This window comes from Pseudomonas aestiva (assembly GCF_039908605.1).
Lineage (GTDB): Bacteria > Pseudomonadota > Gammaproteobacteria > Pseudomonadales > Pseudomonadaceae > Chryseomonas > Chryseomonas aestiva.
This window is the reverse complement of sequence record NZ_CP150916.1, coordinates 4,306,704-4,362,857: the sequence shown is the minus strand read 5'-3', so window position 1 is coordinate 4,362,857 and position 56,154 is coordinate 4,306,704. Positions and strand designations below refer to the sequence as shown.

Below are 56,154 nucleotides of genomic sequence, written 5' to 3'. Positions count from 1 at the left end.
TGGGCGCCATGCGCCGACGCAACGGCGCCTTCTCCTGGGCCCTGCTGCAGGACAGCGCCGAACCACGCCGCTGGCAGGAATTCTTCTGCGACGAATCCTGGCTGGAACACCTGCGCCACCACCACCGCGTCACCCAGGGCGAACAGCGCCTGGAAGCGGCGGCGCGCCAGTACCAGACACCCGGCGTACCCGTCGCCATTCGCCATCTCCTGGGCGGCGCCTGATGCCGCCCTTCACCCGCAACCCCCAAACCACTCCCTGAGGATTCACCATGAGCAAGCCCTACAACCGTCTCGACAAGAACGATGCCGTCGTCCTGCTGATCGACCACCAGGCCGGTCTGATCTCGCTGGTCCAGGATTTCACCCCCAGCGACTTCAAGAACAACGTCCTGGCCCTGGCCAACAGCGCCAAGTTCTTCGGCCTGCCCACCATCCTCACCACCAGCTTCGAGCAGGGCCCCAACGGCCCGCTGGTGCCCGAGCTGGTCGAGCTGTTCCCCGAGGCGCCGTACATCGCCCGCCCCGGCCAGATCAACGCCTGGGACAACGAAGACTTCGTCGCCGCCATCAAGGCCACCGGCCGCAAGCAGCTGATCATCGCCGGCGTGGTGACCGACGTCTGCGTGACCTTCCCGGCCCTGGCGGCCATCGCCGAAGGCTTCGACGTCTTCGTGGTGACAGATGCCTCCGGCACCTTCGACAAGACCGTGCAACAGGCCGCCTGGGCACGCATGAGCGCCGCTGGCGTGCAGCTGATGAACTGGTTCAGCGTGGCCTGCGAGCTGCACCGCGACTGGCGCAACGACATCGAGGGCCTGGGCGCTCTGCTGTCCAACCACATCCCCAACTACCGCAACCTGATGACCAGCTACGCCAAGCTGTCCGCCAAGTAAGGTAAACGACAGTCAGGCGCCCCTCCCGGCGCCTGACCTTCGCGGAGGGATGCCGTGAACCGCAACGACCTGCGCCGCATCGACCTGCACCTGCTGGTGGTGTTCGAAAGCCTGATGCACGAGCGCAACCTTACCCGCACCGCGGAAAAGCTCTTTCTCGGCCAGCCGGCCATCAGTGCCGCCCTGGTGCGCCTGCGGCAATTCTTCGACGACCCCCTGCTGGTGCGCAGTGGGCGGGCGATGGAGCCCACGCCGCGGGCCCTGGCCATTCTCGAACGGCTGCGCCCGGCGCTGGACGGCCTGTCCAATGCCTTGAGCGAGGTCGACGACTTCGACCCCGGCGCCAGTCGCGCCGTGTTTCGCCTGGGCATGTCCGACGACGTCGAGTGCGGCCTGCTGCCGCCGCTGCTGGCCCATCTGCGCGAGGTGGCGCCGCACTGCGTAATGGTGGTGCGCAACGCCAACTTCCTGCTGCTGCCCGGCCTGCTGGCCAGTGGCGAGGTGTCCCTGGGCATCAGCTACACCACCCAGCTGCCGGCCAATGCCAGGTGCCGCACCCTGAGGCACATCCGCGCCCTGGTGGTGCGCGCCGACCGCGATCCCGCGCCCCTGACCCTGGATGACTATTGCGCGCGGCCCCATGTGCTGGTGTCGATGTCCGGCGATCTCTGCGGCAACATCGACGACGACCTGGCGCGCCTCGGCCGCAGTCGCAAGGTGGCCCTGGGCGTACCCCACTTCAACGGTCTCGGCGCGCTCCTGGCCGGCAGCGAATTGCTCGCCACGGTGCCCGACTACGCCGCCCGGGCGCTGGCTGCGGGCGGCGGCCTGCGCATCGAGGAACCGCCGTTTCCCATCGTCCCGGCCAAGCTGTCGCTGGTCTGGCGCGCGGCCCAGGACCAGGACCCGGGCGAGCGCTGGCTGCGCGGCGAGATCATCAGATTCATGGGCGAACCGGCTGCGTGAGCCCAGCCGGCTGCTCGGCCACCGCTCCGGAAATCTGCATGCCACGGGTCTCCTTGCCGAAGGCCACGAAGAGGATGATCAGCACCGCCACGGTGCCTGCCACCAGCGCCATGGCCAGGCCATAGTTGCCGCCGTGGGCCGCTGCGATATGCGCCTGCAGGGTAGCGTTGACCGAGGCCAGCAGGTTGCCCATCTGGTAGACGAAGCCCGGCAGCACGGCGCGCACATTGCCCGGCACCAGTTCGTTGAGATAGGTGGGCACCACGCCCCAGGCGCCCTGCACCATGAATTGCATCAGGAAGGCGCCGATGCCTAGCGTCCAGGAGCCGCTGGAAAAGGCCCACAGGGGCAGGACCGGCAACGACAGCAGTGCGGCCAGCATGATCGCCTTCTTGCGGCCGATGCGTTCCGACAGCGAACCGAAGAGCACGCCGCCGAGCATCGCCGCGATGTTGTAGCCGATGGCGATCAGACTCACGGTATGGGCATCGAACTGGTGCTGCACCTTGAGGAAGGTGGGATAGAGGTCCTGGGTGCCGTGGCTGAAGAAATTGAAGCAGGCCATCAGCAGCACCATGTACAGGCAGATCTTCCAGTGCTGGCGCAGGATTGGCAGCAGGGCAGTACTCTCCTTGCGCTCGCGCGCGGCCAGCCACACCGGCGACTCCGGCACCTTGAAGTAGATGAAGGGCAGCAGCAGGACCGGCAGGGCGCCGATCAGGAACATGCCGCGCCAGCCCACCGTGGTGAAGAACAAGCCGAAGACGATGGAGGCGAGCAGGTAGCCGCAGGGATAGCCGGCCTGGAAGATCCCCGACATCAGCCCGCGCGCGCGATCGGGGATGGTTTCCATCGCCAGCGACGAAGCCACGCCCCAGACCCCGCCCATGGCCACGCCGTAGAGAAGACGGAAAGCCATGAACGCCATGAAGGTCGGCGACCAGGCGGACAGCAGCTCGAACACCGAGAACAGCACGATGTTGAGCATCAAAATCGGCCGGCGCCCATGCCGCTCGGCCAGGCGCCCGAAGATCAGGGCGCCTATCGGACGCACCGCCAGGGTCAGCATGATCGACAGGGAGACATCGGTCACCGAGTTGTGGAAATACGTCGCCAGGTTGCTGAGGACGAAGACCAGGATGAAGAAGTCGAATGCATCCATCGTCCAGCTGGCAAAGGTGGCGAAGGCCACGTTGCGCTGTGTAGAAGTCCAGGTAGACATGGCCAATCTCCTTGCTCGAAGGGCTGTCGACGCCCTGGCGGCTCGCGGGGTCAGTGGGGAGGCAGCCTTGGTTGTAGTGGTTGTATCGCTAGCCTCTCCCCGGAGCGCTTACGAGAAACTTAAGGTGAGCATCACAAAAGTCCGCGCCTGACCGGAGACGTCCGGGGGCACCATCAGCCACGTCGATAAGCGCTATCCGCCGGTACGATTTATGGACGAGGGCGTTGGCTTCTTACGATGGCTCCATATTGTTTGGAGCCACTCCCATGTCCCTCGCCGCCCTTCGCAATACCCTCCGCCTGCTGGCCTGCGCCGGCTCGCTCGCCCTGCTGGCCGGCTGTGCCAGCTCCCACACCGCCTACCTGCAGGATGGCCGCACCGCCTACCTGGTGCAGTGCAACGGGGTATTCGGCAGCTGGTCCGGCTGCGCGGGCGAAGCTGCCGAGCGTTGCGCCACCGGCAGCTATCAGGTGCTGGCCCGCAACCACCTTGACGGCGCCAGCGAGGCGGAAGCCGAGGCCAGCATTGCCGGCCAGTCCTATCCGGTACGCAATCTGCTGGTGCAGTGCCAGGGCGAGCAGTTGGCCTGGCGGGTGGGCACCTTCGTCCGCCGGCTGCCGGTTAGCGAGGGTTGAGGGCAGGTCGGCAGGCTGTCGAGCGTTTCACGGCCGCTGAACACCAGCTCGGTTCTCCTCTCCCTCTATGAGAGGGTTGGGGTGAAGGCGCTCCCCGCACAACGACGTCATTCCTGGAAAAGGCTACGCCGCTTTCCAGGCTACGGCTCCGATAGAGCTGAACGCCTGCTCGAACAGCCCCCTCTCCCTCCGGGAGAGGGTCGGGGGTGAGGGCACGCCCCGCACACTGAAGTCACTCCCGGAAAAGGCTGCGCCGTTTTCCAGGCTACGGCTCCGATAGAGCTGAATGCCTGTTCGAACAACCCCCTCTCCCTCCAGGAGAGGGTTGGGGTGAGGGCACGCCCCACACAGCGACGTTACCCCTGGAAAAGGCTCTGGCCATGGCTGCGATAGACCGCAGGTTGGGTTGAGACAGCTCCATCGTCGAAGCCCAACGGGGAGGTTCAGTCTTGAGCCATGTTGGGCTTCGCTGTGCTCAGCCCAACCTACGCAGGCTCCTAGGCGCGATCGCATCGGCTGGCCACCAGGATCGCGGACCAGGAAGCGCCTCGCGCCCCAGGGGGCCGTCACCGGACCATACTCCGGCACGTAGCCCGCGCATCACCTCAACGGCTGCACGGCCCGCTGGTAAGTGGAGCTAATCCACCAGGGCCTCTTCCAGGACCTTGAGGAATTCCCGCGTCGCCGGTGTCGGCAGCGGCGACCAGATGGCATGGACGTTGCGCTGCGGGGCATCGCTGACCGGCACCCGGGCCAGACCGGCAAAGGTGCTGGCGATACTCTGAGGCACCAGGCCGATGGCCAGACCGCGGCGGACGAAGCGTTCCAGCAGCTGCATATTGCCCGTCTCGAAACGCACCCGATGGGGCAGGCCCAGGGCGGCGAAGGCCTCGTCGGTCTGCCGCCGCGCCCCGCTGCCGGCGGGCAGGTCCACCAGCGGCAGATCCACCAGCTCGTGCAGCGACAGCCTTTCCCGCCCCGCCAGAGCGTGCGTGGCCGGCAGCACTGCCACCAGTTCCTCGCTGAGCAGCAGGCGGCTGGCCACCGCCTCCAGGGCCACCTGGCGCGACAGGCCGATCAGGGCGAAATCCAGTTGCCGCTCGCGCACCGCCGCCAGCAGCGTCTCGCTCTTGTCCTGGCGCAGGCGGATGTCCACCTGGGGATGGCGGGCATGGAAGGTGGCCAGCAACTCGACGATATCCAGACGGGGCACCGAGGAGATCAGGCCCAGTGTCAGGGTGCCGCGAATGGCGCCGACCGCGGCGGCCACGTCCTGCTGCAGCCTTTCCACCACGGCCAGCGCCTGCCGCGCCTGGACCAGCAGCGCTTCGCCGGCGGGGGTGAGGCGCACCTGCCGCGGCAGGCGTTCGAACAGGGTAGCGCCCAGTTCGGCTTCCAGGCGGGCGATCTGGTGACTGAGCGCCGACTGCACCACATGACAACGCTCGGCGGCGCGGGTGAAGTGGCGCTCCTCGGCTAGGGCGACGGCGAATTCCAGTTGCTTGAGGTTCATGGCGCTATCTTGAAATGAGATCGAAACCATCTTAACGATTCATTTAACCGATGGCTGCCGTTGTCCGATACTGACCAGCCTTTCCCATGCCGGACCTCGCGGATGTCGAACCCCACGCCTCCTCTCAGCCGCTGGCTGACCCTGCTCATGGCCGTCGCCACCGGTATCGCGGTGGCCAGCAACTACTACAACCAGCCGTTGCTGCACACCATCGCCCAGCGCTTCGACCTCAGCTACACCCAGGCCGGCAGCATCGTCACCACCGCCCAGCTCAGCTACGCCGCCGGGCTCCTGCTGCTGGTGCCCCTGGGCGATCTGCTGGAGCGCCGCCGGCTGATCGTCACCATGAGTGTGATCGCCGCCGCCGGCCTGGCCCTGAGCGCCACCGCCACCAGTCTGACCTGGCTGCTAGTGGGCACCGCCATGACCGGGCTCTTCTCGGTGGTGGCCCAGGTGCTGGTGCCCTTCGCCGCCACCCTGGCCGCGCCGGAGCAGCGGGGCAGGGCGGTAGGCACCGTGATGAGCGGCCTCATCCTCGGCATCCTGCTGGCCCGTACCGTGGCCGGGGCGCTCTCGTCCCTGGGCGACTGGCGCACCGTCTATGCCGTGGCGGCCGGTCTGATGCTGGCCACCGCCCTGGCCCTGCGCCTGGCGCTGCCGCGCTATCAGCAGTCGGCGGGCCTGAGCTACCCACGGCTGCTGGGCTCGGTGTTCGTGCTCTTGCGAGACGAACCCCTGCATCGTCTGCGCACCCTGCTGGGCTGTCTGGGCTTCGCCGTCTTCGCGGTGTTCTGGACGCCCCTGGCCTTTCTGCTCGCCGCCGAACCCTATGGCTTCAGCGACGGCACCATCGGCCTGTTCGGTCTCGCCGGCGCCGTGGGCGCCCTGGCCGCCAACCTGGCCGGGCGCATGGCCGACCAGGGCAAGGGTGGTCTCGCCACCAGCATCGGTCTGGCTTCCCTGACCCTGGCCTGGCTGCCCCTGGCCTTCGCCCAGCAGTCGCTAGCGGCGCTGCTGGTCGGCATCCTGGTGCTGGATCTCGCCGTGCAGCTCAGCCACGTCAGCAACCAGAACGTGGTCTATCGCCTGCGCCCGGAAGCCCGTAGTCGCCTCAACGCCGGCTACATGACCGGCTACTTCCTCGGCGGCTCCCTGGGTTCGCTGCTGTCGGCGCGGCTGTACGAGCACTTCGGCTGGACCGGCGTCAGCCTGGCCGGCTGCCTGCTGGCCGCCACGGCGCTGGCCGTCTGGTGCCTGTTCCTGCTGCGCCAGCGTCAGGCGCGGGCCTGAGCGCCATCATCAGCGTGGTCGATGATCGCTATCCCGCGGGACGATTTCTAGGCGCGGGGTGGGCTGGCGACAATGAGTCCACACCCACCCGACACAGGTACTCGCCATGAAAGCCCTCACCGCTCTGTTCGCCGCCACTCTGCTCACCACCGCCATCGCCCAATCCGCCCAGGCCGAGGAAAGCGCCCTGCGCCCCCTGGGTTCGCTGATCGAAAAGCACCAGCAGCAGGATCGCACCCTGGCCGAGAACGGCACCGATCGCAGCCTGCAGCCGTCGATCCAGCGCCAGCAGCAGCGTCTCGACCCGCGGCGTGCCCTGGCTGAAAACGGCGCCGAGCGCAGTCTGCAGCCGGCGATCCAGCGTCAGCAGCAGCGTCTGGATGGCCAGCGCCTGGCTGCCGACGGCGCCGAGCGAACCCTCCAGCAGTGGCCCCAGCGTCAACCGACCCGCGGCGCCGTGGCGTGAGTCGGCCCGACCGTCAGGCGGTCGCGCAGATAGTCCGAGAACAGCTGGACGATGCGCGCCGACTGACGATGCTGGGGATAGACCGCATAGACCGCCGCGCTGGGCAGGGCGAAGTCTTCCAGCACCTGCACCAGCGCCCCTGAGGCCAGCGCCGCGCCGATGATGAAGGTCGGCAGCACCGCGATGCCCTGACCGGCGATGGCCGCATCCCGCACCACCTCACCGTTGTTGGCCCTGAGCTGACCCTGCATGGGCAGCACCAGCGGCTTGCCTCCACGCTGAAAGCGCCATTCCACCTGGCGACCATGGCCATAGAGCAGACAGCTGTGCTCGGCCAGATCCTCCGGCTGCAGCAGCGGCGGCGCCTTCTGCAGATAATCCGGACTGGCACAGGTCACCAGCTGCATCTCGGTCAGTCGCTTGGCGATCAGGCTGGAATCGGCCAGGGTGCCGATGCGGATCGACATGTCGTAGCCCTCGGCGAGCAGATCCACCGCCCGGTCATTGAGATCCAGCTCCAGGCGGATCTGCGGATAGGCCGAGAGAAAATCCGGCAGCAGGGGACTCAGGTGCAGGGTGCCAAAGGTCATGGGCGCACTGACTCTCAGCACCCCCTGGGGCACCGTCCGCCGGCTGGAGAGCAACTCCTCGGTGTCGTTGACGTCTTCGAGGATCTTCACCGCTCGCTCGTAGAGCAGCATCCCCAACTCGGTCGCCTGCAGGCGCCGCGTGGTGCGATTGATCAACCGCACGCCAAGACTTTCCTCCAGCAACAGGGTCCGCCGGCTGACGTATTGCTTGGACAGCCCCAGCTTGTCGGCGGCGGCGGTGAAGCTGCCCTCGTTCAGGGTGGTGACGAACAGGCGCAGGTCTTCGAAATTCATGGCGGTATCCAGGCAGCGGGAGACGTTCGACGGCGGTCGGATCGCCGTCATTGTGCCAAATCGCCAGGCGTCCGGTGTCAGCCAGGCCGTTGGCGAACGGGCAAAAGAAAACCCCCTCGCCACCTTGCGGTGAGGAGGGGGTTCTGGCGTTCGCCGTCGCTTAGACGTTGAAGCGGAAGTGCATGACGTCACCGTCCTTGACGATGTACTCCTTGCCTTCCAGGCGCCACTTGCCGGCTTCCTTGGCGCCGTTCTCGCCCTTGAAGGCGATGAAATCGGCATAGGCCACCACTTCGGCGCGGATGAAGCCCTTCTCGAAATCGGTGTGGATGGCGGCGGCCGACTGGGGCGCGGTGGCGCCGACGCGGACGGTCCAGGCACGGACTTCCTTCACCCCGGCGGTGAAGTAGGTCTGCAGGTTGAGCAGTTCGTAGCCGGCGCGGATCACCCGGTTCAGGCCCGGCTCTTCCATGCCCATGGACTCGAGGAACATCTGCTTTTCCTCGTCGTCGTCCAGTTCGGCGATTTCCGCCTCGATCTTGTTGCATACCGGCACCACCACGGCGCCTTCTTCTTCGGCGATGGCCCGGACCACATCCAGGTGCGGGTTGTTCTCGAAGCCGTCTTCGGCGACGTTGGCGATGTACATCACCGGCTTGCTGGTCAGCAGGTGGAAGCTGCGCACCAGGCGCTTCTGCTCCTCGTCCAGGCCCTTCAGCAGGCTGCGGGCAGGCTTGCCGGCCTCGAAGTGGGGGATCAGCTGTTCCAGCAGGGCCTTCTGCGCCAGGGCTTCCTTGTCACCGCCCTTGGCGTTGCGGGTCACGCGTTGCAGCTGCTTCTCGCAGCTGTCGAGGTCGGCGAAGATCAGCTCCAGGTCGATCACCTCGATGTCCCGCTTGGGATCCACCGAGTTCGACACGTGGATGACGTTCTCGTCTTCGAAGCAGCGCACCACGTGGGCGATGGCGTCGGTCTCGCGGATGTTGGCGAGAAACTTGTTGCCCAGACCTTCACCCTTGGAGGCGCCGGCCACTAGCCCGGCGATGTCGACGAACTCCATGGTGGTGGGGATCACCCGCTCGGGTTTGACGATCTCCGCCAGGGCGTTCAGCCGCGCATCGGGCATGGGAACGATGCCGCTGTTGGGCTCGATGGTGCAGAAGGGAAAGTTTTCTGCCGCGATACCAGATTGGGTCAGGGCATTGAACAGGGTGGACTTGCCGACGTTGGGCAGGCCGACGATGCCGCAATTGAATCCCATGGTGTGTGTCCTCGCGGAAGAAAAGGAAGAGGGTAGGGTAGGTCAGGCCTTGCGGCTGTGCAGGCGTTGCATGGCGCGGGTCAGGTCGCCGGTCAGCAGCTCCGGAACCACCTCCAGGGCGGCATCGATGCTGGTGTCGAGCAGGTCCTGCTCGCTGCGCGGTGCGCGGCCCAGCACGAAGTTGGAGACCAGGCTGGCATGCCCCGGATGGCCGATGCCCAGGCGCAGACGCTGGAAGCCGTTCTGATTGCCGAGCTGGGCGATGATGTCGCGCAGTCCGTTATGCCCCCCATGGCCGCCGCCGGTCTTGAGGCGTGCGGTGCCGGGTGGCAGGTCGAGTTCGTCGTGGGCCACCAGGATGGCTGCCGGCGGGATGCGGAAAAAGCCGGCGAGCGCCGCCACGGCCTGGCCGCTGCGGTTCATGTAGGTGGTGGGGATGAGTAGACGAACATCGTTGCCCGCGTGGCGGAAGCGCCCCACCAGGCCATGATACTTGCGGTCGACAGCCAGGCTCGCGCCCTGGGCGGCTGCCAGTCGCTCAACGAAAAGGGCCCCTGCATTGTGCCGAGTCTGGTCGTATTCGGGGCCCGGATTACCCAGGCCGACGATCAGTTGGACGGCAGTCATGTCAGGAGCCCTTCTCTTTCAGGCGTGCGAGAACTTACTCGGCAGCGCCTTCTTCGGCAGCGCCGTCAGCAGCTTCTTCACGGATGCGCGGCATGTGGATGCTGGCAACCGGCAGATCGCTGCCGTGGGCCAGGGACACCAGCTCGACGCCAGCCGGGACGTTCAGGTCGCTCAGGTGAACGATCTGGTCCAGGGCGACCTTGGCCATGTCGACTTCGATGAATTCCGGCAGGTCTTTCGGCAGGCAGGAAACTTCGACTTCGTTGATGGTGTGCAGGATCTCGCCACCCTGTTGCTTCACGCCCACGGAGGTTTCCTGGTTCATGAAGTGCAGGGGCACGTGAGCGGTCAGCTTCTGACCGGCGATGACGCGCAGGAAGTCGGCGTGCATGACGTAGCCCTTGGAGGGGTGACGCTGCAGGGCCTTGACCAGCACGCTTTCGTTGCTGCCATCAACCTTCAGGGTGATGACGCTGGCGAAGGCGGCTTCGCTTTCCAGCATCTTGGCCAGGTCTTTGCCGACCAGGGTGATGGACGTCGGAGCCTTGTCGCCACCGTAGATCACGGCGGGAACGTTACCGGCATTACGACGCAGGCGGCGGCTCGCACCTTTCCCCAGGTCGGAACGCACTTCGGCATTCAGAGTGAAATCAGACATTGTGAATCTCCAGGATAAGGAATCGGCAGACCGGGACTTGCGACCAGTTCCACGGCCCTACCGACTAAAAAGCCCCGGTAGACCGTCACGGCCTTCCGGGGCGCTTCCAGAGCGGCTGTTCCTTAACGGAACATCGCGCTGATGGATTCTTCGTTACTGATCCGGCGTACCGCCTCGGCCACCACCGGCGCGATGTCCAGTTGGCGAATACGGCTGCAGGCCTGAGCCGCGGCGGACAGCGGAATGGTGTTGGTCACCACCAGCTCGTCCAGCACGGAGTTGTCGATGTTCTCGATGGCCCGACCCGACAGCACCGGGTGGGTGCAGTAGGCCAGGACCTTGGCGGCGCCGTGTTCCTTGAGGGCCTTGGCCGCGTGGCACAGGGTGCCGGCGGTATCGACCATGTCGTCGACCAGCACGCAGGTGCGGTCCTGGATGTCACCGATGATGTGCATCACTTCCGACTGGTTGGCCTTGGGACGACGCTTGTCGATGATCGCCAGGTCCACACCCAGACTCTTGGCCACGGCACGCGCACGCACCACGCCGCCAATGTCCGGGGAGACGATCATCAGATTTTCGAAACGCTGGTCTTCGATGTCATCCACCAGGGCGGGGGAGCCGTAGATGTTGTCCACGGGAATATCGAAGAAGCCCTGGATCTGGTCGGCGTGCAGATCGACGGTGAGCACGCGATTGATGCCCACCACGGTCAGCATGTCGGCCACAACCTTGGCGGTGATGGCAACGCGTGCGGAGCGCGGACGGCGATCCTGGCGGGCATAACCGAAATAGGGGATGACTGCGGTGATACGAGTGGCCGAGGAGCGGCGGAAGGCATCGGCCATCACCACCAGTTCCATCAGGTTGTCGTTGGTCGGCTCGCAGGTGGGCTGGATGATGAAGACATCCTTGCCCCGCACATTCTCGTTGATTTCGACGCTGATCTCGCCATCGGAGAATTTTCCGACGGAGACGTCACCGAGAGGGATATGCAGCTGGCGCACGATGCGCCGTGCCAGATCGGGGTTGGCGTTCCCCGTGAAGACCATCATCTTGGACACGCTGCAGTTCCTGCGGCTTGAGGTGGGTCTTGGAAGGAAAATGGCAGGGGCGGCTGGATTCGAACCAACGCATGGCAGGATCAAAACCTGCTGCCTTACCGCTTGGCGACGCCCCTGTGTCTTGCAGAGTACTAGCTGTACTCATTCTCTGGTCAGGCTTGCCAGCGCCCGGTGCAACATGGAAGTGTTGCTACCTTTGGCTACGAAGCCTGGAAGTGATGCTGGTAGCTGGCTAGCTACTGTATCAGCTTCGGTCTTATTTGGAAAGCTTCCAAATATGCAACCTCCAGTGCCGGTTAATCTAGCTGAAACAAATTTGTTTAGCAAGATCAAAGCGTTACAAATTTCCGGGTAACGCCTTTCGACCGTACTCTGGCAGTCGTTTCGACCTGACCACTTGAGAACGGCGCAAACTTTAATGGCGGGAGTGTCCCGTGTCAACAGCGGATCTGAAAAAATTTCTGCTGTACTTACAGAGACTTGCGGCACGGCCACGAGATACCAGGGTTCCGGGGGGGCGACCGGGGTGAGCTTTTCCCCCACGCCCTCGGCGAAGGCGGCCTGGCCGCGGACGAATACCGGCACATCGGCGCCCAGGCGCAGCCCCAGCACCGCCAGGTCGTCGAGGCTGGCGCCCAGGCCCCAGAGATGATTCAGGCCAAGCAGGGTGGTGGCAGCATCCGAACTGCCGCCACCAATACCGCCGCCCATGGGCAGGCGTTTGGTCAGCCAGAGGTCGGCGCCTTTGGTCGTGGCGCTTTCCTGCTGCAGCAGCCGGGCGGCGCGCAGGATGAGATTCTGCGCGGGGGCGACGCCCGGCAGACCGTCGTGCAGTTGCAATTCGCCGTCATCCCGTCCGGCAAAGCCCAGGTCGTCGCCCCAGTCGAGAAACTGGAACAGCGTCTGCAGCTCGTGATAACCGTCCGCGCGGCGGCCGAGGATGTGCAGGAACAGATTGAGCTTGGCCGGTGCCGGCAGGGTGAAGGCAGGCGCTGCGGTCATTTGCCCAGCTCGCGCGGCTGCCAGGTCTTCACCACCAGGATGACTTCCAGGTCCTTGCCGGTGAGCTTGAGGCGCTCGGGCAGGGTGTAGCCGTTCTGCTCGGTGTAGCGGGTGTATTCGACGGTCCAGCCGTCCTGTACCAGACGCGCCAGGTGGCTGTCGGCGTCCAGGGTCAGCTGGCTGCGACTGTCCGGCGCCGGCAGGCCGCGCACCCACCAGAGCAGGTGCGAGACCGGCAGGCGCCAGCCGAGTTGCTGTTCCAGCAGGGCTTCGGGGGAATCGGCCTGATAGCTGCCCTGGCCGGAGACATCGAGGGTGACGGCGCCCGGACGGCCGGTGAGTCGGGTGGCGCCGCGGCCCAGGGGGCCGGCCAGGCGGATGTCGTAATAGTCCTGGCGCTGCAGCCAGAACAGGGTGCCACTGCCGGAATCGCGCGGGGCGCGGATGCCGACCTTGCCGTCGATCTGCCAGCCGTCGAGGGCGGCGATACGTTTTTTATGAGCCTGCCACTGGGCGGCATTGCCCTGGCCTTCCACGGCCTCCTGGCGAGAGGTGCTGGCGCAACCGGCCAGCAGGGCGAGCAGCAACAGGGTGACGAAGGTACGCACGCGGATCATCGGAGGGTTTCGCTTCCAGTCAGGCGTTTGAGGGTACTGCGCAGGATGGCGTCATCGGCGTCGGCGTCGAGGCCCACGCGCCAAACCTTGCGCGCTTCGCTGCGCTTGCCCTGGGCCCAGAGCACCTCGCCCAGGTGGGCCGCCACTTCGGCGTCGGGGAAGCGTTCGTAGGCCTGGCGCAGATAGCGTTCGGCGTCGGCCAGCTGGCCCTGGCGATAGCGGATCCAGCCCATGCTGTCGAGGATGGCCGGGTCGTCCGGGCTCAACTGGTGCGCCTTGTCGATCAGCTGGCGTGCCTCGGCCAGCCGTGGGGTGCGATCGGCCAGGGTGTAGCCGAGGGCGTTGAGCGCCATGGCGTTGTCGGGGTCGTGGGCGATGATGTAGCGCAGATCGCCTTCCAGCTGACCGAGGTCGCCGCGCTTTTCCGCCAGCATGGAGCGGACATAGAGCAGGTTGAGGTCATTGGGATACTGCTGCAGGGCCTGCTGCACGGTCTGGTCGGCGAGGGCGGTCTGGTCGGCACTGGCCAGGCCTTCGACTTCCAGCAGATAGAGCGGCACGGCGTATTCGCTCTGGCGCTTGCGCGCCTCGGCCAGGCGTTGACGGGCTTCGGCGATGCGCCCGCTGCCCAGCAGGATTTCCGCCTGGCGCTGCTGGGCGGCCAGGTAGTCGGTGCCCGGCCCGACCTGGGTGTATTCGGCCAGCGCCTGCTCGGGCTGGTCGAGTTCTTCGTAGCTGCGACCCAGGTTGAGGTGCGCGGCATCCACGTGGCTGCCGCGGTCGATCAGTTCCTTGAGATAGATCTGGGCTTCGCGCCAGGCCTGGGCCTCCAGGCAGACCAGCGCCAGCGAGAATCTCAGGTCATCGTCATCCGGGAACTGGGTGACCAGCTCGGCGAATTCGCGCTTGGCCTGGTCCAGGCGATCCAGCTCCACCAGCAGCCGGGCATGGGCCAGGCGCAGGCGGCGGTCTTCCGGGTGCTGGCGGATGCCGGCTTCGAGCAGCGGCAGGGCCTCGGCGCTGCGGTCCTGGCTCTGCAGCAGGCGGGCGCGCAGGAGCAGCGGCGCGACTTCGCGCCTGGCCGCCGGATTGCGCTCCAGCAGCTTGAGGGCCTCGTCGGCACGGCCGTCCTGCTGCAGCAGCAGCGCCTTGCCGAACAGCAGCTGGCCGTTGTGCGGATACTTGGCCAGCAGCCGGTCGAAGCTCTTGAGCAGGCCGGCGCGGGTGGTCTCGTCGGTTTCCGCCGCCGAGAGGGCGAGGAAATCGAAGTGGGTGTCGCCCTGGCCCTGGAGCACGCGCTCCATGTAGACCATGGATTCGTCATAGCGACCGGCGCGGGCCAGCATGATGGCGGCGGCGCGCTGGGCATCCAGGTTGTCGGGGGCGTTGCGCGCCCAGATCTGCGCGGTTTCCAGCGCCGGGGTATCGGCGCCCAGGTACTCGGCGATGCGGAAGGCGCGCTCGGCGACTCCCGGGTCCTGGGTCGACTTGGCCTGCTCGACATAGTTGGTCAGGGCGATATCGAATCGGTTGCGCTGCCCGGCCAGCTCGCCGACCAGCAGGTCATAGAGGGTGTCTTCGCGAAAGGAACCGGCCGGTTGCGGCGTGCTGGTCTTGGCGGTGGGCGGCGGGATGGCGGCGGCGGGCGTCGGCTGACGGCCGAGGTTCTGGCAGCCGGCGAGCAGCAGGGCGGTCGTCAGCAGCGCAAGGTATCTGGTCATAGGGTCAAGGCGGCCTTTTTACAGTCGGTCCATCATGCCACAAGAGTCGCCGTGGCCGCGTCGCGCATGCGCAGCGGCCGGCCGAGAAGTGCGGTGGTCGAGGCTGTTGACGCCTTTTGCCCGGCAAGATTCATTCGCCCAGGCTATGACGGCGATTGTCCGACGTCTCGTCGCTGCTGGTTGTCGCCACCGCCCGCGCGTAGGACAATGTTCGGCTTTCCCCAATCCGTTCGACTGCTTGCGTCCATGGCCTTTCTCGCGCTCGGCATCAATCACAAGACCGCCTCGGTTGAGGTGCGCGAACGTGTGGCCTTCACTCCGGAGCAGACGGTCGAGGCCCTGCGCCAGCTGGAGCAGGCCACCCACAGTCGCGAAGCGGCGATTCTGTCCACCTGCAATCGCAGCGAACTCTACCTGGAGCTGGAGCCCAGCCTGGCGGAAGCCGTGCTGGCCTGGCTCGCCCAGTATCACCGGGTGCCCCTGGAAGACCTGCGCGCCAGCATCTATCTGCACCAGGACGAGGCTGCGGTCCGCCACATGATGCGGGTGGCCGCGGGGCTGGATTCCATGGTGCTGGGCGAGCCGCAGATCCTCGGCCAGCTCAAGTCGGCCTATGCCGTGGCGCGTGAGGCCGGCACCGTCGGTCCGCTGCTGGGCCGGCTGTTCCAGGCCACCTTCAATACCGCCAAGGCGGTGCGTACCGACACGGCGATCGGCGAGAATCCGGTGTCGGTGGCCTTCGCCGCGGTCAGCCTGGCCAAGCAGATCTTCAGCGACCTCAGTCGCAGCCAGGCGCTGCTGATCGGCGCCGGCGAGACCATCACCCTGGTCGCCCGCCATCTGCACGAGCAGGGCGTGCGGCGCATCGTCGTCGCCAACCGCACCCTGGAGCGCGCCAGCCACCTGGCGGAAGAATTCGGCGCCCATACCGTGCTGCTGGCCGACATTCCCGACGAACTGGTCAACAGCGACATCGTCATCAGTTCCACCGCCAGCCAGTTGCCCATCCTCGGCAAGGGCGCGGTGGAACGCGCACTCAAGCAGCGTCGCCACAAGCCCATCTTCATGGTCGACATCGCCGTGCCGCGCGACATCGAGCCGGAGGTGAGCGAGCTGGAAGACGTCTACCTCTATACGGTGGACGACCTACACGAGGTGGTGGCGGAAAATCTCAAGAGTCGCCAGGGCGCCGCCCAGGCGGCCGAAAAGCTGGTGCTTGCCGGGGTCGAGGACTTCATGCAGCGGCTGCGCGAGCGCGCCGCGGTGGACGTGGTCCGCGCCTATCGCCAGCAGGGCGAGCAGATCCGCGACGATGAACTGGCGCGCGCCCAGCGCCAGCTGGCCAATGGCGTCGACCCCCAGGAGGCCCTGGCGGCCCTGGCACGCAGCCTCACCAACAAGCTGATGCACGCCCCGAGCGTGCAGCTCAAGAAACTATCCGCCGAGGGGCGCGTCGATGCGCTGACCCTGGCTCAGGAACTCTTCGCCCTCGACGAGGGTTTGGACAAGACATGAAGACCTCTCTGTTGCACAAGCTCGACGGTCTGCAGGACCGCTTCGAGGAGCTGACCGCGCTGTTGGGCGACGCCGAAGTCATCAGCGACCAGACCCAGTTCCGCGCCTATTCCAAGGAATACGCCGAACTCGAGCCGGTCAACCAGGCGTTCACCGAATACCGCAAGGTGCAGGCCGACCTGGAGGGCGCCCAGGCGCTGCTCAAGGACAACGATCCGGATCTGCGCGAGATGGCCGAGGAAGAGGTCGGCACCGCCAAGGCGCGGCTGCAGGAGCTGGAAGACGAACTGCAGCGCATGATGCTGCCGCGGGATCCCAACGACGGCCGCAACGTCTTCCTGGAAATCCGCGCCGGTACCGGCGGCGACGAGGCGGCGATCTTCGCCGGCGATCTGTTCCGCATGTACTCGCGCTATGCCGAGCGCCAGGGCTGGCGCCTTGAGGTGCTCTCGGAGAACGAGGGCGAGCACGGTGGCTTCAAGGAGGTGATCGCCCGGGTCGAAGGCGACAGCGTCTACGCCAAGCTCAAGTTCGAGTCCGGTGCGCACCGGGTGCAGCGGGTCCCGGAGACCGAATCCCAGGGCCGCATCCACACCTCGGCCTGCACCGTGGCGGTGCTGCCGGAGCCGGACGAACAGCAGGCCATCGAGATCAATCCGGCCGATCTGCGCGTCGACACCTATCGCTCCTCCGGCGCGGGCGGTCAGCACGTCAACAAGACCGACTCCGCGGTGCGCATCACCCACCTGCCCACCGGCATCGTGGTGGAGTGCCAGGAAGAGCGCTCTCAGCACAAGAACCGCGCCAAGGCCATGGCCTGGCTGTCGGCCAAGCTCAATGACCAGCAGGACGCGGCGGCGCACAAGGAAATGTCCGATACCCGCCGGCTGCTGGTGGGGTCGGGCGACCGCTCCGAGCGCATCCGCACCTACAACTTTCCCCAGGGCCGGGTGACCGATCACCGCATCAACCTGACCCTCTATTCGCTGGGCGAGGTGGTCAACGGTGACGTCCAGCAGATCATCGATCCGCTGCTGCAGGAATACCAGGCCGACCAGCTGGCGGCGCTGGGAGACTGAGCCATGGCCACCGTCGGCGCCCTGTTGCGCGAAAGCCAGCTGCCGGATTCACCCAGCGCCCGGCTCGACGTGGAATTGCTGCTGGCCGCTGCCCTGGACAAGCCGCGCAGCTACCTGCGCACCTGGCCGGAAAAGCTGGTGCCGCGCGAGGCCCTGGCGCGTTTTCGGGCCGATCTCGAACGGCGCCGGCAGGGTGAGCCGGTGGCCTATATCCTTGGCCAGCAAGGCTTCTGGTCGCTCGATCTGGAAGTGAGTCCCGACACCCTGATCCCCCGCCCCGATACCGAGGTGCTGGTGGAAACCGCCCTGGCATTGCCCCTGGCCGACGAGGCGCGGGTACTGGACCTGGGCACCGGCACCGGTGCCATCGCCCTGGCCCTGGCCCATGAGCGACCGCGCTGGCAGGTCAGCGGCGTGGATCGCATCGCGGCGGCGGTGGAACTGGCGCGACGCAATGCCCAGCGCCTGCGCCTGGGCAATGCGGTCTTTCAGCAGAGTCACTGGTTCGGCGCCCTCGCCGGACAGCGGTTCGACCTTATCGTCAGCAATCCCCCCTATATCGCCGGCAGCGATCGCCATCTGGATGAGGGCGACGTGCGTTTCGAGCCGCGCAGCGCCCTGGTGGCCGGCGTCGATGGCCTGGACGATATCCGCGAACTGGTCGCGGCGGCGCCCGCGCACCTGCAGCCGGATGGCTGGCTGTGGCTGGAGCACGGCTTCGACCAGGCCGCCGCGGTGCGCGATCTGCTGGTTCGCCAGGGCTTCGTCGAGGTCGAGAGTCGCCAGGACCTGGGTGGTCACGAACGCATCAGCGGAGGGCGTCGGCCATGCTGAGCGACGGCGAACTGCTGCGCTACAGCCGGCAGATCCTGCTGGCCCAGGTGGATATCGCCGGACAATTGCGGCTGAAAGACGCCAGGGTGCTCATCGTCGGCCTTGGCGGTCTGGGTTCGCCGGTGGCGCTCTATCTGGCCGCCGCCGGCGTCGGCGAATTGCACCTGGCCGACTTCGACCAGGTCGATCTGAGCAATCTGCAGCGCCAGGTGCTGCACGATGAAAGCCGTATCGGCCAGGGCAAGGTGGATTCCGCCCTGCAGCGGCTGGCGGCGCTCAATCCCGAAGTGCGCCTGGTGCCGCTGCGCGAAGCGCTGGACGCCGACAGTCTGGCGGCGCGCATCGCCCTGGTGGATCTGGTGCTGGACTGCTCGGACAACTTCACCACCCGGGCGGCGGTGAATGCCGCCTGCGTGGCTCAGGGACGCCCGCTGGTGAGCGGCGCCGCCATTCGCCTGGAAGGCCAGCTCAGCGTCTTCGATCCGCGTCGCGCCGACAGCCCCTGCTATCACTGTCTCTATGGCGAGGGCAGCGAAGCCGAGCTCAGTTGCAGCGAAGCCGGGGTGCTGGGTCCGGTGGTGGGGCTGGTGGGCAGTCTGCAGGCGCTGGAAGCGCTCAAGCTCCTGGCCGGCTTCGGCGAGCCCCTGGTGGGGCGGCTGCTGCTGGTGGATGCGGCGGGCAGTCGCTTCCGCGAATTGCGGGTCAAGCGCGATCCGGGTTGCCCGGTGTGCGGCGCCCGCCATGGCTGACGAGGCGCCGGTCGGGGTCTTCGACTCGGGCGTCGGCGGCCTGTCGGTGCTGGCGGAGATCCGTCAGCTGCTACCGGCGGAAACCCTGCATTACGTCGCCGATTGCGGCCATATTCCCTATGGCGAAAAGACCCCTGCCTTCATCCGCGAGCGCTGCCAGCTGATCGCGGCGCGGCTGCACGCGCAGGGCGCCAAGGCCCTGGTGGTGGCCTGCAACACCGCCACCGTGGCGGCCGTGGCCGATCTGCGCGAACGCTATCCACGCTGGTCCATCGTCGGCATGGAACCCGCGGTCAAGCCCGCCGCGGCGGCGACCCGCAATGGCCGGGTCGGGGTGCTGGCGACCACCGGTACCCTGCAGAGCGCCAAGTTCGCCGCCTTGCTGGACCGCTTCGCCCTGGGCGTCCAGGTGTTGACCCAGCCCTGTCCGGGACTGGTGGAACAGGTCGAGCGCGGCGATCTGCACGGCCCCGAGACCCGGCGCCTGCTGGAGGGCTTTCTCGCCCCCTTGCTGGCGGCGCAGTGCGACACCCTGATCCTGGGCTGCACCCACTATCCCTTCCTGCGTCCCTTGCTGGCCGAACTGGTGCCACCGCAGGTCATCCTGGTGGACACCGGCGCCGCCGTGGCGCGGCGCCTGCACAGTCTGCTGGCGCGGGACGGACGCCTGGCGGAAGGGCCGGCCGGCCCTACGCGATTCTGGACCTCGGGCGACCCCGCCGAGCTTCGCGCCGTGTTGCCGCAGCTCTGGCCGGCAGGGGCCGAGGTAAAGGCGTTCGTCTGACTTTTCCCTCCGGGTTTCACTCGCCAAATGCCGGGCCAGCGACTAGCATCCGACCTTGTAGGTAAAGATATCCAGGGCTGTGAACACCTTCACGTCTTGATGGTCAATGCTCCCAGTTCGTAAAAACTAGAAACATCCATAAGGGCACTCTCATGAACAAATTGCTTTCCCTCGCAGTAGCCGCCGCGCTTTCTCTGGGTGGCATCGCATCGGCACAGGCTGTGGAAATCACCGGGGCAGTCGGTGCCACCAGCCAGAGCGGCATGACCTACCGTATCGGTGCCGGCTGGAATTGGGACAGGAGCTGGTGGCAGAGCTCCACCGGTCGCCTGACCGGCTACTGGGATGCGGGCTACACCTACTGGGAAGGTGACAACGGCCGGTCTTCCGACCAGCATTCGCTGTCCTTCGCCCCGGTGTTCGTCTACGAATTCGGCCAGGGCCAGGTGAAGCCCTTCGTCGAAGCCGGTATCGGCGTCGCCGTCTTCTCCAGCACCAAGGTTGGCGAGCAGGACCTGGGTTCTGCCTTCAACTTCGAAGACCGTATCGGCCTGGGCCTGAAGATCGGCGACACCCAGCGCGTCGGCATCCGTGCGACTCACTACTCCAACGCCGGCATCAAACAGCCCAACGATGGCATCGAGTCCTATGCGCTTTTCTACAGCCATACTCTCTGATCCAGGGCTGATATGAAAAAAGCCGGACCTAGTCCGGCTTTTTCGTGTCCTTCTTCCGCGCCATGCCGCGGTAGGCGGCCAGCGCGCGCTGACGACTCTCGCCCAGGTCCACCAGGGGCGTCAGGTAGCGGCCCCCCGGGGTATGCACGGCCTTGCCCTTGAGGTCAGCCAATTCCGGTATCCAGGTCCGCACATAGTCGCCCCGGGCATCGATCTTCAACGCCTGGGTGTGCGGGTTGAATACCCGGAAATAGGGCACCGAATCGGTACCGGTGGAGGCGCTCCACTGCCAGCCGCCGTTGTTGGAGGCCAGGTCGCCATCGATGAGCTGCCGCATGAACCAGCGCTCACCCTGGCGCCAGTCGATCAGCAGGTTCTTGCACAGGAACATGGCCGTCAGCATGCGCATGCGATTGTGCATCCAGCCGGTCTGCAAGAGCTGGCGCATGGCGGCATCGATGATGGGAATCCCGGTGCGCCCCTGTTGCCAGGCTGCGAGGCCTTCGGGGTCGTCACGCCAGGGCAGGGCGGTCAGATCCCGGTTGAATGGCTGGTGCCGGGAAACCCAGGGGTAACCCACCAGCACGTGACGATAGAATTCGCGCCAGAGCAACTCGGTGATCCAGGTGGCCGCTCCCTGCTTGCCGCCGCTGAGCAGGCCATCGTTGGCGCGGACCGCCGCCTGCAGGCACTGGCGAGGCGTCAGCACCCCGGCATTGAGATAGGCCGACAACTGGCTGGTACCGGGTTCGGAGGGAATGTCCCGCGCCCGCTGATAGTCTTCCAGATCATCCCGGATGAAGGCTTCCAGACGCTGCAGTGCTTCCTCTTCCCCTGCGGGCCATAGCCCTTGCAGGTCGGCGGCGGTGGCTGCGAAACCCTCGACCGCGGTGGGCAGCTTGTCCGAAGGGACCGGGCTCTTGCGCTGCTTGCCCGGGGCTGGCAGGGGCGTCGGCAGACCGGTCTCCAGGCGGGCCAGGCAGGTCTTCCTGAACTGGCCGAAAACCTTGAAGTAGCCACCGCTCTTGGTCAGCACCGTCCCCGGCGCGAACAGCGTCTGGTCCAGATAGCGATGGGTCGCCAGGCCAGCGTCTTCGAAGGCCTTGACCACGGCGTCGTCACGGGCGGCTTCGTTGATCCCGTATTCGTCATTGAAATGCAGGTGTTCGGCGCCCAGCTCCCGGGCCAGGTCGAGCAGCACCTGGGGGGCCTGCGCCCAGTGCTCGGCACTGCGGATCAGCAAGGGGATACCGAGGGACTTGAGCGTCTTGCTCAGTTCGGCAAGGTTGCGCAGCCAGAAGTCGACCTTGACCGCCGCCTCGTCATGCTCCTGCCATTGGGCAGGACTCAGCAGAAAGACGGCGACCACCGGGCCCTGTTCGGTGGCGGCATGGAGAGCGGGATGATCGAGGGTGCGCAGGTCAGTTCGAAACCAGACGAGCTGATTCATGCATGGCGTTCCTGATGCAGCAGCCCGGCACTCTGCAGGCGATCGAAGGCTTCGCCGGGGCTGCGCGCCGGCGCGGCATCGGCAGTAAGGGATTCACCCAGCGCACCAAGCGTCAGGCAGGGGCGCGCATGGCGATTGGCGAAGGTCTGCAGCTGGCGCCGCAGCTCGCTGTCGGGACGGCTGTCACGACAGAGGATCAGTGCCCGGGGTTCGAGTTGTTCGACCAGGCGATCCAGATTGCCCGCGGGAACCGACCACTCCACCAGTTCTACCGGGCATTCCGCGGCGCTGATCAGCCAGGCGCAGAGCCACAACGAGGTGCTCATCGGGGTCTCGTCGAGATTCAGCAGCACCAGGGGCGCGCCTCTGAGACTGTGCTGGCTGTGGTAGATCCGCGCACCCAGCTTGCTGCGCAGCCAGGACTGGAAGAACACCTGTTGCAGGCGACCATCGTCGGTCGCCTGGCTCAGGCGCTCCAGCTCCCGCAGCAGCGGCCAGAGCAACTGGTCCAGCAGCACCCGCGGTGGATAGAGCGAGGCGGCGCGGTTGTAGGCTTCGTCCAGCGCACGCGAGGCCAGTCGGCCGATGGCGTCAATCATCTCCTGGTGAATGGCCTGCCAGGGCGTATCGCTGGGGATCACCGCGGGCCGTTGTTCGTCGAGCAGCCCCTTGACCTGGCTGACCGCCACACCGCGGGCGATCCAGGCGAGGACCTGCTGCACGCGGACCACATGGGCCTCGCTGTACAGGCGATGGCCCTTGGGCGTGCGCTTGGGGACCAGCAAGCCATAGCGCCGCTCCCAGGCCCTCAGCGTCACGGCATTCACACCGGTGCGCCGGGCGATTTCCCGGATGGGCAGCCAGCCCTCGTGGAGAGCGGACTGGTAGTCCTGATCTTCGCCGTTCGACGACGAAGGCAAGGGAGTGGCGCTAGATGGCATTTCGCAGACTCAGACGTTCGGGGTGCGGTTGGAGATAGGCCTGCTCGTTCACATAACGATCCGGATGCTGGCGGAAGTGGTGCTTGAGCAGCGTCAGGGGCACGACCAGGGGCACGATGCCCTCGTGGTACTGCTCGATCAGTTGCTGCATTTCCTGCTTCTCGCTGTCGCTCAGGACCCGACGCAGATAACCGAATAGATGATAGAGCACATTGCAATGGGTACCACGGGTGGCGCACTTCTTCAGGGCAGCCATCAGGCCGCTGAAATACTCCTTCCCCAGCTCGTCCAGGTTGCGCTGGCCGATGCTGCCGACCAGCTGACCGAGGGCCCGCGCACGATGGGCGTCGTGGGCCATGAGCTGGTACTTGTAACGCGAATGATAGGACAGCAGCGCCCGCGCCGTCAGACCCTGTTGCAGCAGTTGCTGCCAGTGGGCATGGGCGAAGACGCGGGTGACGAAGTTTTCCCGCAGCACCGCATCGTTCAGCCGGCCGGCTTCTTCCACTGGCAGGTCCGGTTGTAGACGCATGATGGCGGCGGCGAACAGACCGCGGCCATCGGTTTCGCTGCCCTGGCCGTTGGCGTGGTAGACCTTGACGCGCTCCATGCCGCAGGAGGGCGATTTCTGCATGAAGATGAAGCCGGACAGGTCGGTCAGCTCGCCCGCCATCTTTTCCCCGTAGCCGGTCAGGGCGGCGGTCACGTCCAGGCTGGGGTCGACGGTACCCACGGCGCGCGGCGCCTGGGAGTCGCCCACCAGACGGATGGGTTCGCGAGGCGTGCCCAGGCCGATGGCCATTTCCGGGCAGACCCGGACGAAATCGAAGTGCTCGGCGAAGGTCTGGCTGCAGAGCCGGGATTCCTTGTGTCCACCGTTGTAGCGGACTTCGTCACCCAGCAGGCAGGCACTGATACCCAGGCGCGGGCGGGGCAGGCTGGAGGAGGCGTTGGCAACCATGGAGATCCCCTGTCGTGTATTTTCTTGTACAAGGTTTTCCTATTTGTACAAGTTTGGTGCAACTTTCGACAGGGGGCTGCGGTAAAAGATTCGCTGCAGGTTACAGACGGCGTACGCTTCGTCGATTAATCCAGACTGCCCAGGAGCTGCTGCGCGGCCTCATGACCACTCAACCAGGCACCTTCCACCCGACCGCTGGAGCACCAGTCGCCACAGACGAAGACGCCCATGTCGGGATCGCCCAGGGCGCCCCACTGGTGGGGTTGCGCGGGGCGGGCATAGAGCCAGCGATGGGCCAGGCTGAAGGTCGGCGCCGGCAACGGGCAGCCGATCAGTTCGGCGAAGGCGCCATGCAGGCGTTCGATCACCTCGTCCTTCGAGGCGTCGAGGTGCGCCTTGCTCCAGGCGCTGGTGGCATGCAGGACCCAGGTGTCCAGGGTGGTGTCGCGCTCGGGCTTGCAGCGATTGCGCGCCAGCCAGTCCAGTTCGCTGTCCTGCACGAAACAGCCTTCCACCGGGGTCTGCAGGGGCGTGGGAAAGGCCAGGGCCACCGACCAGGTCGGTTCCATGCTGACACCGGCCACGGTGGCCGCCAGCTTGGGCACGCTGGACAGCAGCGCCGTGGCCTGGGGCGCCGGCATGGCGACGATGACCTGGGCGAAGGGCCCGTGGGTCTCGCCGCCGGCATCCAGCAGGTGCCAGTGCTGGGCCCCGCGAAAGACCTCGGTGATGCGGCAGTCGAAGGTGACCGGCAGATCGGCCAGCAGGTGGCGGGTGATGGCGCTCATGCGCGGCACCCCGACCCAGCGCGGCTGCTCGTCCTGGGACGGACTCAGGCGACCGTCGCGATACTGGTAGAGCGCCGGGTTCCATTCGGCCGCGCAACCGGCTCGACGCCACTCGTTGAGGGCGTCGATGAAGCGCCGGTCGCGGGCGGTGAAATACTGGGCGCCCAGGTCGAGGGCGCCGGCTTCGCTGCGCTTGCTGGCCATGCGGCCGCCGCTGCCGCGACTCTTGTCGAAGATCTGGACCTGCTGCCCGGCGCGAATCAGCGTCTGGGCCGCGGCAAGTCCGGCTATTCCTGCGCCAACGATGGCGATGGGGGCAGTCATGATGGACCTCGCTTGTCTGACGATTCGCCCTTGTCGAACGTTTGCGCGCGCAAGGGCTCTACGGCTACGACTGGCAACCGTTCTGGATCTTTCGACCCACGACCATACCAAACAATCCTCTTCCCTTCGTTCAGATGCATACGGGCGGCAGGGCAATACGAGAAGGAAGTGACGACATGCATATCCTGCTGACCGGTGGCACCGGATTGATCGGCCGTGCGCTGTGCCGCCAATGGGCGGCCGCCGGGCACCAACTCACCGTGCTCAGTCGCGACCCGGGGCGGGTGGCGCGCGAATGCGGACCCGGGGTGCGCGGCATTGACCAACTGGAGGCGCTGGGCGACGAACACCTGGATGCGGTGGTCAACCTGGCCGGCGCCCCCATCGCCGACAAGCCCTGGACCCAAGGTCGCAAGGCCGAACTCTGGCAGAGCCGCATCGGTACCACCGAGCACCTGATCGAGTGGCTGCGTGGCCGTCCGCAGAAACCCGCGGTCCTGCTGTCCGGCTCGGCCACCGGCTTCTATGGCGACAGCGGCGAGAAGCCGGTGAGCGAGGCGGACAGCCTGGCCGGTCCCGACTTCGCCGGCGAGTTGTGCCTGGCCTGGGAGCAGGTCGCCAACGAAGCCGAGAAGCTGGGCATCCGCGCGGTCAACCTGCGCACCGGCCTGGTGCTGGCCGCCGACGACGGCTTCCTGCTGCGCCTGCTGCCGCCCTTCCGTTTCGGGCTGGGCGCGCGCCTGGGCAATGGACGCCAGTGGATGCCCTGGATTCATTTGCAGGATCAAATCTGGGCCATCGATTTTCTTCTCAACCGAAGCGATGCCCAGGGTCCCTATAATCTCTGTGCCCCCCAGCCGGTCCGCAACCGGGAATTCACCGAAGCGCTGGGACGGGCCTTGCGGCGCCCGGCGCGATTGCTGATTCCCGCCTTCGCCCTGCGCCTGATGGGAGAGCTGTCCATCCTCCTGCTGGGTGGTCAGCGCGCCCGCCCCGAGCGCCTGCTCGCGGCCGGGTATGTCTTTCGCTATCCCGAGCTGGATGCGGCCCTGGCCGACCTGCTCGCTGCCAAGGATTCACGATGACTACCAACGCTCTGCTGCTCGCCAACCTGGGTTCGCCCGATTCGCCCCACGTCCCCGACGTGAAGCGCTATCTGAACCAGTTCCTGATGGACCCCTATGTGGTCGATCTGCCCTGGCCGCTGCGCCGGCTGCTGGTATCCCTGGTGCTGATCAAGCGACCCGCCGCCTCGGCCGAGGCCTATGAGTCGATCTGGTGGGACGATGGCTCGCCGCTGATCGTGCTCAGCCGCCGGTTGCAGGAGGCGGTACGGCCACTCTGGCGGCACGGTCCGGTGGAGTTGTGCATGAGATACGGCGAACCCTCGGTGGAAACGGTGCTCAAGCGCCTGGCCAGCCAGGGCATCCGCGAGGTGACCTATGCGCCGCTCTATCCGCAATTCGCCGACAGCACCACCACCACCGCCATCGTCGAGGCGCGGCGGGTGATCCAGGCCCACCAGCTGCCGCTGACGCTGAAGATCCTGCCGCCGTTCTACGACCGTCCGGAATACCAGGCGGCGCTGGCGGCCAGCGTCGAGCCCTATCTGCAGGAGCCCTACGACCACCTGCTGCTGTCCTTCCACGGCCTGCCCGAGCGGCACATCCGCAAGCTGGTCAAGGATCGCAAGCACGACCTGCGCGCCCCCGACAGCAGCAAGGTCACCGCCAAGGCCCTGGCCGTCTGCTATCGCAGCCAGTGCCAGCGCACCGCCGAACTGGTGGCCCGGCGCCTGGGCATTCCCGATGGCAAGTGGTCGGTGTCCTTCCAGTCGCGGCTGGGCAAGGACAAGTGGATCGAACCCTACACCGAGGCGCGGCTGGACGCGCTGGCCAAGGCCGGCGTGAAGCGTCTGCTGGTGATGTGCCCGGCGTTCGTCGCCGACTGCATCGAGACGCTGGAAGAGATCGGCGATCGCGGGCGCGGGCAGTTCATCGAAGCCGGTGGCCGGGAGCTGGTGCTGATTCCCTGCGTCAACGACGACCCGACCTGGGCCCGGGCGCTGGTGGAGTTGTGCGAAGAGGTGGCGGAACTGCCGCCGCAGCCGATCGAACAACCCAGGATGCCGGCGTAACGGCATCCTGGGCTGACCGTCAGAGCAGCGGACGCTCTGGCGGTTCGGCGTCCTTCTTCCAGGCGTTGTGCCCGGGCAGGACCAGGTTGAGGCCGATGGCGATCAGGCCGCAGAGCGAGATGCCCTTGAGGCCGATCTCGCCGTTGCCGAAGACGATGCCACCGATGCCGAACACCAGGGTCACCGAGACGATCACCAGGTTGCGTGCCTCGGACAGATCCACCTGGTGGCGGATCAGGATGTTCAGCCCCACCACCGCGATGGAGCCGAACAGCAGGCAGAGAATGCCGCCCATGACCGGCACCGGGATGGTCTGCAGCGCCGCGCCGAACTTGCCGACGAAGGCCAGCACCATGGCGAAGCCGGCGGCCCACAGCATGACTCGCGGATTGTGGTTCTTGGTCAGCATCACCGCGCCGGTCACCTCGGCATAGGTGGTGTTCGGCGGCCCGCCGAACAGCCCGGCGGAGGAGGTGGCCAGGCCGTCACCCAGCAGGGTGCGGTGCAGCCCGGGCTGCTTGAGGTAGTTCTGGCCGGTCACGCCGCCCACCGCGATCACCCCGCCGACGTGCTCGATGGCCGGCGCCAGGGCCACCGGCACCATGAACAGGATGGCGCCCCAGTGGAATTCCGGCGCGACGAAGGCCGGGATCGCCAGCCAGGGGGCGGCGGCCATGCCCTCGGTATGGACGATGCCGAAGACGAAGGCCAGCGCGTAGCCGACGAAGACCCCGGCGAGGATGGGCACCAGGCGGAACATGCCCTTGCCGTAGATGGCCACCAGCAGGGTGGTGACCAGTGCCGGCATGGAGATCATCATCGCCGTGGCATAGGGCACCAGCTGGGCGCTGCCGTCCCCGGCCTTGCCCATGGCCATGTTGGCCGCCACCGGCGACAGCCCCAGGCCGATGGAGATGATCACCGGGGCGATCACCACCGGCGGCAGCAGGCGGTCGATGAAGCCCACGCCGCGCACCTTCACCGCCAGCCCCAGGAAGGTGTAGACGAAGCCGGCCGCCACCACCCCGCCCAGTACCGCCGGCAGACCGAATTCAGCCTTGGCGGCGATGATCGGGGCGATGAAGGCGAAGCTCGACGCCAGGAACACCGGCACCTGGCGGCCGGTGACGAGATGGAACAGCAGGGTGCCGAAGCCTGCGGTGAAGAGGGCCACATTGGGGTCCATGCCGGTGATCAGCGGCATCAGCACCAGGGCGCCAAAGGCCACGAAGAGCATCTGGGCGCCGACCAGGATCTCCCGCCAGAGCGGTTCCCGCGCGGTCACGCTCAGGCGTCCTTCTGCTTGGTGCCGAAGATCTTGTCACCGGCATCGCCCAGCCCCGGCAGGATGTAGCCGTGCTCGTTGAGCCGTTCGTCGATGGAGGCGGTGTAGAGGCGCACGTCCGGATGGGCTTCCTCGACCGCGGCGATGCCCTCGGGCGCCGCCACCAGCACCAGGGCACGGATTTCCTTGGCCCCGGCCTTCTTCAGCAGGTCGATGGTGGCGATCATGGAGCCGCCGGTGGCCAGCATGGGGTCGATGATCATGGCCATCCGCTGGTCCAGTTCACCCACCAGCTTTTCCAGGTAGGTGTGGGCCTGCAGGGTGGATTCGTTGCGGGCGAGGCCCACCACGCTGACCCGGGCGCTGGGGATCAGGCTGAGCACGCCGTCGAGCATGCCGATGCCGGCGCGCAGGATGGGCACCACGGTGACCTTCTTGCCGGAAATCTTTTCCACCTTGACGGTGCCGCACCAGCCTTCGATGTCCACCTCTTCCACCGGCAGGTCCTTGGTCGCCTCGTAGGTCAGCAGGGCGCCGACTTCCTGGGCCAGTTCGCGAAAGTTCTTGGTGCTGATGTCGGCGCGCCGCATCAGGCCGAGCTTGTGACGGATGAGCGGGTGGCGGATTTCGTGGACGGGCATGGGATTCTCCAGAGACGGTAGGGCAGCGGATCGAGGACGTTTTCGGTACGACCGGCGGCCCGAAGGCCTGCCGCAGGAAGGGCAGGCGCACAAAAAAACCGCGGTACATTAAAGCATCCGACCCGAGGTGGGCAGTACCCTGCGACAATAGTAGCCGCCTGGCGGCGCTTGAGATCGGTTCGCGGTGTCTGTACCTTTGCCGCCTTTTATCCGCGCCAACCATCAGGCAGGCGCCCCGTCCCCCGGAGAAGCCCCATGTCCGCCGATCTCGCCCACATCCGCCAGATCATGCAGGAAGCCGATTGCCTGTATGACGAAGCCCAGGTCGAAGCGGCCATCGACCGGATCGCCGCGTCTATCACCGCCGATCTCGCCGAGCGCAATCCTGTGGTCTTCTGCGTGATGAACGGCGGCCTGATCCTGACCGGCAAGCTGGCCACCCGGCTGCATTTCCCGCTGGAAATGTCCTACCTGCACGCCACCCGCTATCGTAACGAGACCACCGGCGGCGAGCTGTTCTGGAAAGCCAAGCCCGAGGTGTCCTTTATCGATCGCGATGTGCTGATCGTCGACGACATCTTCGACGAGGGCCATACCCTCAAGGCCATCATCGACTTCTGCCGCCATGCCGGCGCCCGCGAAGTCCACACCGCGGTGCTGATCGACAAGACCCACGACCGCAAGGTCAAGGGCCTGGAAGCCACCTACGTCGGCCTGCCCTGCATCGATCGCTACATCTTCGGCTACGGCATGGACTATAAGGGCTACTGGCGCAACGCGCCCGGCATCTATGCCGTGAAGGGGCTGTGACCACGCGGCTGTTCGATCAGGCGCTGTTCGCCGACCTGCTCCGGCAGGCGGCGGCCAGCCCGCGACGGCGCGCCCATCACAACCTGCATCTCATGGACGAGCCCTGCCATCGCCTGGTGGTGGGGATGTGCGAGGACAGCTACATACCGCCCCATCGCCACCTGGATCCGCACAAGGCCGAGAGCCTGCTGGTGCTGCAGGGCCGGCTCGGGTTGCTGACCTTCGGCGAAGACGGACAGGTGCTGCTGCGCCGCGAGCTGTCCCAGCGCGCCGGTTGCCCGGGCGTCGATCTCGCCCCCGGGCACTACCATGCGCTGGTTGCCCTGGAGGGCGACTGCCTGTTCTTCGAATGCAAGGCCGGGCCCTTCGTGCCGCTGGGCGAGGGTGAACGACCGGCCTGGGCCCCGCTGGAGGGCGCGCCCGACGCCGAGCGCTATCGCAGCTGGATGCGCGCTCAATTCGATTGAACTTTCGACCAGGGTCGCGGTATCACCACGGTTTGTCACTGGCGGGCAGGCGAGGGGCGGGGTTAGAATCGGTCCTCCTTTTCTCCAAAGAATCCCCCAGCACAGGTAGCCAAAGGATGCGCAAGGATAAAAAGCAGGTCATCGGTGAAGAGATCAGCGACGAGCAGATCAAGCTGTTTCTCGCGGTCGAGCCGGCGGACGATACCCCCGCGTCTCTGCACAAGCTGGTCAAGGCTTATCGCGGCCTGCGCCCGGATGACTTCGAGCGCTTCGTCGGCTTCTTCGTCGAGGCCGGCTACGACCTGGATGCCCGTAACGACCAGGGTGAAGACTTCATCGAGTTGATCCGTAGTCATCGCCAGGCCGAGCCCTACATCGACGCCCTGCGCGCCGCCCACGCCTAAATGGCCGCATAAAAAAGAAACCCCGCCATGGCGGGGTTTCTTTTTGCCTGGTGAACGGGCCGCCTGAGCGGCCCGTCGGCCATCAGGCGTCGCGGTTGCGGGTCAGCAGCGCGGGCTTCTCGCTGCGCGGCCGGCTTGGCATCTCTTCCAGCTGCTCCAGGGTCGGCAGGCGATCGGCACGCGACGGCTTGTGCACGATCTTCGGCTGCGGCTTGTTCGACGCCCGCTCTTCCGTGGCATAGGCGCGCGGCTCGCTGGGCGCGGCTTCATAGGGCCGGGCGGCACGGGGCTGACCGTTCTGACCACGCCGCTTGCCGGGCTGCTGCTGTTGCTGGCTGCGCGGACCGCGGGCAGCGCCCTGGCCCTGGCCTTGACCCTGACGGGGCTGGCCCTGGCCGCCGGTCGTGGCGGCGCGCGGCGCGCTGCCGCCGTTGCCACTGCGCGGACCCTTGCGGCCCTTGCCCTGGTAGGGACTCACGTAGTCGACGCTGTTGCCGAAGTTGTCGTAGGCGTCATCCAGAAATTCTTCCGGATCACGATTGCGCGGCTGCTGGGCAACGGCCTGGCCGGGTTGCACGGCGGCCTTGTCCTGGCCGGCGTCATCGCGATCGCGGCGGTCGCGACGATTGCGGGAACGCCCCTTGCGCTCGCCCTGGGGCTGAGCGCCGGACTGCTCGCCACCGGCGGCTTTGCCCGGGTTCTGGGCTTGACCCTGACCCTGGCCTCTGCCTTCGCTGCGCGCCGGCTTGTCGGCCTTCTTCTGGCGATTCTGCTGCGGCTTGCCACGCGGTTCGCGGGGTGCCCGGACTTCCGGCTGCTCGGGCGGCACGGACTGCGGGTCGAAGCCCTGCATGTCGCCGTCCTGGATGCTCTGCTTGGTCAGGCGCTCGATGGCCTTGAGCAGCTTCTCTTCGTCCGGGGAGACCAGCGAAATGGCTTCGCCGCTGCGACCGGCCCGACCGGTGCGGCCGATACGGTGGACATAGTCTTCCTCGACATTGGGCAGCTCGAAGTTGACCACGTGGGGCAACTGATCGATGTCCAGGCCGCGAGCGGCGATGTCGGTGGCGACGAGGACACGAACCTCGTTGCTCTTGAAGTCGGCCAGGGCCTTGGTGCGGGCGTTCTGGCTCTTGTTGCCATGGATCGGCGCCGACGGCAGGCCGTGCTTGTTCAGGTACTCGGCCAGGCGGTTGGCGCCGTGCTTGGTCCGGGTGAACACCAGCACCTGTTCCCAGGCACCCAGGGTGATCAGGTGGGCGAGCAGGGCGCGCTTCTGGTTGGCGGGGATGCGGAACAGCCGCTGCTCGATGCGCTCGACGGTGGTGTTCGGCGGGGTGACCTCGATCCGCTCGGGATCCTGCAGCAGCTTGCCGGCGAGGTCGGTGATGTCCTTGGAGAAGGTGGCCGAGAACAGCAGGTTCTGGCGGCGGGCCGGCAGACGGGCCAGGACCTTCTTCACATCGTGGATGAAGCCCATGTCCAGCATGCGGTCGGCTTCGTCCAGCACCAGGACCTCGATGGCGGACAGATCGACGCTCTGCTGACCGGCGAGGTCCAGCAGGCGACCCGGGCAGGCGACGAGCACGTCGACACCCTTGGCCAGGGCGGTGACCTGCGGCTTGAGGCCGACGCCACCGAAGACGCAGGCGCTGCGCATGGGCAGGTCGCGGGCGTACACCTTGAAGCTGTCGTGGACCTGGGCCGCCAGTTCACGGGTCGGCGTCAGCACCAGCACGCGGGGCTGCTTGGCCACATAGTGGTGACCATCGGGATGACCGTTGGGAAACAGGCGCTCGAGTACCGGCAGCGCGAAGCCACCGGTCTTGCCGGTGCCGGTCTGGGCAGCCACCATCAGATCGCGACCCTGCAGGACGGCCGGAATGGCGCGTTGCTGAACAGGCGTGGGATTCGTGTAGCCAGCGTCTTCCACAGCGCGGGCAAGGGCCTCGGAGAGACCGAGGGAAATGAAGGACATGCGGGGTTCCTGTCTCTGTCGGCGTCCCGCCGACGTGGGGGCGCGGTTGCGCTGCCGGTTGACGTCCGAAAGGCTTGGGACGTCTCGCCCACCCTCGTCATCCTGCGCTGGATGACGAGTCGGACGATGACCGATAGCGGTAATCACGATTGGGTAAAGTCGCCGCCAGTTCGCCTGGCCGACTTCAAAAACCGAGGTTTCGCCAGATGGCGATACACGGCTCCGCTTGGTTCAGGGTATAGAAGTGCACACCGGGTGCCCCACCTTCGAGCAGTCGCTCGCAGAGGTCGGTCATGACTTCTTCGCCAAAGGCCTGGATGCTCTGGGTGTCGTCACCGTAGGCTTCCAGTTGCTTCCGCAGCCAGCGTGGCAGTTCAGCGCCACAGGCATCGGAGAAGCGCGCCAACTTGCTGTAGTTGGTGATCGGCATGATGCCAGGGATCACTGGGGCTTCGACTCCCAGTTTGCGGACACGTTCCACAAAATGGAAGTAGCAATCGGCGTTGAAGAAGTACTGGGTGACCGCGCGGTCAGCACCGGCCTGCATCTTGTACACGAAATTGCGCACGTCGTCCGTAAAGCTGCGCGCCTGCGGATGGGTTTCCGGATAGGCGGCGACTTCGATATGGAAGTGATCACCGGTTTCCTCGCGGATGAAGGCGACCAGATCGCTGGCGTGGCGCAATTCGCCACCGCCGGACAGGCCCATGCCGGACGGCAGGTCGCCGCGCAGGGCGACGATACGGTTGATGCCGGCTTCCCGGTACTGCTGCAGCAACTCGCGCAGCTTGGCCTTGCTGTCACCGACGCACGACAGGTGCGGTGCGGTCGGCACCCCGACCTCGTCGTTGAGCTGGCGCACGGTGCGATAGGTACCGTCGCGGGTCGATCCGCCGGCGCCATAGGTGCAGGAAAAGAACTCCGGCCCATGACTTGCCAGTTGCCGCGCCGTGGCGATCAGCTTCTCGTGGCCCGCTTCGGTCTTGCAGGGAAAGAATTCGAAACTCAGACTGGGTTTCACGTCGTCTCTCTCGTGGGCGGCCACCCGCTCCGGGGAGCGGGTGGCCTGGCCATCAGTAGCGGTAGCTGTCGGGCTTGAAGGGGCCTTCCTGGGTCACGCCGATGTACTTGGCCTGAGCTTCGGTCAGACGGGTCACCACGCCACCGAAGCCCTTCACCATTTCCAGCGCCACTTCTTCGTCGAGCTTCTTGGGCAGGACCATGACGGTGACGTTGGCGGTCTTCTCCGCGACCGGCAGGTCGGCGAACTTCTCCTGGAACAGGTGAATCTGCGCCAGCACCTGGTTGGCGAAGGAGCCGTCCATGATGCGGCTGGGGTGGCCGGTGGCGTTGCCCAGGTTCACCAGGCGGCCTTCGGCCAGCAGGATCAGGTAGTCGTCGTTGGCCGAGTCGACGGTCAGACCGGTGCGGTGGATCTTGTGCACCTGCGGCTTCACCTCTTCCCAGCCCCAGTGCTGGCGCATGAAGGCGGTGTCGATCTCGTTGTCGAAGTGACCGATGTTGCACACCAGGGCGCGCTTCTTCAGCGCCTTGAGCATGTTGGCGTCACAGACGTTGACGTTGCCAGTGGTGGTGACGATCAGGTCGATCTTGCCCAGCAGGGCGCGATCCACCGAGGCTTCGGTGCCGTCGTTCAGGCCATCGACATAGGGCGAGACCAGCTCGTAGCCGTCCATGCAGGCCTGCATGGCGCAGATCGGGTCGACTTCCGAGACCTTGACGATCATGCCTTCCTGACGCAGCGAGGCGGCCGAGCCCTTGCCCACGTCGCCGTAGCCGATCACCAGCGCCTGCTTGCCGGACAGCAGGTGGTCGGTGGCGCGCTTGATGGCGTCGTTGAGGCTGTGGCGGCAACCGTACTTGTTGTCGTTCTTGCTCTTGGTGACCGAGTCGTTGACGTTGATCGCCGGGACCTTGAGGGTGCCGTCCTTGAGCATGTCCAGCAGGCGGTGTACGCCAGTGGTGGTCTCTTCGGTGATGCCGTGGACGCGCTCCAGCACCTGCGGATACTTGTCGTGCAGGATCTGGGTCAGGTCACCGCCGTCGTCCAGCACCATGTTGGCGTCCCAGGGCTGGCCGTCCTTGAGGATGGTCTGCTCGATGCACCACTCGTATTCGGCTTCGGTCTCGCCCTTCCAGGCGAACACCGGGATACCGGCGGCGGCGATGGCCGCGGCGGCCTGGTCCTGGGTGGAGAAGATGTTGCAGCTGGACCAGCGCACTTCGGCGCCCAAAGCCACCAGGGTCTCGATGAGCACGGCGGTCTGGATGGTCATGTGGATACAGCCGAGGATCTTGGCACCGGCCAGGGGTTGTTCGCCGGCGTACTTGCCACGCAGTGCCATGAGGGCGGGCATTTCCGATTCGGCGATGATGACTTCGCGACGACCCCAGTCGGCCAGGGAGATGTCGGCGACCTTGAAATCGTTGAAAGCGGCAGGCGTGAGGACAGCGCTCATTGAAGAGTCTCCATTCGTTAGGTGCGAATGGGCGCCGTTGATGCGTTCTGATAACGCTCCGTTCGAGCCTGACAACGTCTGACGTCATGCCGGCCGTGATGCCCGCGCCAGCGGCGGGTCGGCTAGGATGGGATAACGCAGCGTGCTGCAGCGCCCCTCGAACGGAAGGCGGGGCGGCCTGGTGGCCGCGATGCGCGGGCAGTATAACGAGGATCGCGATAAACCCAAAGGGTGGCGCTCTGCCTCATGTCGACCGGAATCTACCGCGCGCGCCCTGATCTGATGCCTCAACCCCCCTGGAAATTCAAGGAGCCCTGATGAACTTCCATACCCGCAAGTGGGTGAAACCCGAAGACCTCAATGCCAATGGCACCCTGTTCGGCGGCAGTCTGCTGAAATGGATCGACGAGGAGGCGGCGATCTACGCCATCGTGCAGCTGGAAAATCCCAAGGTGGTGACCAAGTACATCTCGGAGATCAACTTCATCAGCGCCTCGCGTCAGGGCGACATCATCGAGCTGGGCATCACCGCCACCGAGTTCGGGCGTACCTCCATCACCCTGAGATGCGAGGTGCGCAACAAGATCACCCGCAAGAGCATCCTCACCATCGACAAGATCGTCTTCGTCAATCTCGACGAGGAAGGCAATCCGGTGCCCCATGGCAAGACCCGGATCACCTATGTCGAGGACAGGTTCAAGGAGTCGCCTTGAGGCCGGCGCGGGTCACGTCCAGGCGCCGCCGCTCGGCCCAGTAGAGCAGCAATTCACGTAGTTGCGAGAGTTCGATCGGCTTGCCCATGTGGCCGTCCATGCCGGCCTCCTGGGCGCGATCCTTGTGCTCGGCGAGGATATGCGCGGTCAGGGCCACCACCGGGGTGCGCGAACGATGATTCTGCTGTTCCCAGGCACGTAGCCGGCGGGTGGCGCCGAAGCCGTCCAGCAGGGGCATCTCGCAATCCATCAGGATGAGGTCGTAGGTGTTCTGCTGGAGCTTTTCGAAGGCCTCCAGGCCGTTGCTCACGGTATCGGGTTCGACGCCGAGCTTCTTCAGCATGCCGCGGATCACCTTGACCGAGATGCTGTTGTCCTCGGCCACCAGCACGCGGAAGTCGCTGGGAATGCCGCTGGGCTGTTCCTGGGGCTCGGGCTCGCTGACCCGCTGGCCGCGGCGCGACAGTTCGTCGGCCAGGGTGGCTCTGAGGGTATAGCCGGCCACCGGCTTGGCCAGCACCCGCTTGATACCGGCGTTGCGGGCGATGACCTTGCTCGGCGCATTGCTCAGCCCGGTGAGCATGATCAGCAGCAGATCGTGGTTGAGATTCTCGTCTTCGTTGATGCGCGCGGCGAGCTGCATGCCGGTCATGCCCGGCATCTGCTGATCGAGCAGCACCACATCGAAGTATTCCCGCAGGTGCGACTGGGTACGCAGCAGGGCCAGGGCCTCGCGCCCGGAGGCGGCGGTGACCGCCTGCATGCCCCAGGCGCTGCACTGCTGTTGCAGGACCTTGCGGCAGAGTTCGTTGTCATCGACCACCAGCACCCGCACGTCCTGCAGCGGATAGTCGCTGTCGCCGCGCGACAGGACCAGCGCCTGAGCCGGGATGGGCAGGCTGATCCAGAAGCTGGAACCGCCCTCGGCGTTGTTCTGGATGCCGAAGTCGCCCTGCATCAGCAGCACCAGCTGGCGGGCGATGATCAGGCCGAAATCCAGGCTGTCGGTATCGCTGGCGAGGAAGTCTCGGCGGTCGAGGTGGGTGGACAGCAGCTGGCGACTGAGCGCCGCGTCCAGCGGCGTGCCGCTGTCCTGCACCGAGATGCGCAGGCGTGGTGGCTGGCCGGTGGCCTCTTCCAGGGAGATCACCAGCAGGATCTCGCCCTCCTCGGTGCGCTGGAAGGCGTTTTCCAGCAGGTTGAGCAGGATCTGGCGCAAGCGGGTCGGGTCGCCGATGAAGCGGCGCGGCACCTGGGGCTGGATGAAGCTGAGCAATTCGACCCGGTGCTCCTCGGCACGCGGCCGGAAGATGTCCAGGCAGTCGTCGAGCAGGGCATTGAGGTCGAAGGTGACCTCCTCGAGTTCGATCTGGCCGCTTTCCAGGCGGGTGATGTCGATGATCTCGTTGATCAGATTGAGCAGCTCGGCGCCGGCGCTGTGGATGGTCTGCACATAGTCGCGCTGCTTGGCCGACAGCGCCGTGCCCTGCAGCAATTCGGTCATGCCCAGCACGCCGTTCATGGGCGTGCGGATCTCGTGACTGATGCGTGAGAGAAATTCGGCCTTGCCCTTGAGTTCCGCATGGTCCGTGGCTCTGTCGCGGGTGCGGGTGAAATGTTCCTCGCGCAGATAGCGACGCCGCTCCTCCAGGGCCAGGGTCAGCAGGATGCCGCTGAGCATGCAGCTGGCGATCAGGCCGCGGCCCATCCACACCGGTGGATTGGCGTAGCCGGCCAGGATCGGCAGCGCGATCAGCCCGGCCAGGGCCAGCAGGGCGCAGCTCATCACCAGCAGCCGCCCATAGCGGGCGCCCTGGTGCCAGCGCTCCAGCGCGATGATCAGGCAGGCGCACAGCGCCAGGCCATTGACCGCCATCAGCCAGTCGCCGACATAGAATTCGCCGGCGGCGATACGCACCACGGCGGCCAGGCCGACCAGGGCCAGCAGACCCCGCAGCGTGCGGCGGACCCACAGCGGCAGCCGTCGCCAGCCGAAGAAGGCGCCCACGAGATTCAGCCCGGCGGCGCTGCAGGCCAGCACCGACAGATCGGTCAGCAGCGGCGTCTGGCCCTTGAAGGTGCCCAGGAAGAACTTGCTCAATCCGAAGATGTTCAGGGCCACGCAGACCAGCATCACCAGCAGCAGGGTCAGGGCGCTGGTGGCGCGACTGCGGTGGTAGAGCAGCTGGGCGCCGTTGTACAGCGCCAGCATGGCCAGGCAGCCGAGCAACACGCCGAACATCACCAGGCGATGGGTGATCTCGGCTTCGGCACTGCTGCTCAGGGTCAGGGCGATCCGCATCGGCTGGGGCGATTCGAATCTCAGGAAGAGGTCGAGCGGCTGATCGCTCTGTGGAATCGGGAAGACGAAGTCGCGACTGAGTTGCTGCGGATTGAGCAGCGGCCGCGACAGGCCGTCGCGGATCTCGCTGAGCAACTGGTCATCGCGATAGGCGAAGAAATCCAGGTAGCCGACGTTGGGCGAAATGATGCGCAGCAGCCGCTGCTGGGCGTCGGGCTGGATGCGGGTGTGCAGCCAGAGCGCACCGGAACCGGCTGGGCGGTGGGCCCTGGCGGTGGTCAGCGGTTTGAAAGCGGACAGCCGATCACGGACATCGTCGAGCGAGAATTCGCCAGTGACGTCCTCGTACTGCGCCCAGCCCGCATCCAGCGAATTCTCGGCCTGCACGGAATTGGCCACCAGCAGCAACAGCAGCCAGCTGACCACAAAGCCTATGGCGATCCAGAGCCGGTGCACGAGAGTTCCCTTCGCAAATGCGGACGTCGAGTATAGACCAGCCCGTCACGTCTGTTGACGTAACAGTGTAACAGGCTGATCCCTTAGGCGAGCTTCACTGTCGCTCGCGAGCGATGGCGCGGTAGCCGATGTCGCTGCGGTAGAAGCAGCCCTGCCAGGAGATTTCCCGGGCCAGCGCAGAGGCGTTCTGCTGGGCGGCGGAGACCGTTTCGCCCAGAGCCGTGGCGCACAGCACCCGACCGCCGGCGGTGACGACCTGACCGTCGCGCAGGCCGGTGCCCGCGTGGAACACCTTGCCCGGCAGCGCTGCGGCGGCCTCGAGACCAGCGATGGCGTCACCCTTGGCGTAGTCGCCCGGATAGCCGCCGGCGGCCAGGACGATGCCCAGGCTCGGACGTGGATCCCAGCAGGCTTCGATCTTGTCGAGGGCCTCGGCCAGGGCGGCCTCCACCAGCAGCACCAGGCTGGACTGCAGGCGCAGCATCACCGGCTGGGTCTCGGGATCGCCGAACCGGCAGTTGAATTCGATGACCTTGGGCGCGCCACTCTGGTCGATCATCAGGCCGGCATAGAGGAAGCCGGTGTAGACATTGCCTTCGCTGGCCATGCCGGCCACGGTGGGTTCGATGATCTCGCGCATGACCCGGTCATGGACCGCCGCGGTCACCACCGGCGCCGGGGAGTAGGCGCCCATGCCGCCGGTGTTGGGACCGCTGTCGCCGTCGCCGACGCGCTTGTGGTCCTGGCTGGTGGCCATCGGCAGCACGTTCTTGCCATCCACCATGACGATGAAACTGGCTTCCTCGCCATCGAGGAATTCCTCGATCACCACTCGCGCACCGGCATCGCCGAAGGCATTGCCAGAGAGCATGTCACGCACGGCGTCCTCGGCTTCGGCCAGGGTCATGGCGACGATCACGCCCTTGCCGGCGGCCAGGCCATCGGCCTTGATCACGATGGGCGCACCCTGCTCGCGCAGATAGGCTAGCGCCGGCTCCACCTCGGTGAAGTTGGCGTAGGCGGCGGTGGGGATCTGATGGCGCGCGAGGAAATCCTTGGTGAAGGCCTTGGAGCCTTCCAGTTGCGCCGCGCCGGCGGTGGGGCCGAAGCAGGGCAGGCCACGGCTGCGGAACAGGTCGACCACGCCGGCCACCAGCGGCGCCTCGGGACCGACGATGGTCAGCTCGACGTTGGCGGCGGCGAAGTCGGCCAGTTGCTCCAGGGCCAGGACGTCGAGGGCGACGTTCTCGCACTTGGCTTCGGTGGCGGTGCCGGCGTTGCCGGGGGCGACGTAGACCTTGGTGACCCGGGTGTCCTGGGCGACCTTCCAGGCCAGGGCGTGTTCGCGACCGCCGCTGCCGATGATGAGTACGTTCATGAAGCTTTCCTCTGGGCAGGCGCTGGGCACGTCCGCCACGCAAATGGGTCGACGGCGAAGGCTGCGGCCCTCGCCGTGGCGGGCCTTAGTGGCGGAAGTGGCGCATGCCGGTGAAGACCATGGCGATGCCGGCTTCGTCGGCGGCGGCGATCACCTCGGCGTCGCGCATGGAGCCACCCGGCTGGATCACCGCGGTGATGCCGTTGGCCGCGGCGTTGTCGATGCCGTCGCGAAAGGGGAAGAAGGCGTCCGAGGCCATGACCGCGCCGGCCACGGCCAGACCGGCGTGCTCGGCCTTGATGGCGGCGATGCGCGCCGAGTTGACGCGGCTCATCTGGCCGGCGCCGATGCCCACGGTCTGCTGGCCCTTGGCGTAGACGATGGCATTGGATTTGACGAACTTGGCCACCTTCCAGGCGAAGATCAGGTCCTGCAGCTCCTGCTCGCTGGGCGCGCGGCGGGTCACCACCTTGAGGTCGTCGGCGGTGATCATGGCGATGTCGCGGCTCTGTACCAGCAGGCCACCGTTGACGCGCTTGAGGTCCAGGCCGGGCTTGCGCTCGGCGGGCCACTCGCCGCACTCCAGCAGGCGGACGTTGGCCTTGGCCGCGACGACCTCGCGGGCTTCGGCACTGACGCGCGGGGCGATGATCACCTCGACGAACTGGCGCTCGACGATGGCGCGGGCGGTTTCGGCGTCCAGTTCGCGGTTGAAGGCGATGATGCCGCCGAAGGCCGATTCGCTGTCGGTGGCATAGGCCAGTTCATAGGCCTGGCGGATGTCGCCGGCGACGGCCACGCCGCAGGGGTTGGCGTGCTTGACGATGACGCAGGCCGGTTCCCCGTAGCTCTTCACGGTTTCCAGGGCGGCATCGGTGTCGGCGACGTTGTTGAAGGACAGTTCCTTGCCCTGCAGCTGGGTGGCGGTGGCCACGCAGGCTTCGCTGGCGTGTTCGACATAGAAGGCCGCCTGCTGGTGCGGATTCTCGCCGTATCTCATGTCCTGCGCCTTGATGAACTGGGCGCTGAAGGTCCGCGGGAAGGCGGCGCGGCCGTCGGTGGTCAGGGTCTCGGCCTGCTGGTCGATACTGCCCAGGTAGTTGGCGATCATGCCGTCGTAGGCAGCGGTGTGCTCGAAGGCCTTGAGCGCCAGATCGAAGCGCTGGGCATAGGTCAGGCCACCGGCCTTGAGGTCGTCGAGGATGGCCGCGTAGTCACTGGCATTGACCACGATGGCGACATCCTTGTGGTTCTTCGCCGCGCTGCGGACCATGGTCGGGCCGCCGATGTCGATGTTTTCGATGGCATCGGCCAGGCTGCAGCCCGGCTTGGCCACGGTGGCGGCGAAGGGATAGAGGTTGACCGCGACCAGGTCGATCGGGCGGATGCCGTGCTCGCTCATCACCTCGTGGTCGACGCCGCGACGACCGAGGATGCCGCCGTGGATCTTCGGGTGCAGGGTCTTGACGCGACCGTCCATCATCTCCGGGAAGCCGGTGTAGTCGGCGACTTCCACCGCTGGGATGCCTTCATCGCGCAGCAGCTTGTAGGTACCGCCGGTGGACAGGATTTCCACGCCGATGGCCGCGAGTTCGCGGGCGAAGTCGACGACGCCCGTCTTGTCGGACACGCTGATCAGCGCACGGCGGACGGGGAGGCGAGAGGTCTGGTCGGTCATGGTCATGTCCATCAGGAGGAGAAAGACCGCCGGTCAAGCCCCCTGGGCCGCCGGCGATGAGGCGGATCAGAGCAGGTCGTACTGCTTGAGCTTCTTGCGCAGGGTGCCGCGATTGAGCCCGAGCATCTCCGACGCCTTGGTCTGGTTGCCCTTGACGTAATTCATCACGCTTTCGAGCAGGGGTGCTTCCACTTCGCAGAGCACCATGTTGTAGACGTCGGTCACCGGCTGCCCATCGAGGTGGGCGAAATAGTTGCGCAGCGCCTTTTCCACGCTGTCGCGCAGCGTCTGACCCTCCTGCAGGGGAGCGGTCAGGTGCTGCTTGAGGTCGCCGTTGTCACTCACAGGCGCTGTTCCAGTCAAAGTCTCGGTCATCGAATTCATGCCACCTGCTTCCCGGTCGGGGGCTGCGCGAAGAACGCGCGAATGCTGGCGTGCTGGGCTTGGGTGTCTTGCAGTCGGTTGAACTGGGCGCGCGATTCCGCGGCGCCCGGCCGGTCGGCCAGGTACCAGCCGACGTGCTTGCGGGCGATGCGTACGCCCATTTCCGCGCCGTAGAAGGCATGCAGGGCGTCGAGGTGTTCCAGCAGGATGGCCTCCACCTCGGCATCACCGGGCGCCGCCAGGTGCTCGCCGGTCGCCAGGTAGTGGGCGATCTCGCGGAAGATCCAGGGTCGCCCCTGGGCGGCGCGGCCGATCAGCAGGCCGTCGCAGCCGGTGTGTTCGAGCACCCAGCGGGCCTTTTCCGGGCTGTCGATGTCGCCGTTGGCGAACACCGGGATACCGACCGCCTGCTTGATGGCGGCGATGGTGTCGTACTCGGCGGCGCCGAAAAACCGGTCGTCCCGGGTGCGGCCATGCACGGCGAGGGCCTGGATGCCCGCGGCTTCGGCCAGCTGCGCGATGCGCAGGCCGTTGCGATTGTCGGGATTCCAGCCGGTGCGGATCTTCAGGGTCACGGGGACGTCGACGGCGGCCACCACGGCGGCGAGGATCTCGGCCACCAGGGCCTCATCCTTCATCAGCGCGGAGCCGGCGGCCTTGTTGCAGACCTTTTTCGCCGGGCAGCCCATGTTGATGTCGATGATCTGGGCACCCAGTTCGACATTGCGCCGGGCCGCCTCGGCCAGCATCGCCGGATCGCCGCCGGCGATCTGCACCGAACGCGGTTCCTGCTCGCTGGCGTGGATCAGGCGCAGCCGCGACTTGCGGCTGTCGTAGAGCCGCACGTCACTGGTCACCATTTCCGACACGGCCATGCCGGCGCCGAGTGCCAGGCACAGGCGACGGAAGGGCAGGTCGGTGACCCCGGCCATGGGCGCGAGAATCAGCGGATTGGGCAAGGTATAAGGGCCGATGCGTACCATCGACATATCTTTTTCCCTGGCGAATAGGCGCCTGTTCCGCCTGCGCCGGAAACCGGCCGCGGACAGGGGCTGCTGTGCTTGAAAAGGGTTGGGAATGATACCCGCTCACCGCCTCCGGATAAAGCGCGAGTTGGCTAGTTTATGAGCAATTCCCCCTGGAGCTACTCCGGCGAGAAGAAGCTCAGGCTGTAATTCACGGCTCGCGGGCCGGGGTCGAGAATGTCCAGGGCGATGTGGATCGGCGTCTGCGGCGGCATCTCGTCCTGGCCTTTCAGTTCGCCATTCAGGTATTCGCCCGGCTTGAAGCGGCGGCTGGCGAGCAGTTGGCCATTGAGGTCGGCGAAGCGCAATTCCAGCAGCGGGAAGGGCTGCGAGAAGGGTGCCCGGTTGTAGAGGATGGCATCGACGCGCAGCGCTCCGGAAAATTGCGGGTGGCTGCGCACCACCAGGTTGCTGCTGCGGATCTGCTGCACATCGACCTTGGACGGCACCTTGCAGCCGAGGCTGGCACAGGCCTGGACGAACAGCGGGCGATAGCTGTCCTGCCGCGCCAGTTCGTCGAAGTGGTAATAGACGTACTGGCCGGCCAGGCCGAGCAGTGCCAGCAGGCAGAGCAGGATCCACAGCAGGCGGCGACCCCAGCGCGGGCGCTGCGGGTGGCTGTCCAGCTGCAGCGGTTCGTCGTGCAGGTCCAGCAGCGGATCGTCCTGCCATTCCGGCTCGCTGCGCAGGCCGCTCGCGGCTTTGGCCGGCGGCGGCTCGTCGTCGCTGTCGCGAGCGGCGCTGAGGGATTCGGCAGCCGGCTCCTGCCAGTCGTCGAGGCGGCCCAGGCCGGGTTCGGCGCGTTCGTCGTCGTCGGTTTCGACCCGGCCGAGCGCGGGCTCCTGGCGTTCGGCCGGCGCGGCGGTGAGGGGCGCGGGCGGCGTAGCCGGGGCGGGCTTCAGCGGGGCGCGCACGGCCGCGAGCGGGGCCACCGGCGCTACGGCAGGCAAGGGGGTGATGGCAGGCTCGGGCTCGGGCGCCGGTGCGAAGGCGGGCTCGGGCTCGGGTTCGAGTCGCGGTTCCGGCTCGGCGGCGGTAAGGGACAGGGGCTCGGACTCAGGCTCCGCCTCGGGCGCGGCCCGCAGTCGCAGCGACTCCGGCTCGGGTTCGCGCTCGGCGGAGACGGCGCCGAGCGACGGCAGCTCGTAGGCCTCTTCGTCGTCCTGGGGGCGACGGGCAGCCAGCCCCAGGGCCGATGCCGGCTCTTCCTGCGGCGTGGTCACGGCGGGCGGTGCGGCCAAGGCGGCAGGCGCCATGGGAGCGACCGGCGCGCGGCGCTGTTCTTCCAGGGCGCCCAGGCGGGCGACCTCGGCGTCCAGCTCCAGGTGGCTCAGGTCCAGTTCGTCATGGGGCCAGGCCGCTTCGCTGGGCGTGGGCGCCGGCGCGGGTGGCGCGGGCGCGGGCTCAGGGGCCGTCAGGGGCGCGGCCTGGTTGCTGGCGTTGAACACTTCCAGGCAGACGCCACAACGTACGTCGCCATCCGCGGCGGCCAGGTGTTCCTGGGTGACACGGAAGCGGGTATGGCAATGCGGACACTGGGCGACGAGGGATTCGGTCATGGCGAGGCGACAGCCAGGGAGTGAAGCGCGCTAGTGTACCCGAAGGCCCTGGCGAAAGAAGGGCCTCCACCGGGCCGCCGGGTGAGCGGACCGGTGGCGCCGCTGCGCATCAGCGGCGGCGGGTCCCGCTGATGCGTACCCAACCGTCGAGGGTGGCGGTGGGTTCCAGGTCGAAGCAGCCGGCGTAGGCGGCGCGGACGTCCTCGGCCTGCTCGGCGAGGATGCCGGAGAGGGCCAGGCGACCGCCGATGCGGGTCAGGCGGGTGATCTGCTCGGCCAGGCCGACCAGCGGACCGGCGAGGATGTTGGCCACCACCACGTCGGCCTGCTCGCCTGGCAGATCGGCGGGCAGGTACAGCGGAAAGCGGGCCGGATCGATGCCGTTGCGGTTGGCGTTCTCGCGCGAGGCTTCGAGGGCCTGGACGTCGATGTCGGTGCCCACGGCGCGCTCGGCGCCCAGCAGCAGGGCGGCGATGGCGAGGATGCCCGAGCCGCAGCCGAAATCCAGCACCTGCCGGCCGGCGACCGGTTCGCCGTCCAGCCACTGCAGGCACAGCGAGGTGGTGGGATGGGTGCCGGTGCCAAAGGCCAGGCCCGGATCCAGCAGCAGATTGACCGCTTCGGGTTCCGGGGCCTCGTGCCAGCTGGGGACGATCCACAGCCGCTGGCCGAAGCGCATCGGCTGGAAGTTGTCCATCCAGCTGCGTTCCCATTCCTGGTCTTCCAGGCGCTCCACCTCGTAGGTCAGGCCGTTGGCCAGCAGCTGCACGCGCTGTTCCAGGGCGGCGGCGTCGGTATCGCCTTCGAACAGCGCCAGCAGGTGGGTCTGGGACCACAGCGGGGTGGTGCCGAGATCCGGTTCGAAGATCGGCTGGTCCTCGGCGTCCATGAAGGTCACCGAGACGGCGCCCAGTTCGAGCATGAGGTCTTCGTAGGTTTCCGCCTGGGCGGGCGTGAGGGCGAGGCGGACTTGCAGCCAGGACATGGTGGGCTACCTGAATCGGGTCAAAGCGGGGAGGGTAAATGAAAACGGGCTGCCCGAGGGCAGCCCGTTTGCTAGGTAAGAAGCCGACGGGGCGAGCGAGCCAGGTCAGGCAAGGCGGAAATCGCCGAGGAGGCCCATTCTCCCTAGGGTAAATGGGCATTCCGACGGGGCCGCCCAGGCCGGGCTGGCGATCCAGGCGCTTTCCAACGCAGCCTGGCCGACGCGCTGCTGTCACGTCCTTAGTGGCGCATGCCGAGCTTCTTCTCCAGATAGTGGATGTTCACCGCGCCCTGGCCGAAGGCCTGGTCGCGGGTCAGCATCCGATGCAGATCGGCGTTGGTCTTGATGCCGTCGACGATCAGCTCGTCCAGGGCGTTGCGCATCCGGGCCATGGCCTCTTCGCGGGTCTTGCCCCAGGTGATCAGCTTGGCGATCAGCGAATCGTAGTTCGGCGGAACCTTGTAGCCGCTGTACAGGTGCGAATCCACCCGTACGCCGTTGCCCCCCGGTGCATGGTAGTGCTTGACCAGGCCCGGGGAGGGCATGAAGGTCTTGGGATCTTCGGCGTTGATCCGGCACTCGATGGCGTGGCCGGTGATCTTGATGTCTTCCTGCTTGATCGACAGCGGGTTGCCAGCGGCGATGCTGAGCATCTCCTTGACGATGTCGACGCCAGTGATCATCTCGGTCACCGGATGCTCCACCTGCACGCGGGTGTTCATCTCGATGAAGTAGAAGCGGCCGTCTTCGTAGAGGAACTCGAAGGTGCCGGCGCCCCGGTAGCCGATGTCGATGCAGGCCTTGACGCAGCGCGCCAGGACCTCTTCGCGGGCCTTCTCGTCGATCTGGGGCGCAGGCGCCTCCTCGATGACCTTCTGGTGCCGGCGCTGCAGCGAGCAATCGCGGTCGTAGAGATGCACAGCATTGCCCTGGCCATCGGAGAGCACCTGGACTTCCACGTGACGCGGATTGCCGAGGAACTTCTCCATGTAGACCATGGAATTGCCAAAGGCGGCGCCGGCTTCGGTCTGGGTCAGCTTGATCGACTTGATCAGCTCGGCCTCGTCCTCGACCACGCGCATGCCGCGACCACCACCGCCACCGGCGGCCTTGATGATCACCGGATAGCCGACTTCGCGGCCGATGCGCAGGCACTCGGCCTCGTCATCCGGCAGGGCGCCGTCGGAACCCGGTACGGTGGGCACGCCGGCCTGCTTCATGGCGTTCTTGGCGGACACCTTGTCGCCCATCAGGCGAATCACGTCGGCGGTGGGGCCGACGAAGGCGAATCCGGACTGCTCCACCTGCTCGGCGAAGTCGGCGTTCTCGGCGAGAAAGCCGTAGCCGGGGTGGATGGCGGTGGCGCCGGTGACTTCCGCGGCACTAATGATGGCCGGGATGTTCAGGTAGGACAGGGGCGAGGGGGCCGGGCCGATGCACACCGATTCGTCGGCGAGGGACAGATGCATCAGTTCGCGGTCGGCGGTGGAATGAACCGCCACCGTCTTGATGCCCAGCTCCTTGCAGGCACGCACCACGCGCAGGGCGATTTCCCCGCGGTTGGCGATCAGGACTTTTTCCAGCATCGTGGGCTCCACGGGCTTAGACAATGGTGAACAGCGGCTGGTCGAATTCGACGGGCTGACCGTTCTCGACCAGCACCTGGCCGATGGTGCCGCTGGCTTCGGCTTCGATGTGGTTCATCATCTTCATGGCTTCGACGATGCACAGGATGTCGCCTTTCTTCACCTGCTGGCCGACTTCGACGAAGGCCGGAGTGGTGGGCGAGGACGCGCGGTAGAAGGTGCCGACCATGGGCGAGCGAGCCACGTTACCGGTCAGTTGCGGAGCGGCGGCTTCGGTAGCCGGCGCAGCAGCGGCCGGAGCGGCAGCCGGGGCCGGCGCGGCGACCGGCGCGGGAGCGGCGGCGTAGACGGTCTGCATGCCCTGGTTGCGGCCGGTGTTGCGGCTGATGCGGACGGACTCTTCGCCTTCGCGGATTTCCAGCTCGTCGATACCGGACTCTTCCAGCAACTCGATCAGTTTCTTGACTTTACGGATGTCCATTGGCGTTGGCTCTCCCCTCGGGTTCAGGTGATGTTCTGGATATTGGGTCGCGCTCAGCCGCGTGCGGCGAGCTGTTCGCAGGCGGCTTCCAGCGCCAGGCGATAGCCACTGGCGCCGAGCCCGCAGATGACACCGACCGCCACATCGGAAAAATAGGAGTGGTGGCGGAAAACTTCGCGCTTGTGCACGTTCGACAGGTGCACTTCGATGAATGGGATGCTCACCGCGAGCAAGGCGTCACGTAGGGCGACACTGGTATGGGTGAAGGCAGCCGGATTGATCAGGATGAAATCCACCCCTTCGTCGCGCGCGGCGTGGATGCGTTCGATCAGCAGGTGTTCGGCGTTGCTCTGCAGCGACTGCAGACGATGCCCCGCCGCGGTGGCGCGGGCTTCGAGGTCGGCGTTGATCTGGGCCAGGGTGGTGGCACCGTAGACGCCCGGCTCGCGGGTACCCAGCAGATTCAGGTTGGGCCCGTGCAGTACCAGCAGATGCGCCATAGCCACTTGCCTCGCGATTTCGCAACCAGATTGGCCGCGGACTATGCCGCAACCGGAGGTGACTGTCCAGTCGCTAGACGTTTGCCGGAAATGCCCGCACGTTGGGCGAAATTCTTTTAATCGCTGGTGATAAGCCTTTTTGCTTCGTCGAGTCGGGCGAGAAAGCCCGCAGCATCGATTTCGCCGACGATGCGCGCCTTGGCCTGCTCCCGGCCGCTGGCATCGTAGAACAGGATCGCCGGCGGGCCGAACAGGCCGTGCTGCTCCAGCCACTGGCGCTGTTCCCGGGTGCTTTGCGTCATATCGAAACGGATCAGCGTGAAGTCGCGCAATTGCGCCTGGATCTCGGGATTGCCGAAGACCTCGCGCTCGATCAGCTTGCAGCTGATGCACCAGTCGGCATAGACGTCCACCAGCAGGGGTCGCCCGCTGCCGAGGCTGCTCGCCAGGGCGGCGGGATCGCTCAGGCTGCGCATGACCTCCGCGCGGGCAGCCACGGCGGGTGCCGCGGCGTCGCCCAGCGGCCGCAGGGGGTCGCTGGCGCCGCGCAGGGCGCCGATGCCGGCGGCCGCGCCGTAGACCACCAGGGCCAGGCCCGCCAGTTGTGACAGGCGCTGGCGGGGCGGCTTGGGGGCAAATTCCAGGGCGCCGAGGAACAGTCCGACCCCGGCGGCCAGCAGGCCCCAGGCCGCCAGCGCCAGGGGGCCCGGAAGGAGTCGTTCAAGCAGCCACAGGGCTACCGCCAGCAGCAGTACGCCGAACGCATTGCGCATGCCCACCAGCCAGGCGCCGCTGCGTGGCAGCAGGGCGCCGCCGCCGGCGGCGATGAGGATCAGCGGGGCGCCCATGCCCAGGCCCAGGGCGAACAGTGCCAGGCCGCCGCCGAGCCAGTCGGCGGTGCTGCTGATATAGAGCAGAAGGCCCGCCAGGGGCGCCGAGACGCAGGGCGAGACGATCAGGCTGGAGAGCACGCCGAGGGTGGCTGCGCCGCCCAGGGAGCCGCCGCGGGTACCGCTGGCGAGCTGTTCCAGGCGCTCGCGCAGGGGCGCCGGCAGGCGCAGTTCGAAGAGGCCGAACATCGCCAGGGCGAACAGCGCGAACAGCGCGGCGAAGGGAATCAGTATCCAGGCCGACTGCAGTTGCGCCTGGAGATTGAGACTGGCACCAAAGACGCCCATGAGTGCGCCCAGGGCAGCGAAGCTCAGCGCCATGGGCACCACGTAGGCCAGCGCCAGCAGCAGGCCACGTCCCGGGCGCGCCTTGCCGGCCAGGACCACCGCCGAGACGATGGGCAACATCGGCAGGACGCAGGGGGTGAAGGTCAGTCCCAGGCCGGCGAGGAAGGCCAGTAGGATTCTGTTCCACCCCACCTGGTCAGGGGGCGGGGCGGCGACCGCCGGGCTCGCCGCGGAGGAGGCCGTGGGGCCGGTGATAGCCAGGGTGCGGGTTTCCGGCGGATAGCAGAGCCCGCGATCCGCGCAGCCCTGGTAGGTCACCTTGATCTGGCCGCCGCGGTCGGGCGCGAGGGGCAGGGGGATGTCGACGCCGGCATGATAGACCTGGACGTCGCCGAACCATTCGTCGTGCTTGGGCTCGCCAGGTGGCAGGGCAACCGGCGCGGTCAGCAGGCCGGGGTCGGCGTCGAAGGCGAAGCGCTGCCGATAGAGGTAATAACCCTCGGCGATGATGAAGCGCACCTGGGGGCGGCCCTCTGCGTCGCGACGCTGCTCCAGGCGAAAGGCCTGGTCCACCGGCAGGAATTGCTGACTGGGACGCTGACCGTCCAGGCCCAATGCGGCCGTCGGGCGCGGCGCATCGAACAGGCCGGCGGCGGCGGGCAGGGTCAGCAGCAGGGTGAGCAGGAACAGCAGGACACGCATGGGCTTCTCGGCGATCGGCAGCGGCCGATCATAGCAGAGGCATCCGGTTGGTCTGGCTAGACGTACTGGCGCACGCAATTGCGTCCCGCATGCTTGGCGGCATAGAGGGCTTCGTCCGCCTGCTTGGCCAGCGTGGGCATCTCCTGTCCGGGCTGCAGTTGCGCCACGCCGGCACTGAAGGTGCAGCTGAGTTCCTTGGGCGGCGCCGGATAGTGGATCTCGGCGAAGCGCTGGCGGATCTCGTCGATCAGGCGAGTGGCGGTGGCCAGGTCGGTATCGGGCAGCACGATGGCGAATTCCTCGCCGCCATAGCGGCCGATATGGTCGGACTTGCGCAGGCGCTGCTTGAGGAACAGCGCCAGGCTCTTGATCACCCGATCGCCCATGGGGTGGCCGTAGTGGTCGTTGACCTGCTTGAAGTGGTCGATGTCCAGCATGGCGAAGGTGATCGGCCGCTGGCTGCGCCGCGCGCGGAAGCAGGCGTCTTCGAGCAGCTGCAGGGTGTGGGTGTGGTTGTACAGGCCGGTGAGGCTGTCCTGGACGATGCGCGCCTGCAGGCTGCGCGCCCGGGCGGCGCGGGTGCGCACCGTGGCGATCAGGTGGCGTGGCTTGATCGGCTTGGTGAGGAAGTCGTCGCCGCCCTCGCTCATGGCGTCCAGCTGCTTGTCGAGGTCGTCCTCGGCCGACAGATAGATGATGGGCACGCTGACATAGCGTTCGTGCTGACGGATGACCTTGGCCAGCTCGGTGCCGGTGCACTCGGGCATGTACATGTCGAGGATGATCAGGTCGGGCACGAATTCGGCCAGGTGCGCCATCACCGCGCCGGGCTGCATCAGGGTGCGGGTGACGATCCCGGCGCTGTTGAGCGCCATTTCCGTGGCCATGGCCTGGGCGCGAGAGTCGTCCACCACCAGGGCGCGGATCGGATCGTAGTAGACGGTGCGGGTGAGGGTCTCGATCTTTTCCAGCAGCCGCGCCGAATCCAGGGTGCCGGTGTAGAACTCCTGACCGCCGGCGCGCACCGCGGCCAGGCGGAAGGGGGTGTCGGCTTCCTGGTGGCTGTAGAACAGTACCGGCAGCTTGCGCTCCAGACCGCTCTGGGCTTCCAGCGCCAGCTGGATGCCGGCGCCCGCGCCGCCGAAGTCCACGTCCATGACGATGACCGCCGGGTGACGGTTGTCCATCATCGCGCGGAAGTCGTCGGCGCCATGGATGATCTGGATGGTGACGCCGAAGTATTCCATCTGCTGCGCCAGCCGCTCGGCGCGCTCGCTGTCGAGCAGGGCGATGTAGATCGGCTTGCGCAGCGGCGGCAGGCTGGTGGTCTCCAGCTGGTCGCCCTGGCGCAGCCCGGTGCGCGACAGGCTCTGCATGGCCTGGCTGAGTTCGGTGATGGCCTGGCTGTTGAGGCGACCGCGATTGGCGGTGACCTGGGCCAGGGAGGCACCGATGGCCTCGGCGAGTTCGGCATGGCCCTGCTGCTCGAAGCGCTTGGCATATTGCAGCAGGCGCGCGTTGGCGTCGGTCAGCTCGACCAGGCTGCCGGCCGTCCACTCGTCTCGCTGCAGCCGTTGCCAGATCTCCAGTACCTGGCGCGACTGGTGGATGACCCGTTGCGCGAAGTGCAGCTTGAGGCGGTCCCGGCTCGGATCATCTGGTTCGCTCACGAATTGTTCCGTCATTCTTGAGATGGTGGCCCTATGCTACCAATTGCTGGCTGGCAGGGGAGAGGCGGTACCCTGGTTAGCGGCGGCTATGCCGCTCGCATGGACACTGTCGGTCGCTTCTGGAGTAGCGTCCGTCGCCTGTTACCCTAGTCTCGAAAGCGGCTGTCCAGATGCGTCGTGCCCGCACTGCCGGCGATGGCGGCGCAACCGGCGTCGCCGGCGGGGGTCCAAGCGCCAACATCTTTGAAATCATTGCAAGGAATTGCCCATGCGGGAGTGGAACTTGAGGTCGGGATGGCTCCGGCTGGTGGCAGTGCTGATCGCACTCTACCTGCTGGTCACCCTGGCGATAGGCTGGTACTGGAGTCGCGAACCGGATTTCTTCCCGGTGCAGCAGCATGCCCAGGAGGCGGCCACGGCCAGTGGCCGCAAGCTGGTGCTCGGCTACACCACGGTCGAGACCCTCAAGCAGGTGGCCGGCACCCTGCTGGACAAGCCGGGCGGCTATCTCTCCAACGACATCTTCCCGCCGGGCCTCTGGCTCGACGACATGCCGTCCTGGGAATACGGCGTGCTGGTGCAGACCCGCGATCTGGCGCGCGCCCTGCGCAAGGACTTCGCCCGTTCCCAGTCGCAGTCCACCGAGGACGTCGATCTGGCCCAGGCCGAGCCGCGCTTCAACTTCGACAACCACAGCTGGGCCATGCCCTCGTCGGAGTCGGAATACCGCGCCGGCATCGCTTCCCTGGATCGCTACCTGGCGCGCCTGGGTGGCCAGAATGCCCAGGGCCAGCCCACCGCCTACTTCTATTCGCGCTCGGACAACCTGCGCAACTGGCTGGGTGACGTCGAGACTCGCCTGGGTTCGCTGTCCCAGCGGCTGTCCGCCAGCGTCGGCCGGGTACGCCTGGACGCCGAGGTACGGCCGAACCAGGACATTCCCGCCGGCCAGGTGCCGGAAGTGCACGAGCAGCGCGTCGAGACGCCCTGGCTGCAGATCGACAATGTCTTCTACGAGGCCCGCGGTCAGGCCTGGGCGCTGTCGCACATCCTGCGCGCCATCGAGGTGGACTTCGCCGACACCCTGGCCAAGAAGAACGCCACGGTGAACGTGCGCGAGATCATCCGCGAACTTGAGGCGGCGCAGCAGCCGGTCTGGAGTCCGATGATCCTCAACGGCAGTGGCTTCGGCATCCTGGCCAACCATTCGCTGGTGATCGCCAACTACATCTCCCGCGCCAACGCCGCGATCATCGACCTGCGCCAGTTGCTGGAACAGGGCTGATGACACCGGACGCTCGCGAAGCGGCGCATCGCGCCGCCTCCGACCGGGAGCTGGTGGTCTGGGTCGATCGCGACGATCGCATCCAGGGTGAGGTGCCACGGGCGGAATTGCGTGCCCGCGGCCTGATCGGTCGCTGCACCTTCATCCTGCTGTTCAATGACCGCGGCGAACTCTGCGTGCACCGGCGCACCCTGAGCAAGGCGCTCTACCCGGGCTACTGGGACGTGGCCGCCGGCGGCATGGTGGCGCCGGGCGAGAGCTATGCGCAGTCGGCGGCCCGGGAGCTGGCCGAGGAACTGGGGGTCAGCGGCGTGCCCCTGCGCGAGCACGGCACCTTCTATTTCGAGGAGCCGGGCAATCGCCTCTGGGGCGGCGTGTTCAGCGCCCACTGGAACGGCCCGCTGCGGCTGCAGCCGGAAGAGGTACTGGAGGCCCGCTTCCTGGCTCCGGCGGCGATTCTCGCCGAGGCTTGTCAGCAGCCCTATTGCCCGGATTCGCTGGAGGCCCTGCGCCTGGCCATCAGCCGGGCAGATGTCGCATCCCTGCCTTAATTTCTCGCATTCGCGCCTTAGCATCCGTGGGCGATGCTGCTACATTGCGCGGCCCCGGACCAGCGTGGCCCGTGCCGGCCGGCGCTGTATCCAAGGTTTCCTCCAGGCGCCCGGCGTCTGAACCAGACTGGGAGGACCGTCCCCTGAGCAAGAAAACCTCGTCGCTGGCGGATCTCAGCCGGCTGGTGTACTCCACCGACGTCGGCCGCATTCGCCCGGAAGAACCCCAGGCACCGGTCCCGACCGGCGACGGCATCGCCCGGGTCCGGCGCGAGACCAAGGGCCGTGGCGGCAAGACGGTGACCACGGTCAGCGGCGTCCCCCTGGACGAGGAAGCACTCAAGGACCTGGCCAGCGCGCTCAAGCGCCGCTGCGGCACCGGCGGGGCGCTCAAGGATGGCGTCATCGAGATCCAGGGCGACCATGTCGACCTGCTGCTCGGCGAACTCGAAAAACGCGGCTTCAAGACCAGGCGGTCGGGCGGCTAGGCCAGGCCTTCCAACCTCCGCGTACAACTTACCGCCCCTGGCGGCGGTCCATCCAAAGCAAGATTCCCTACAGGAGATTCCCGCGAATGTCCCCACGACGCACGCGCAAAGATGACGGCAGCCAGTGGACCGTGGCGGACAGCCGCAGCGTCTATGGTATTCGCCACTGGGGTGCCGGCTACTTCGCCATCAGCGATGCCGGCAACGTCGAAGTCCGCCCCCATGGCCCGGACGGCCAGCCGATCGACCTCCATGTGCTGGTCGGCCAGCTGCGCGAAGCGGGGCTGTCGCTGCCGCTGCTGGTGCGTTTCCCCGACATTCTCCAGGGCCAGGTGCGCCACCTGACCGGTGCCTTCGATCGCAACATCGAGCGCCTCGACTACCAGGGCCGCTACACCGCCCTCTATCCGATCAAGGTCAACCAGCAGGAAGCGGTGGTGGAAAACATCATCGCCACCCGCGACGTCTCCATCGGTCTGGAAGCCGGTTCCAAGCCGGAGCTGATGGCGGTGCTGGCGTTGGCGCCCAAGGGCGGCACCATCGTCTGCAACGGCTACAAGGACCGCGAATTCATTCGCCTGGCGCTGATGGGCCAGAAACTGGGCCACAGTGTCTTCATCGTCATCGAGAAGGAATCCGAGGTCCCGCTGGTGATCGAGGAGGCGGCCGAGCTCAAGGTCACGCCCCAGGTCGGCCTGCGGGTGCGGCTGTCGTCCCTGGCGTCGAGCAAATGGGCCGACACCGGTGGCGAGAAGTCCAAATTCGGTCTCTCCGCGGCTCAGTTGCTGTCGGTGATCGAGCGCTTCCGCGCCGCCGGCCTGGAGCAGGGCGTGCGCCTGCTGCACTTCCACATGGGTTCGCAGATCGCCAACCTGGCCGACTATCGCCAGGGCTTCCGCGAAGCCATCCGCTACTATGCCGAGCTGCGCGCCCTGGGCCTGCCACTGGATCACATCGACGTCGGTGGCGGTCTGGGCGTGGACTACGACGGCACCCATTCGCGCAATGCCAGCTCGATCAACTACGACATGGACGACTACGCCGGTACCGTGGTCGGCATGCTCAAGGAATTCTGCGACCAGCAGGAATTGCCGCATCCGAACATCTTCTCGGAAAGTGGCCGCGCCATGACCGCGCACCACGCCATGCTGGTGATGCAGGTCACGGACGTCGAGCGCCACAACGACAGCGTGCCGGCCAGCGAGCGCTTCGAAGGCAAGGCCGAGGTGGTCCAGTGGCTGGCCGAACTGCTCGGCGACACCGATCCGGAGATGGTCACCGAGACCTACTGGCGCGCCACCCAGTACGTCAGCGAAGCCGCCGCCCAGTACGCCTCCGGCACCCTGAGCCTGAGCGACAAGGCGCTGGCCGAGCAGTGCTACTTCGCCATCTGCCGCCGCCTCTACAACCAGCTCAAGGCACGCCAGCGCTCCCATCGCCAGGTGCTCGACGAGCTCAACGACAAGCTGGCCGACAAATACATCTGCAACTTCTCGGTGTTCCAGAGCCTGCCCGATACCTGGGCCATCGACCAGATCCTGCCCATCGTGCCCCTGACCCGCCTGGACGAGGAGCCGGTGCGCCGTGCCGTGCTGCAGGACCTGACCTGCGACTCGGACGGCAAGATCAAGCAGTACGTCGACGAGCAGAGCATCGAGACCAGCCTGCCGGTGCACGAGGTGCGCGAAGGCGAGGACTATCTGCTGGCGGTGTTCCTGGTGGGCGCCTATCAGGAGATCCTCGGCGACATGCACAACCTGTTCGGTGACACCGACTCGGTGAACGTCTACCAGGACGCCGACGGCAGCGTGCGCCACGGCGGCATCGAGACCCACGACACCATCGAGGACATGCTCAGGTACGTGCACCTCTCGCCCGAGGAACTGATGACCTACTACCGCGACAAGGTCGCCAGCGCGCGCCTCACCGCGCGCGAACGCACCCAGTTCCTCGACGCCATGCGCCTGGGCCTAACCCGTTCCTCCTATCTCGCCAGCTAAGAAGCCGCTCACGATCTGCTGCGCGTCGGCCAAGCGGCGTTGAAAATGCCTTCGAAATGCTCATTTACTATCTGTAAATTCCGCTTTCTCCGGCATTTTCGTCTTGCT

53 protein-coding genes, 1 tRNA gene and 1 riboswitch (1 of these 55 cut by a window edge) are annotated in these 56,154 nt (G+C 66.5%); of the genes, 22 read left to right on the top strand and 32 right to left on the bottom strand.

The features are described 5' to 3' along the window. The 3 genes in view from AABM56_RS20230 to AABM56_RS20220 are tightly spaced (at most 54 nt apart) and all read left to right on the top strand, a layout consistent with a single transcriptional unit that may run on beyond the window. Window positions 1-224, top strand: the 3' portion of a protein-coding gene (locus AABM56_RS20230) for an MFS transporter (protein ID WP_263259267.1). 1,372 nt of this gene lie to the left of the window's left edge; only the last 224 of its 1,596 coding nucleotides appear in the window; the start codon falls outside the window, past its left edge; the stop codon is at window positions 222-224. Between the two features lie 47 nt (window positions 225-271). Continuing rightward, complete coding sequence (gene ycaC, locus AABM56_RS20225; protein ID WP_017641105.1) at window positions 272-895, top strand: isochorismate family cysteine hydrolase YcaC; 624 nt, start codon at window positions 272-274, stop codon at window positions 893-895. Between the two features lie 54 nt (window positions 896-949). Then, a complete protein-coding gene (locus AABM56_RS20220) occupies window positions 950-1,861 on the top strand; it encodes a LysR substrate-binding domain-containing protein (RefSeq protein WP_133861562.1) in 912 nt (303 codons plus the stop codon). Here the strand turns inward: AABM56_RS20220 and AABM56_RS20215 are convergent. Continuing rightward, the gene (locus AABM56_RS20215) at window positions 1,839-3,083 is read right to left on the bottom strand and encodes an MFS transporter (RefSeq protein ID WP_263259268.1); all 1,245 of its coding nucleotides are present in this window, start codon (window positions 3,081-3,083) and stop codon (window positions 1,839-1,841) included. The genes AABM56_RS20220 and AABM56_RS20215 overlap by 23 nt on opposite strands. A gap of 266 nt (window positions 3,084-3,349) precedes the next feature. Here AABM56_RS20215 and AABM56_RS20210 point away from each other — a divergent pair, with 266 nt between their 5' ends. Then, window positions 3,350-3,718: a hypothetical protein gene (locus AABM56_RS20210; RefSeq protein ID WP_133861560.1), complete on the top strand. Its 369-nt coding sequence runs from the start codon at window positions 3,350-3,352 to the stop codon at window positions 3,716-3,718. 637 nt (window positions 3,719-4,355) lie between these two features. On the opposite strand, the gene AABM56_RS20205 is transcribed toward AABM56_RS20210, so the two are convergent. Then, window positions 4,356-5,231 carry a LysR family transcriptional regulator gene (locus AABM56_RS20205; RefSeq protein ID WP_133861559.1) on the bottom strand — a complete coding sequence of 292 codons (876 nt, stop codon included), beginning with the start codon at window positions 5,229-5,231 and terminating at the stop codon, window positions 4,356-4,358. A gap of 102 nt (window positions 5,232-5,333) precedes the next feature. On the opposite strand from AABM56_RS20205, the gene AABM56_RS20200 reads away from it, so the two are divergent. Next, window positions 5,334-6,521, top strand: a complete 1,188-nt coding sequence (locus AABM56_RS20200) for an MFS transporter (protein ID WP_017641101.1) — start codon at window positions 5,334-5,336, stop codon at window positions 6,519-6,521. A 106-nt stretch (window positions 6,522-6,627) separates the two neighbouring features. Then, the gene (locus AABM56_RS20195) at window positions 6,628-6,987 is read left to right on the top strand and encodes a hypothetical protein (protein ID WP_017641100.1); all 360 of its coding nucleotides are present in this window, start codon (window positions 6,628-6,630) and stop codon (window positions 6,985-6,987) included. On the opposite strand, the gene AABM56_RS20190 is transcribed toward AABM56_RS20195, so the two are convergent. The 9 genes from AABM56_RS20190 to AABM56_RS20150 all read right to left on the bottom strand — a co-directional run bounded on the left by AABM56_RS20190 (window position 6,960) and on the right by AABM56_RS20150 (window position 14,821). Beyond that, window positions 6,960-7,871, bottom strand: a complete 912-nt coding sequence (locus tag AABM56_RS20190; RefSeq protein WP_133861557.1) for a LysR family transcriptional regulator — start codon at window positions 7,869-7,871, stop codon at window positions 6,960-6,962. The two genes, AABM56_RS20195 and AABM56_RS20190, sit on opposite strands and share 28 nt — an antisense overlap. 160 nt (window positions 7,872-8,031) lie before the next feature. Next, entirely contained in the window at window positions 8,032-9,132 is a 1,101-nt protein-coding gene (ychF, locus tag AABM56_RS20185) for a redox-regulated ATPase YchF (RefSeq protein ID WP_133861556.1), read from the bottom strand. A gap of 42 nt (window positions 9,133-9,174) precedes the next feature. Then, a complete protein-coding gene (pth, locus tag AABM56_RS20180; RefSeq protein WP_133861555.1) occupies window positions 9,175-9,759 on the bottom strand; it encodes an aminoacyl-tRNA hydrolase in 585 nt (194 codons plus the stop codon). 34 nt (window positions 9,760-9,793) lie between these two features. Beyond that, the gene (locus AABM56_RS20175; RefSeq protein ID WP_133861554.1) at window positions 9,794-10,417 is read right to left on the bottom strand and encodes a 50S ribosomal protein L25/general stress protein Ctc; all 624 of its coding nucleotides are present in this window, start codon (window positions 10,415-10,417) and stop codon (window positions 9,794-9,796) included. A 122-nt stretch (window positions 10,418-10,539) separates the two neighbouring features. Continuing rightward, a complete protein-coding gene (locus tag AABM56_RS20170; protein WP_007161553.1) occupies window positions 10,540-11,481 on the bottom strand; it encodes a ribose-phosphate pyrophosphokinase in 942 nt (313 codons plus the stop codon). 41 nt (window positions 11,482-11,522) lie between these two features. Then, window positions 11,523-11,597: transfer RNA gene (locus AABM56_RS20165), tRNA-Gln, on the bottom strand. Between the two features lie 25 nt (window positions 11,598-11,622). Next, entirely contained in the window at window positions 11,623-12,483 is an 861-nt protein-coding gene (gene ispE / locus AABM56_RS20160) for a 4-(cytidine 5'-diphospho)-2-C-methyl-D-erythritol kinase (protein WP_347883662.1), read from the bottom strand. Next, window positions 12,480-13,097: a lipoprotein insertase outer membrane protein LolB gene (lolB, locus tag AABM56_RS20155; protein ID WP_166655919.1), complete on the bottom strand. Its 618-nt coding sequence runs from the start codon at window positions 13,095-13,097 to the stop codon at window positions 12,480-12,482. Before lolB ends, ispE begins: the two co-directional genes overlap by 4 nt. Next, entirely contained in the window at window positions 13,097-14,821 is a 1,725-nt protein-coding gene (locus AABM56_RS20150; protein WP_133861551.1) for a tetratricopeptide repeat protein, read from the bottom strand. The genes lolB and AABM56_RS20150 overlap by 1 nt, the downstream gene beginning before the upstream one ends. A 246-nt stretch (window positions 14,822-15,067) precedes the next feature. Between AABM56_RS20150 and hemA the strand changes: the two genes are divergently transcribed. The 6 genes from hemA (at window position 15,068) to AABM56_RS20120 (ending at window position 20,459) form a co-directional block, all read left to right on the top strand. Next, a complete protein-coding gene (hemA, locus tag AABM56_RS20145; protein WP_133861550.1) occupies window positions 15,068-16,336 on the top strand; it encodes a glutamyl-tRNA reductase in 1,269 nt (422 codons plus the stop codon). Next, on the top strand, window positions 16,333-17,415 hold the full coding sequence (prfA, locus tag AABM56_RS20140; protein ID WP_133861549.1) for a peptide chain release factor 1: 1,083 nt from the start codon (window positions 16,333-16,335) through the stop codon (window positions 17,413-17,415). Before hemA ends, prfA begins: the two co-directional genes overlap by 4 nt. A gap of 3 nt (window positions 17,416-17,418) precedes the next feature. Next, the gene (gene prmC / locus AABM56_RS20135; RefSeq protein WP_133861548.1) at window positions 17,419-18,249 is read left to right on the top strand and encodes a peptide chain release factor N(5)-glutamine methyltransferase; all 831 of its coding nucleotides are present in this window, start codon (window positions 17,419-17,421) and stop codon (window positions 18,247-18,249) included. Continuing rightward, window positions 18,243-18,998, top strand: a complete 756-nt coding sequence (locus AABM56_RS20130) for a molybdopterin-synthase adenylyltransferase MoeB (protein WP_133861547.1) — start codon at window positions 18,243-18,245, stop codon at window positions 18,996-18,998. Before prmC ends, AABM56_RS20130 begins: the two co-directional genes overlap by 7 nt. Beyond that, window positions 18,991-19,782: a glutamate racemase gene (gene murI, locus AABM56_RS20125; RefSeq protein ID WP_133861546.1), complete on the top strand. Its 792-nt coding sequence runs from the start codon at window positions 18,991-18,993 to the stop codon at window positions 19,780-19,782. Before AABM56_RS20130 ends, murI begins: the two co-directional genes overlap by 8 nt. Before the next feature lie 152 nt (window positions 19,783-19,934). After that, entirely contained in the window at window positions 19,935-20,459 is a 525-nt protein-coding gene (locus tag AABM56_RS20120) for an acyloxyacyl hydrolase (RefSeq protein ID WP_133861545.1), read from the top strand. A gap of 28 nt (window positions 20,460-20,487) precedes the next feature. Here AABM56_RS20120 and AABM56_RS20115 read toward each other — a convergent pair whose 3' ends face one another. From AABM56_RS20115 to AABM56_RS20100, 4 genes are all read right to left on the bottom strand, one after another. Then, window positions 20,488-21,909 carry a deoxyribodipyrimidine photo-lyase gene (locus AABM56_RS20115; protein ID WP_133861544.1) on the bottom strand — a complete coding sequence of 474 codons (1,422 nt, stop codon included), beginning with the start codon at window positions 21,907-21,909 and terminating at the stop codon, window positions 20,488-20,490. Continuing rightward, the gene (locus tag AABM56_RS20110) at window positions 21,906-22,829 is read right to left on the bottom strand and encodes a MerR family transcriptional regulator (RefSeq protein ID WP_133861543.1); all 924 of its coding nucleotides are present in this window, start codon (window positions 22,827-22,829) and stop codon (window positions 21,906-21,908) included. The genes AABM56_RS20115 and AABM56_RS20110 overlap by 4 nt, the downstream gene beginning before the upstream one ends. 10 nt (window positions 22,830-22,839) lie before the next feature. Continuing rightward, on the bottom strand, window positions 22,840-23,811 hold the full coding sequence (locus AABM56_RS20105) for a DUF523 and DUF1722 domain-containing protein (protein WP_133861542.1): 972 nt from the start codon (window positions 23,809-23,811) through the stop codon (window positions 22,840-22,842). Window positions 23,812-23,936: 125 nt separating this feature from the next. Next, window positions 23,937-25,034: an NAD(P)/FAD-dependent oxidoreductase gene (locus AABM56_RS20100; RefSeq protein ID WP_133861541.1), complete on the bottom strand. Its 1,098-nt coding sequence runs from the start codon at window positions 25,032-25,034 to the stop codon at window positions 23,937-23,939. 65 nt (window positions 25,035-25,099) lie between these two features. Between AABM56_RS20100 and AABM56_RS20095 the strand changes: the two genes are divergently transcribed. Continuing rightward, window positions 25,100-26,008 carry a TIGR01777 family oxidoreductase gene (locus AABM56_RS20095; RefSeq protein WP_347883661.1) on the top strand — a complete coding sequence of 303 codons (909 nt, stop codon included), beginning with the start codon at window positions 25,100-25,102 and terminating at the stop codon, window positions 26,006-26,008. After that, window positions 26,005-27,060 carry a ferrochelatase gene (locus AABM56_RS20090; protein ID WP_347883660.1) on the top strand — a complete coding sequence of 352 codons (1,056 nt, stop codon included), beginning with the start codon at window positions 26,005-26,007 and terminating at the stop codon, window positions 27,058-27,060. The genes AABM56_RS20095 and AABM56_RS20090 overlap by 4 nt, the downstream gene beginning before the upstream one ends. A 19-nt stretch (window positions 27,061-27,079) precedes the next feature. Here the strand turns inward: AABM56_RS20090 and AABM56_RS20085 are convergent, their stop codons facing one another. Beyond that, the gene (locus tag AABM56_RS20085) at window positions 27,080-28,351 is read right to left on the bottom strand and encodes a uracil-xanthine permease family protein (protein ID WP_166655918.1); all 1,272 of its coding nucleotides are present in this window, start codon (window positions 28,349-28,351) and stop codon (window positions 27,080-27,082) included. Then, a complete protein-coding gene (gene upp / locus AABM56_RS20080) occupies window positions 28,348-28,986 on the bottom strand; it encodes a uracil phosphoribosyltransferase (RefSeq protein WP_017641072.1) in 639 nt (212 codons plus the stop codon). Before upp ends, AABM56_RS20085 begins: the two co-directional genes overlap by 4 nt. Window positions 28,987-29,241: 255 nt before the next feature. Here upp and AABM56_RS20075 point away from each other — a divergent pair, with 255 nt between their 5' ends. The 3 genes from AABM56_RS20075 (at window position 29,242) to AABM56_RS20065 (ending at window position 30,667) form a co-directional block, all read left to right on the top strand. Continuing rightward, entirely contained in the window at window positions 29,242-29,796 is a 555-nt protein-coding gene (locus AABM56_RS20075) for a hypoxanthine-guanine phosphoribosyltransferase (protein WP_133861537.1), read from the top strand. After that, window positions 29,793-30,263, top strand: a complete 471-nt coding sequence (locus AABM56_RS20070; RefSeq protein ID WP_133861536.1) for a WbuC family cupin fold metalloprotein — start codon at window positions 29,793-29,795, stop codon at window positions 30,261-30,263. Before AABM56_RS20075 ends, AABM56_RS20070 begins: the two co-directional genes overlap by 4 nt. Before the next feature lie 116 nt (window positions 30,264-30,379). After that, window positions 30,380-30,667 (top strand): PA4642 family protein, encoded by a 288-nt coding sequence (locus tag AABM56_RS20065; RefSeq protein ID WP_007161573.1) that lies wholly within the window; start codon window positions 30,380-30,382, stop codon window positions 30,665-30,667. Between the two features lie 82 nt (window positions 30,668-30,749). Here the strand turns inward: AABM56_RS20065 and AABM56_RS20060 are convergent, their stop codons facing one another. The 3 genes from AABM56_RS20060 to ahcY form a co-directional block, all read right to left on the bottom strand. Beyond that, complete coding sequence (locus AABM56_RS20060; protein ID WP_133861535.1) at window positions 30,750-32,645, bottom strand: DEAD/DEAH box helicase; 1,896 nt, start codon at window positions 32,643-32,645, stop codon at window positions 30,750-30,752. Window positions 32,646-32,829: 184 nt separating this feature from the next. Next, complete coding sequence (gene metF / locus AABM56_RS20055; RefSeq protein WP_133861534.1) at window positions 32,830-33,666, bottom strand: methylenetetrahydrofolate reductase [NAD(P)H]; 837 nt, start codon at window positions 33,664-33,666, stop codon at window positions 32,830-32,832. A gap of 52 nt (window positions 33,667-33,718) precedes the next feature. Continuing rightward, the gene (gene ahcY / locus AABM56_RS20050) at window positions 33,719-35,125 is read right to left on the bottom strand and encodes an adenosylhomocysteinase (protein WP_133861533.1); all 1,407 of its coding nucleotides are present in this window, start codon (window positions 35,123-35,125) and stop codon (window positions 33,719-33,721) included. Between the two features lie 22 nt (window positions 35,126-35,147). Beyond that, a riboswitch (S-adenosyl-L-homocysteine riboswitch) is annotated at window positions 35,148-35,290 on the bottom strand. Window positions 35,291-35,442: 152 nt separating this feature from the next. Between ahcY and AABM56_RS20045 the strand changes: the two genes are divergently transcribed. Continuing rightward, entirely contained in the window at window positions 35,443-35,838 is a 396-nt protein-coding gene (locus AABM56_RS20045; protein WP_064309293.1) for an acyl-CoA thioesterase, read from the top strand. Here AABM56_RS20045 and AABM56_RS20040 read toward each other — a convergent pair. The 12 genes from AABM56_RS20040 to AABM56_RS19985 form a co-directional block, all read right to left on the bottom strand. After that, window positions 35,822-38,596, bottom strand: a complete 2,775-nt coding sequence (locus AABM56_RS20040) for a hybrid sensor histidine kinase/response regulator (RefSeq protein ID WP_133861532.1) — start codon at window positions 38,594-38,596, stop codon at window positions 35,822-35,824. The two genes, AABM56_RS20045 and AABM56_RS20040, sit on opposite strands and share 17 nt — an antisense overlap. Window positions 38,597-38,690: 94 nt before the next feature. Continuing rightward, window positions 38,691-39,974, bottom strand: a complete 1,284-nt coding sequence (gene purD, locus AABM56_RS20035) for a phosphoribosylamine--glycine ligase (RefSeq protein ID WP_263259272.1) — start codon at window positions 39,972-39,974, stop codon at window positions 38,691-38,693. Between the two features lie 85 nt (window positions 39,975-40,059). Next, window positions 40,060-41,652, bottom strand: coding sequence for a bifunctional phosphoribosylaminoimidazolecarboxamide formyltransferase/IMP cyclohydrolase (gene purH / locus AABM56_RS20030; RefSeq protein WP_133861530.1), 1,593 nt, complete (start codon window positions 41,650-41,652; stop codon window positions 40,060-40,062). A gap of 66 nt (window positions 41,653-41,718) precedes the next feature. Next, window positions 41,719-42,036 (bottom strand): DNA-binding transcriptional regulator Fis, encoded by a 318-nt coding sequence (gene fis / locus AABM56_RS20025; protein ID WP_026083845.1) that lies wholly within the window; start codon window positions 42,034-42,036, stop codon window positions 41,719-41,721. After that, window positions 42,033-43,025, bottom strand: coding sequence for a tRNA dihydrouridine synthase DusB (gene dusB / locus AABM56_RS20020; RefSeq protein ID WP_133861529.1), 993 nt, complete (start codon window positions 43,023-43,025; stop codon window positions 42,033-42,035). Before dusB ends, fis begins: the two co-directional genes overlap by 4 nt. Before the next feature lie 155 nt (window positions 43,026-43,180). Continuing rightward, window positions 43,181-44,620 carry a DUF3426 domain-containing protein gene (locus AABM56_RS20015; RefSeq protein ID WP_347883659.1) on the bottom strand — a complete coding sequence of 480 codons (1,440 nt, stop codon included), beginning with the start codon at window positions 44,618-44,620 and terminating at the stop codon, window positions 43,181-43,183. A gap of 109 nt (window positions 44,621-44,729) precedes the next feature. Further along, window positions 44,730-45,605, bottom strand: coding sequence for a 50S ribosomal protein L11 methyltransferase (gene prmA / locus AABM56_RS20010; RefSeq protein ID WP_158890978.1), 876 nt, complete (start codon window positions 45,603-45,605; stop codon window positions 44,730-44,732). A 239-nt stretch (window positions 45,606-45,844) separates the two neighbouring features. Then, the gene (gene accC, locus AABM56_RS20005) at window positions 45,845-47,191 is read right to left on the bottom strand and encodes an acetyl-CoA carboxylase biotin carboxylase subunit (RefSeq protein ID WP_187980398.1); all 1,347 of its coding nucleotides are present in this window, start codon (window positions 47,189-47,191) and stop codon (window positions 45,845-45,847) included. A gap of 16 nt (window positions 47,192-47,207) precedes the next feature. Further along, a complete protein-coding gene (accB, locus tag AABM56_RS20000; RefSeq protein ID WP_187980397.1) occupies window positions 47,208-47,672 on the bottom strand; it encodes an acetyl-CoA carboxylase biotin carboxyl carrier protein in 465 nt (154 codons plus the stop codon). Window positions 47,673-47,725: 53 nt separating this feature from the next. Continuing rightward, window positions 47,726-48,172 carry a type II 3-dehydroquinate dehydratase gene (aroQ, locus tag AABM56_RS19995; RefSeq protein ID WP_347883658.1) on the bottom strand — a complete coding sequence of 149 codons (447 nt, stop codon included), beginning with the start codon at window positions 48,170-48,172 and terminating at the stop codon, window positions 47,726-47,728. Window positions 48,173-48,288: 116 nt separating this feature from the next. Beyond that, the gene (gene dsbD, locus AABM56_RS19990) at window positions 48,289-50,052 is read right to left on the bottom strand and encodes a protein-disulfide reductase DsbD (protein WP_263259274.1); all 1,764 of its coding nucleotides are present in this window, start codon (window positions 50,050-50,052) and stop codon (window positions 48,289-48,291) included. A gap of 56 nt (window positions 50,053-50,108) precedes the next feature. Then, entirely contained in the window at window positions 50,109-51,722 is a 1,614-nt protein-coding gene (locus AABM56_RS19985; RefSeq protein WP_133861523.1) for a PleD family two-component system response regulator, read from the bottom strand. Window positions 51,723-51,990: 268 nt separating this feature from the next. On the opposite strand from AABM56_RS19985, the gene AABM56_RS19980 reads away from it, so the two are divergent. The 4 genes from AABM56_RS19980 (at window position 51,991) to speA (ending at window position 56,046) form a co-directional block, all read left to right on the top strand. Then, window positions 51,991-53,007, top strand: a complete 1,017-nt coding sequence (locus AABM56_RS19980) for a DUF2333 family protein (protein WP_133861522.1) — start codon at window positions 51,991-51,993, stop codon at window positions 53,005-53,007. Continuing rightward, window positions 53,007-53,558 (top strand): NUDIX hydrolase, encoded by a 552-nt coding sequence (locus AABM56_RS19975; protein ID WP_263259276.1) that lies wholly within the window; start codon window positions 53,007-53,009, stop codon window positions 53,556-53,558. Before AABM56_RS19980 ends, AABM56_RS19975 begins: the two co-directional genes overlap by 1 nt. A 143-nt stretch (window positions 53,559-53,701) precedes the next feature. Beyond that, window positions 53,702-54,046 (top strand): translation initiation factor Sui1, encoded by a 345-nt coding sequence (locus AABM56_RS19970; RefSeq protein WP_133861520.1) that lies wholly within the window; start codon window positions 53,702-53,704, stop codon window positions 54,044-54,046. 86 nt (window positions 54,047-54,132) lie between these two features. Next, the gene (gene speA, locus AABM56_RS19965) at window positions 54,133-56,046 is read left to right on the top strand and encodes an arginine decarboxylase (RefSeq protein ID WP_133861519.1); all 1,914 of its coding nucleotides are present in this window, start codon (window positions 54,133-54,135) and stop codon (window positions 56,044-56,046) included. The last annotated feature ends 108 nt before the right edge of the window (window positions 56,047-56,154 follow it).

Coding starts and splice junctions, on each gene's coding strand:
- AABM56_RS19975 (WP_263259276.1), top strand. CDS start 53,007: ATGACACCGGACGCTCGCGAAGCGGCGCATCGCGCCGCCTCCGACCGG.
- ychF (WP_133861556.1), bottom strand. CDS start 9,132: ATGGGATTCAATTGCGGCATCGTCGGCCTGCCCAACGTCGGCAAGTCC.
- AABM56_RS20015 (WP_347883659.1), bottom strand. CDS start 44,620: ATGACCGAATCCCTCGTCGCCCAGTGTCCGCATTGCCATACCCGCTTC.
- murI (WP_133861546.1), top strand. CDS start 18,991: ATGGCTGACGAGGCGCCGGTCGGGGTCTTCGACTCGGGCGTCGGCGGC.
- AABM56_RS20150 (WP_133861551.1), bottom strand. CDS start 14,821: ATGACCAGATACCTTGCGCTGCTGACGACCGCCCTGCTGCTCGCCGGC.
- AABM56_RS20090 (WP_347883660.1), top strand. CDS start 26,005: ATGACTACCAACGCTCTGCTGCTCGCCAACCTGGGTTCGCCCGATTCG.
- speA (WP_133861519.1), top strand. CDS start 54,133: ATGTCCCCACGACGCACGCGCAAAGATGACGGCAGCCAGTGGACCGTG.
- dsbD (WP_263259274.1), bottom strand. CDS start 50,052: ATGCGTGTCCTGCTGTTCCTGCTCACCCTGCTGCTGACCCTGCCCGCC.
- AABM56_RS20200 (WP_017641101.1), top strand. CDS start 5,334: ATGTCGAACCCCACGCCTCCTCTCAGCCGCTGGCTGACCCTGCTCATG.
- prmA (WP_158890978.1), bottom strand. CDS start 45,605: ATGTCCTGGCTGCAAGTCCGCCTCGCCCTCACGCCCGCCCAGGCGGAA.
- AABM56_RS20205 (WP_133861559.1), bottom strand. CDS start 5,231: ATGAACCTCAAGCAACTGGAATTCGCCGTCGCCCTAGCCGAGGAGCGC.
- AABM56_RS20105 (WP_133861542.1), bottom strand. CDS start 23,811: ATGGTTGCCAACGCCTCCTCCAGCCTGCCCCGCCCGCGCCTGGGTATC.
- AABM56_RS20075 (WP_133861537.1), top strand. CDS start 29,242: ATGTCCGCCGATCTCGCCCACATCCGCCAGATCATGCAGGAAGCCGAT.
- AABM56_RS20065 (WP_007161573.1), top strand. CDS start 30,380: ATGCGCAAGGATAAAAAGCAGGTCATCGGTGAAGAGATCAGCGACGAG.
- accC (WP_187980398.1), bottom strand. CDS start 47,191: ATGCTGGAAAAAGTCCTGATCGCCAACCGCGGGGAAATCGCCCTGCGC.
- AABM56_RS20195 (WP_017641100.1), top strand. CDS start 6,628: ATGAAAGCCCTCACCGCTCTGTTCGCCGCCACTCTGCTCACCACCGCC.
- AABM56_RS20095 (WP_347883661.1), top strand. CDS start 25,100: ATGCATATCCTGCTGACCGGTGGCACCGGATTGATCGGCCGTGCGCTG.
- AABM56_RS20215 (WP_263259268.1), bottom strand. CDS start 3,083: ATGTCTACCTGGACTTCTACACAGCGCAACGTGGCCTTCGCCACCTTT.
- accB (WP_187980397.1), bottom strand. CDS start 47,672: ATGGACATCCGTAAAGTCAAGAAACTGATCGAGTTGCTGGAAGAGTCC.
- ispE (WP_347883662.1), bottom strand. CDS start 12,483: ATGACCGCAGCGCCTGCCTTCACCCTGCCGGCACCGGCCAAGCTCAAT.
- AABM56_RS20210 (WP_133861560.1), top strand. CDS start 3,350: ATGTCCCTCGCCGCCCTTCGCAATACCCTCCGCCTGCTGGCCTGCGCC.
- prmC (WP_133861548.1), top strand. CDS start 17,419: ATGGCCACCGTCGGCGCCCTGTTGCGCGAAAGCCAGCTGCCGGATTCA.
- prfA (WP_133861549.1), top strand. CDS start 16,333: ATGAAGACCTCTCTGTTGCACAAGCTCGACGGTCTGCAGGACCGCTTC.
- ycaC (WP_017641105.1), top strand. CDS start 272: ATGAGCAAGCCCTACAACCGTCTCGACAAGAACGATGCCGTCGTCCTG.
- pth (WP_133861555.1), bottom strand. CDS start 9,759: ATGACTGCCGTCCAACTGATCGTCGGCCTGGGTAATCCGGGCCCCGAA.
- AABM56_RS20045 (WP_064309293.1), top strand. CDS start 35,443: ATGAACTTCCATACCCGCAAGTGGGTGAAACCCGAAGACCTCAATGCC.
- dusB (WP_133861529.1), bottom strand. CDS start 43,025: ATGTCGATGGTACGCATCGGCCCTTATACCTTGCCCAATCCGCTGATT.
- fis (WP_026083845.1), bottom strand. CDS start 42,036: ATGAATTCGATGACCGAGACTTTGACTGGAACAGCGCCTGTGAGTGAC.
- upp (WP_017641072.1), bottom strand. CDS start 28,986: ATGCCCGTCCACGAAATCCGCCACCCGCTCATCCGTCACAAGCTCGGC.
- aroQ (WP_347883658.1), bottom strand. CDS start 48,172: ATGGCGCATCTGCTGGTACTGCACGGGCCCAACCTGAATCTGCTGGGT.
- hemA (WP_133861550.1), top strand. CDS start 15,068: ATGGCCTTTCTCGCGCTCGGCATCAATCACAAGACCGCCTCGGTTGAG.
- AABM56_RS20115 (WP_133861544.1), bottom strand. CDS start 21,909: ATGAATCAGCTCGTCTGGTTTCGAACTGACCTGCGCACCCTCGATCAT.
- purH (WP_133861530.1), bottom strand. CDS start 41,652: ATGACCGACCAGACCTCTCGCCTCCCCGTCCGCCGTGCGCTGATCAGC.
- ahcY (WP_133861533.1), bottom strand. CDS start 35,125: ATGAGCGCTGTCCTCACGCCTGCCGCTTTCAACGATTTCAAGGTCGCC.
- AABM56_RS20190 (WP_133861557.1), bottom strand. CDS start 7,871: ATGAATTTCGAAGACCTGCGCCTGTTCGTCACCACCCTGAACGAGGGC.
- purD (WP_263259272.1), bottom strand. CDS start 39,974: ATGAACGTACTCATCATCGGCAGCGGCGGTCGCGAACACGCCCTGGCC.
- AABM56_RS20060 (WP_133861535.1), bottom strand. CDS start 32,645: ATGTCCTTCATTTCCCTCGGTCTCTCCGAGGCCCTTGCCCGCGCTGTG.
- AABM56_RS20120 (WP_133861545.1), top strand. CDS start 19,935: ATGAACAAATTGCTTTCCCTCGCAGTAGCCGCCGCGCTTTCTCTGGGT.
- AABM56_RS20175 (WP_133861554.1), bottom strand. CDS start 10,417: ATGTCTGATTTCACTCTGAATGCCGAAGTGCGTTCCGACCTGGGGAAA.
- AABM56_RS20130 (WP_133861547.1), top strand. CDS start 18,243: ATGCTGAGCGACGGCGAACTGCTGCGCTACAGCCGGCAGATCCTGCTG.
- AABM56_RS19980 (WP_133861522.1), top strand. CDS start 51,991: ATGCGGGAGTGGAACTTGAGGTCGGGATGGCTCCGGCTGGTGGCAGTG.